At 61.7% G+C, this 54,666-nt stretch carries 51 protein-coding genes and 1 pseudogene (1 of these 52 cut by a window edge); 23 read left to right on the forward strand and 29 right to left on the reverse strand.

Annotated features, from left to right (window positions below):
* Window positions 1-1,794: the 3' portion of a sulfate adenylyltransferase subunit CysN gene (cysN, locus tag BLU85_RS19480; protein ID WP_092202551.1), read on the forward strand. The gene continues 105 nt to the left of window position 1, outside the view; the window shows 1,794 of its 1,899 coding nt (coding positions 106-1,899); its start codon lies beyond the left edge, outside the window; it ends in the stop codon at window positions 1,792-1,794.
* A 183-nt stretch (window positions 1,795-1,977) separates the two neighbouring features.
* Here cysN and BLU85_RS19485 read toward each other — a convergent pair whose 3' ends face one another.
* The 3 genes from BLU85_RS19485 to BLU85_RS19495 are packed head-to-tail and all read right to left on the reverse strand — an operon-like array spanning window position 1,978 to window position 5,385.
* Window positions 1,978-2,886 (reverse strand): acyltransferase, encoded by a 909-nt coding sequence (locus tag BLU85_RS19485; RefSeq protein WP_092202553.1) that lies wholly within the window; start codon window positions 2,884-2,886, stop codon window positions 1,978-1,980.
* The gene (pta, locus tag BLU85_RS19490; protein WP_092202555.1) at window positions 2,887-4,986 is read right to left on the reverse strand and encodes a phosphate acetyltransferase; all 2,100 of its coding nucleotides are present in this window, start codon (window positions 4,984-4,986) and stop codon (window positions 2,887-2,889) included.
* A gap of 60 nt (window positions 4,987-5,046) precedes the next feature.
* Complete coding sequence (locus BLU85_RS19495) at window positions 5,047-5,385, reverse strand: DUF3565 domain-containing protein (protein ID WP_060740683.1); 339 nt, start codon at window positions 5,383-5,385, stop codon at window positions 5,047-5,049.
* On the opposite strand from BLU85_RS19495, the gene BLU85_RS19500 reads away from it, so the two are divergent.
* The 3 genes from BLU85_RS19500 (at window position 5,354) to BLU85_RS19510 (ending at window position 7,864) form a co-directional block, all read left to right on the forward strand.
* Window positions 5,354-5,839, forward strand: a complete 486-nt coding sequence (locus BLU85_RS19500) for an FKBP-type peptidyl-prolyl cis-trans isomerase (protein ID WP_060740684.1) — start codon at window positions 5,354-5,356, stop codon at window positions 5,837-5,839. The two genes, BLU85_RS19495 and BLU85_RS19500, sit on opposite strands and share 32 nt — an antisense overlap.
* A 114-nt stretch (window positions 5,840-5,953) precedes the next feature.
* Complete coding sequence (locus BLU85_RS19505; protein WP_072409398.1) at window positions 5,954-6,436, forward strand: glutathione peroxidase; 483 nt, start codon at window positions 5,954-5,956, stop codon at window positions 6,434-6,436.
* A gap of 324 nt (window positions 6,437-6,760) precedes the next feature.
* Window positions 6,761-7,864: an NADH:flavin oxidoreductase gene (locus tag BLU85_RS19510; RefSeq protein ID WP_092202557.1), complete on the forward strand. Its 1,104-nt coding sequence runs from the start codon at window positions 6,761-6,763 to the stop codon at window positions 7,862-7,864.
* A gap of 137 nt (window positions 7,865-8,001) precedes the next feature.
* Here the strand turns inward: BLU85_RS19510 and BLU85_RS19515 are convergent, their stop codons facing one another.
* Entirely contained in the window at window positions 8,002-9,201 is a 1,200-nt protein-coding gene (locus BLU85_RS19515) for a glycosyltransferase family 4 protein (protein ID WP_092202559.1), read from the reverse strand.
* 39 nt (window positions 9,202-9,240) lie between these two features.
* Window positions 9,241-9,996, reverse strand: coding sequence for a sulfate transporter CysZ (gene cysZ, locus BLU85_RS19520; RefSeq protein ID WP_092202561.1), 756 nt, complete (start codon window positions 9,994-9,996; stop codon window positions 9,241-9,243).
* A gap of 311 nt (window positions 9,997-10,307) precedes the next feature.
* Between cysZ and trxB the strand changes: the two genes are divergently transcribed.
* Window positions 10,308-11,270 (forward strand): thioredoxin-disulfide reductase, encoded by a 963-nt coding sequence (gene trxB, locus BLU85_RS19525; protein WP_003205459.1) that lies wholly within the window; start codon window positions 10,308-10,310, stop codon window positions 11,268-11,270.
* Between the two features lie 184 nt (window positions 11,271-11,454).
* On the opposite strand, the gene BLU85_RS19530 is transcribed toward trxB, so the two are convergent.
* From BLU85_RS19530 to BLU85_RS19560, 7 genes are all read right to left on the reverse strand, one after another.
* Entirely contained in the window at window positions 11,455-12,705 is a 1,251-nt protein-coding gene (locus BLU85_RS19530) for a 2-aminoadipate transaminase (RefSeq protein WP_092202563.1), read from the reverse strand.
* Between the two features lie 176 nt (window positions 12,706-12,881).
* Entirely contained in the window at window positions 12,882-13,220 is a 339-nt protein-coding gene (locus tag BLU85_RS19535) for a HopJ type III effector protein (protein ID WP_092202565.1), read from the reverse strand.
* Window positions 13,213-13,509 carry a DUF1244 domain-containing protein gene (locus tag BLU85_RS19540; protein ID WP_092202567.1) on the reverse strand — a complete coding sequence of 99 codons (297 nt, stop codon included), beginning with the start codon at window positions 13,507-13,509 and terminating at the stop codon, window positions 13,213-13,215. The genes BLU85_RS19535 and BLU85_RS19540 overlap by 8 nt, the downstream gene beginning before the upstream one ends.
* 98 nt (window positions 13,510-13,607) lie before the next feature.
* Window positions 13,608-13,988 carry a dihydroneopterin triphosphate 2'-epimerase gene (gene folX / locus BLU85_RS19545; RefSeq protein ID WP_014340149.1) on the reverse strand — a complete coding sequence of 127 codons (381 nt, stop codon included), beginning with the start codon at window positions 13,986-13,988 and terminating at the stop codon, window positions 13,608-13,610.
* A complete protein-coding gene (folE, locus tag BLU85_RS19550; protein WP_092202569.1) occupies window positions 13,989-14,549 on the reverse strand; it encodes a GTP cyclohydrolase I FolE in 561 nt (186 codons plus the stop codon).
* A 20-nt stretch (window positions 14,550-14,569) separates the two neighbouring features.
* A complete protein-coding gene (gene folM, locus BLU85_RS19555; RefSeq protein ID WP_092202571.1) occupies window positions 14,570-15,280 on the reverse strand; it encodes a dihydromonapterin reductase in 711 nt (236 codons plus the stop codon).
* A gap of 209 nt (window positions 15,281-15,489) precedes the next feature.
* Entirely contained in the window at window positions 15,490-16,050 is a 561-nt protein-coding gene (locus BLU85_RS19560) for an antibiotic biosynthesis monooxygenase (RefSeq protein ID WP_092202573.1), read from the reverse strand.
* A 218-nt stretch (window positions 16,051-16,268) separates the two neighbouring features.
* Here BLU85_RS19560 and BLU85_RS19565 point away from each other — a divergent pair, with 218 nt between their 5' ends.
* Complete coding sequence (locus BLU85_RS19565; RefSeq protein ID WP_092202575.1) at window positions 16,269-17,225, forward strand: MerR family transcriptional regulator; 957 nt, start codon at window positions 16,269-16,271, stop codon at window positions 17,223-17,225.
* Here BLU85_RS19565 and BLU85_RS19570 read toward each other — a convergent pair.
* Together BLU85_RS19570 and BLU85_RS19575 are read right to left on the reverse strand one after the other, a co-directional pair.
* On the reverse strand, window positions 17,222-17,827 hold the full coding sequence (locus BLU85_RS19570) for a hypothetical protein (RefSeq protein WP_072409419.1): 606 nt from the start codon (window positions 17,825-17,827) through the stop codon (window positions 17,222-17,224). The genes BLU85_RS19565 and BLU85_RS19570 overlap by 4 nt on opposite strands.
* A 54-nt stretch (window positions 17,828-17,881) precedes the next feature.
* A complete protein-coding gene (locus tag BLU85_RS19575; RefSeq protein WP_092202577.1) occupies window positions 17,882-18,355 on the reverse strand; it encodes a PAS domain-containing protein in 474 nt (157 codons plus the stop codon).
* 155 nt (window positions 18,356-18,510) lie between these two features.
* Between BLU85_RS19575 and BLU85_RS19580 the strand changes: the two genes are divergently transcribed.
* The 8 genes from BLU85_RS19580 to BLU85_RS19615 all read left to right on the forward strand — a co-directional run bounded on the left by BLU85_RS19580 (window position 18,511) and on the right by BLU85_RS19615 (window position 29,543).
* Entirely contained in the window at window positions 18,511-18,966 is a 456-nt protein-coding gene (locus BLU85_RS19580; RefSeq protein ID WP_092202579.1) for a flavodoxin, read from the forward strand.
* A 141-nt stretch (window positions 18,967-19,107) separates the two neighbouring features.
* Complete coding sequence (locus BLU85_RS19585) at window positions 19,108-19,890, forward strand: class II aldolase/adducin family protein (RefSeq protein ID WP_092202581.1); 783 nt, start codon at window positions 19,108-19,110, stop codon at window positions 19,888-19,890.
* On the forward strand, window positions 19,890-20,792 hold the full coding sequence (locus tag BLU85_RS19590) for an alpha/beta fold hydrolase (RefSeq protein WP_092202583.1): 903 nt from the start codon (window positions 19,890-19,892) through the stop codon (window positions 20,790-20,792). Before BLU85_RS19585 ends, BLU85_RS19590 begins: the two co-directional genes overlap by 1 nt.
* Before the next feature lie 364 nt (window positions 20,793-21,156).
* A complete protein-coding gene (locus tag BLU85_RS19595; protein WP_092202585.1) occupies window positions 21,157-22,068 on the forward strand; it encodes an SDR family oxidoreductase in 912 nt (303 codons plus the stop codon).
* A gap of 639 nt (window positions 22,069-22,707) precedes the next feature.
* Window positions 22,708-24,501: a DUF1302 domain-containing protein gene (locus tag BLU85_RS19600; protein WP_092202587.1), complete on the forward strand. Its 1,794-nt coding sequence runs from the start codon at window positions 22,708-22,710 to the stop codon at window positions 24,499-24,501.
* A 22-nt stretch (window positions 24,502-24,523) separates the two neighbouring features.
* Window positions 24,524-25,891 carry a DUF1329 domain-containing protein gene (locus BLU85_RS19605; RefSeq protein WP_092202589.1) on the forward strand — a complete coding sequence of 456 codons (1,368 nt, stop codon included), beginning with the start codon at window positions 24,524-24,526 and terminating at the stop codon, window positions 25,889-25,891.
* Window positions 25,892-26,092: 201 nt separating this feature from the next.
* Complete coding sequence (locus BLU85_RS19610) at window positions 26,093-28,642, forward strand: helix-turn-helix transcriptional regulator (RefSeq protein ID WP_092202591.1); 2,550 nt, start codon at window positions 26,093-26,095, stop codon at window positions 28,640-28,642.
* 199 nt (window positions 28,643-28,841) lie between these two features.
* On the forward strand, window positions 28,842-29,543 hold the full coding sequence (locus BLU85_RS19615; protein WP_092202593.1) for a hypothetical protein: 702 nt from the start codon (window positions 28,842-28,844) through the stop codon (window positions 29,541-29,543).
* Here the strand turns inward: BLU85_RS19615 and BLU85_RS19620 are convergent.
* Window positions 29,508-30,329 carry an IclR family transcriptional regulator gene (locus BLU85_RS19620; protein WP_092202595.1) on the reverse strand — a complete coding sequence of 274 codons (822 nt, stop codon included), beginning with the start codon at window positions 30,327-30,329 and terminating at the stop codon, window positions 29,508-29,510. The two genes, BLU85_RS19615 and BLU85_RS19620, sit on opposite strands and share 36 nt — an antisense overlap.
* Before the next feature lie 152 nt (window positions 30,330-30,481).
* Between BLU85_RS19620 and hmgA the strand changes: the two genes are divergently transcribed.
* From hmgA to maiA, 3 genes and pseudogenes are all read left to right on the forward strand, one after another.
* Window positions 30,482-31,786, forward strand: coding sequence for a homogentisate 1,2-dioxygenase (gene hmgA, locus BLU85_RS19625; RefSeq protein ID WP_092202597.1), 1,305 nt, complete (start codon window positions 30,482-30,484; stop codon window positions 31,784-31,786).
* Window positions 31,787-31,788: 2 nt separating this feature from the next.
* A pseudogene (fahA, locus tag BLU85_RS19630) lies at window positions 31,789-33,107 on the forward strand (fumarylacetoacetase); the annotation flags it as partial.
* Window positions 33,103-33,741, forward strand: a complete 639-nt coding sequence (maiA, locus tag BLU85_RS19635; protein WP_092202601.1) for a maleylacetoacetate isomerase — start codon at window positions 33,103-33,105, stop codon at window positions 33,739-33,741. The pseudogene fahA and the gene maiA, both read left to right, overlap by 5 nt.
* Window positions 33,742-33,871: 130 nt before the next feature.
* Here the strand turns inward: maiA and BLU85_RS19640 are convergent, their stop codons facing one another.
* Entirely contained in the window at window positions 33,872-34,675 is an 804-nt protein-coding gene (locus tag BLU85_RS19640) for a SirB1 family protein (protein ID WP_092202603.1), read from the reverse strand.
* A 187-nt stretch (window positions 34,676-34,862) separates the two neighbouring features.
* Here BLU85_RS19640 and BLU85_RS19645 point away from each other — a divergent pair, with 187 nt between their 5' ends.
* Window positions 34,863-35,882, forward strand: a complete 1,020-nt coding sequence (locus BLU85_RS19645; RefSeq protein WP_092202605.1) for a Glu/Leu/Phe/Val dehydrogenase family protein — start codon at window positions 34,863-34,865, stop codon at window positions 35,880-35,882.
* Window positions 35,883-36,028: 146 nt separating this feature from the next.
* Here the strand turns inward: BLU85_RS19645 and glyA are convergent, their stop codons facing one another.
* The 5 genes from glyA to BLU85_RS19670 all read right to left on the reverse strand — a co-directional run bounded on the left by glyA (window position 36,029) and on the right by BLU85_RS19670 (window position 41,460).
* Entirely contained in the window at window positions 36,029-37,267 is a 1,239-nt protein-coding gene (glyA, locus tag BLU85_RS19650; RefSeq protein WP_092202607.1) for a serine hydroxymethyltransferase, read from the reverse strand.
* Window positions 37,268-37,278: 11 nt separating this feature from the next.
* Entirely contained in the window at window positions 37,279-38,532 is a 1,254-nt protein-coding gene (gene thrC / locus BLU85_RS19655; protein ID WP_092202609.1) for a threonine synthase, read from the reverse strand.
* 94 nt (window positions 38,533-38,626) lie between these two features.
* On the reverse strand, window positions 38,627-39,058 hold the full coding sequence (locus BLU85_RS19660) for a Rid family detoxifying hydrolase (protein ID WP_003205417.1): 432 nt from the start codon (window positions 39,056-39,058) through the stop codon (window positions 38,627-38,629).
* Window positions 39,059-39,085: 27 nt separating this feature from the next.
* A complete protein-coding gene (locus BLU85_RS19665; protein WP_092202611.1) occupies window positions 39,086-40,258 on the reverse strand; it encodes an NAD(P)/FAD-dependent oxidoreductase in 1,173 nt (390 codons plus the stop codon).
* The gene (locus tag BLU85_RS19670) at window positions 40,255-41,460 is read right to left on the reverse strand and encodes a benzoate/H(+) symporter BenE family transporter (protein ID WP_092202613.1); all 1,206 of its coding nucleotides are present in this window, start codon (window positions 41,458-41,460) and stop codon (window positions 40,255-40,257) included. Before BLU85_RS19670 ends, BLU85_RS19665 begins: the two co-directional genes overlap by 4 nt.
* Before the next feature lie 342 nt (window positions 41,461-41,802).
* Here BLU85_RS19670 and BLU85_RS19675 point away from each other — a divergent pair, with 342 nt between their 5' ends.
* On the forward strand, window positions 41,803-43,194 hold the full coding sequence (locus BLU85_RS19675; protein WP_092202615.1) for an aminotransferase-like domain-containing protein: 1,392 nt from the start codon (window positions 41,803-41,805) through the stop codon (window positions 43,192-43,194).
* A 74-nt stretch (window positions 43,195-43,268) separates the two neighbouring features.
* On the opposite strand, the gene BLU85_RS19680 is transcribed toward BLU85_RS19675, so the two are convergent.
* A complete protein-coding gene (locus BLU85_RS19680) occupies window positions 43,269-43,529 on the reverse strand; it encodes a YebG family protein (RefSeq protein WP_003205410.1) in 261 nt (86 codons plus the stop codon).
* A 322-nt stretch (window positions 43,530-43,851) separates the two neighbouring features.
* Here BLU85_RS19680 and BLU85_RS19685 point away from each other — a divergent pair, with 322 nt between their 5' ends.
* Window positions 43,852-44,352 (forward strand): phosphate-starvation-inducible protein PsiE, encoded by a 501-nt coding sequence (locus BLU85_RS19685; RefSeq protein WP_047699631.1) that lies wholly within the window; start codon window positions 43,852-43,854, stop codon window positions 44,350-44,352.
* Here BLU85_RS19685 and BLU85_RS19690 read toward each other — a convergent pair.
* Window positions 44,349-44,666 (reverse strand): DUF3509 domain-containing protein, encoded by a 318-nt coding sequence (locus tag BLU85_RS19690; protein WP_060740718.1) that lies wholly within the window; start codon window positions 44,664-44,666, stop codon window positions 44,349-44,351. The two genes, BLU85_RS19685 and BLU85_RS19690, sit on opposite strands and share 4 nt — an antisense overlap.
* A gap of 498 nt (window positions 44,667-45,164) precedes the next feature.
* On the opposite strand from BLU85_RS19690, the gene BLU85_RS19695 reads away from it, so the two are divergent.
* Window positions 45,165-45,575, forward strand: a complete 411-nt coding sequence (locus tag BLU85_RS19695; protein ID WP_060740719.1) for an HPF/RaiA family ribosome-associated protein — start codon at window positions 45,165-45,167, stop codon at window positions 45,573-45,575.
* A 282-nt stretch (window positions 45,576-45,857) separates the two neighbouring features.
* Here the strand turns inward: BLU85_RS19695 and BLU85_RS19700 are convergent, their stop codons facing one another.
* Window positions 45,858-46,733, reverse strand: a complete 876-nt coding sequence (locus BLU85_RS19700) for a helix-turn-helix domain-containing protein (protein WP_092202618.1) — start codon at window positions 46,731-46,733, stop codon at window positions 45,858-45,860.
* A 136-nt stretch (window positions 46,734-46,869) separates the two neighbouring features.
* Between BLU85_RS19700 and BLU85_RS19705 the strand changes: the two genes are divergently transcribed.
* Window positions 46,870-47,772 (forward strand): DMT family transporter, encoded by a 903-nt coding sequence (locus tag BLU85_RS19705; protein ID WP_092202620.1) that lies wholly within the window; start codon window positions 46,870-46,872, stop codon window positions 47,770-47,772.
* A gap of 197 nt (window positions 47,773-47,969) precedes the next feature.
* On the opposite strand, the gene BLU85_RS19715 is transcribed toward BLU85_RS19705, so the two are convergent.
* The 5 genes from BLU85_RS19715 to norR all read right to left on the reverse strand — a co-directional run bounded on the left by BLU85_RS19715 (window position 47,970) and on the right by norR (window position 53,200).
* Window positions 47,970-48,941: a 2-hydroxyacid dehydrogenase gene (locus tag BLU85_RS19715; RefSeq protein WP_092202624.1), complete on the reverse strand. Its 972-nt coding sequence runs from the start codon at window positions 48,939-48,941 to the stop codon at window positions 47,970-47,972.
* A gap of 204 nt (window positions 48,942-49,145) precedes the next feature.
* The gene (locus tag BLU85_RS19720; RefSeq protein ID WP_092202626.1) at window positions 49,146-49,895 is read right to left on the reverse strand and encodes a YkgJ family cysteine cluster protein; all 750 of its coding nucleotides are present in this window, start codon (window positions 49,893-49,895) and stop codon (window positions 49,146-49,148) included.
* Window positions 49,896-49,974: 79 nt separating this feature from the next.
* Window positions 49,975-50,304: a hypothetical protein gene (locus tag BLU85_RS19725; protein ID WP_092202628.1), complete on the reverse strand. Its 330-nt coding sequence runs from the start codon at window positions 50,302-50,304 to the stop codon at window positions 49,975-49,977.
* Window positions 50,305-50,438: 134 nt separating this feature from the next.
* A complete protein-coding gene (locus BLU85_RS19730; RefSeq protein ID WP_092202630.1) occupies window positions 50,439-51,341 on the reverse strand; it encodes a chemotaxis protein CheV in 903 nt (300 codons plus the stop codon).
* A 302-nt stretch (window positions 51,342-51,643) separates the two neighbouring features.
* Window positions 51,644-53,200 (reverse strand): nitric oxide reductase transcriptional regulator NorR, encoded by a 1,557-nt coding sequence (gene norR / locus BLU85_RS19735; RefSeq protein WP_092202632.1) that lies wholly within the window; start codon window positions 53,198-53,200, stop codon window positions 51,644-51,646.
* A 153-nt stretch (window positions 53,201-53,353) separates the two neighbouring features.
* Here norR and hmpA point away from each other — a divergent pair, with 153 nt between their 5' ends.
* Entirely contained in the window at window positions 53,354-54,535 is a 1,182-nt protein-coding gene (hmpA, locus tag BLU85_RS19740) for an NO-inducible flavohemoprotein (RefSeq protein WP_092202634.1), read from the forward strand.
* The last annotated feature ends 131 nt before the right edge of the window (window positions 54,536-54,666 follow it).

Genomic DNA, 54,666 nt, shown 5'->3' on the forward strand with positions numbered 1-54,666 from the left:
GGCAAGAGCACCCTGATCGGGCGCCTGCTGCACGACTCCAAGATGATCTACGAAGATCACCTGGAAGCCATCACCCGCGATTCGAAGAAAGTCGGCACCACCGGGGACGATATCGACCTGGCGTTGCTGGTCGACGGCCTGCAGGCCGAGCGCGAGCAGGGCATCACCATCGATGTCGCCTACCGCTACTTCTCCACCGCCAAGCGCAAGTTCATCATCGCCGATACCCCCGGCCATGAGCAGTACACCCGCAACATGGCCACCGGTGCCTCCACCTGTGACCTGGCGATCATCCTGGTGGATGCCCGCTACGGCGTGCAGACCCAGACCCGTCGCCACAGCTTCATCGCCTCGTTGCTGGGCATCAAGCACATCGTCGTGGCCATCAACAAGATGGACCTCAAGGACTTCGACCAGGGCGTGTTCGAGTCGATCAAGGCCGACTACCTGAAGTTCGCCGAAGGCTTGAAGATGAAGCCCACCAGCATGCACTTCGTGCCGATGTCCGCCCTCAAGGGCGACAACGTGGTGAACAAGTCCGAGCGTTCGCCGTGGTACACCGGCCAGTCGCTGATGGAAATCCTCGAGACCGTGGAAGTGGCGGGCGACCGCAACTTCACCGACCTGCGTTTCCCGGTGCAATACGTCAACCGTCCGAACCTGAACTTCCGCGGTTTCGCCGGCACCCTCGCCAGCGGCATCGTGCACAAGGGCGACGAAGTGGTGGTGCTGCCGTCGGGCAAGAGCAGCCGTGTGAAATCCATCGTCACCTTCGAAGGCGAGCTGGAGCATGCCGGTCCAGGCCAGGCGGTCACGCTGACCATGGAAGACGAGATCGACATCTCCCGTGGCGACCTGTTGGTGCATGCCGACAACGTTCCGCCGGTCACCGACAGCTTCGAAGCGATGCTGGTGTGGATGGCCGAAGAGCCGATGCTGCCGGGCAAGAAATACGACATCAAGCGCGCCACCAGCTACGTGCCGGGCTCCATTGCCAGTATCGTCAACAAGGTGGATGTGAACACCCTTGAAGAAGGCCCTGCCAGCGCGCTGCAGCTCAACGAAATCGGCAAGGTGAGGATCGCCCTGGATGCGCCGATCGCCCTGGACGGTTACGAAAGCAACCGCACCACCGGCGCCTTCATCGTCATCGATCGCCTGACCAACGGCACGGTCGGCGCCGGTATGATCGTCGCCCAGCCGCTGACCCACGGCAGCAGCACGCACCACGGCAAACTGGCCCATGTGTCGGTGGAAGAACGCGCCCAGCGCTTCGGCCAGCAACCGGCCACGGTCTTGTTCAGCGGCCTGTCGGGCGCGGGTAAAAGCACGCTGGCCTATGCGGTCGAGCGCAAGTTGTTCGACTCGGGTCGTGCGGTCTTTGTCCTCGATGGCCAGAACCTGCGCCATGACCTGAACAAGGGCCTGCCCCAGGATCGTGCCGGACGGACCGAGAACTGGCGCCGTGCGGCGCATGTCGCTCGTCAGTTCAACGAAGCCGGCCTGCTGACCCTCGCCGCGTTCGTCGCGCCGAGTGCCGAAGGGCGTGAGCAGGCCAAGGACCTGATCGGCCGTGAGCGTCTGCTGACGGTCTACGTCCAGGCCTCGCCAACGGTATGTGCCCAGCGTGATCCGCAGGGGCTGTATGCCGCCGCCGGCGACAACATCCCGGGTGAGTCCTTCCCGTATGACGTGCCGCTGGATGCCGACCTGGTCATCGACACCCAGGCGCTGACCCTGGAAGAGAGCGTCAAGCAGGTGCTGGATCTGCTGCGCAAGCGTGGGGCGATCTAAGGAACGCCGCTGTCAGTAAAAAGCCCGCGGATGAGTGATCGTCTGCGGGCTTTTTGTTGTCTGGAAGGGCGCTATCGCGAGCAAGCTCGCTCCCACAGGGGGTGGTCAGTGGACACAGGACCGGAGCTCACCCCCATCTCCTGTGGGAGCGAGCTTGCTCGCGATGAGGCCAGTACAGACACCTCAGGATTGACCGGGATACTCGCGGTGCATCTGCTCCAGCAACGCATCCTTGTCCTGCCACAGCTGGTTGATCCAGCCCTGGAACTCCAGGCGATACACACCGTCCTGGTCGTAGTTCCTGCCGATGAACTGCGGCGGGATCTTCAGTTCCTGGAAGTGCACCACCACTTCCCCAACGTTGCCGCAGAGCAAATCCCAATAACCCGGACGCCCGCCCGGGTAATGAATGGTTACGTTGATGATCGATTCCAGTTGCTCGCCCATGGCATCGAGTACGAACGCGATACCACCGGCCTTGGGCTTGAGCAGATAGCGAAACGGTGACTGCTGCTGGGCATGCTTGCCGTCGGTGAAACGCGTGCCTTCGACGAAGTTGAAAATGCCCACGGGGTTGTTGCGAAACTTCGCGCAAGTCTTGCGAGTGGTTTCCAGGTCCTTGCCTTTCTTTTCCGGGTGTTTTTCCAGGTACGCCTTGGAATAGCGCTTCATGAAGGGGAAGCCCAGGGCCCACCAGGCCAGGCCGATCACCGGCACCCAGATCAGTTCCTGCTTGAGAAAGAACTTCAATGGCCGGATGCGCCGGTTCAGCACGTACTGCAACACCATGATGTCGACCCAGCTCTGGTGGTTGCTGGTGATCAGGTACGAATGCTGGTAGTCCAGGCCCTCCAGGCCACTGAGGTGCCAGCGGGTACGGCGCAGCAGGTTCATCCAGGCCTTGTTGTTGCTGATCCAGGCCTCGTGGATGTGGCCCATCAGCCAGTCGGTGAAGCGCTGGGCAGCGGGGAAGGGCAGCAACAGCTTGAAAATCGCCACGATGAACAGCGGCGTGCAGCAGGCGATGGTGTTCAGCGCCAACAGCAGCGAGGCAATGACGCCGCGCAAAGGGGGAGGCAGGAAGTCCAGCATTTAAATATCCAGAGGTCGGTTGGCGGCTTGGATCGCGGTCAGGGCGATGGTGTACACGATGTCGTCGACCTGGGCCCCGCGGGGCAAGTCATTCACCGGTTTGCGCAGGCCTTGCAGCATCGGCCCGAGACTGACGCAATCGGCGCTGCGCTGCACGGCCTTGTGGGTGGTGTTGCCGGTGTTGAGGTCGGGGAAGATGAACACCGTCGCCCGGCCGGCCACCTGGCTGTTGGGCGCCAATTGCCGCGCCACGGTTTCATTGGCGGCGGCGTCGTATTGCAGCGGACCGTCGATCAGCAGGCCATGCTGGGCTTCGTGGGCCAGCAGGGTGGCTTCACGGACTTTTTCCACTTCTTCACCACTGGCCGACTCGCCGCTGGAATAACTGAGCATCGCCACCCGCGGCACGATGCCGAACGCGGCGGCCGAATCGGCGCTCTGCAGGGCGATTTCCGCCAGTTCCGCGGCGCTGGGGTGCGGGTTCATCACACAGTCGCCGTAGACCAGCACTTCTTCGGGAAACAGCATGAAAAACACCGAGGACACCAGGGAGCAACCTGGCGCGGTCTTGATCAGTTGCAACGCGGGGCGGATGGTGTTTGCGGTGGAGTGGATGACCCCGGATACCAGCCCGTCCACTTCATCCAGGGCCAGCATCATGGTGCCGATGACCACGGTGTCTTCCAGTTGCTGCTCGGCCATCGGCGCGTTCAGGCTTTTGCTCTTGCGCAACCTCACCATCGGTTCGACATAACGCTCGCGAATCGAATCCGGGTCGAGAATCTCCAGCCCCGGCGGCAGCTCGATGCCTTGGGCGCGGGCCACCGCTTCGACGTCGGCCGGTTTGGCCAGCAACACGCAGCGGGCAATGCCCCGGGCCTGGCAAATGGCGGCGGCCTGGACGGTCAGCGGTTCGCTGCCTTCGGGCAGCACGATGCGTTTGTTGGCGGCTTGGGCGCGCTGGATCAACTGATAGCGGAACACCGCCGGCGACAAGCGCATTTCCCGCGGTGTGCCGCAGCGCTGGTGCAGCCATTTGGCGTCCAGGTGGCTGGCGACGAAATCGGTGATGATCTCCGCACGTTCGCGGTCATCGATGGGAATTTCCTTGTTCAGGCCGTTGAGCAGGTTGGCGGTGTCATAGGAGCCGGTGCTCACCGACAGCACCGGTAACCCTGCCTGCAAGGCGCCGCGGCACAGGTCCATGATGCGTGGGTCGGGCAGGGTGTCGCTGGTCAGCAGCAGGCCGGCCAGTGGCACGCCGTTGATCGCCGCCAGGCTCACGGCGAGGATGATGTCGTCGCGATCGCCGGGGGTCACCACCAGCACGCCGGGCTTGAGCAGTTCCACCGTGTTGCGCATGGTGCGGGCGCAAATGATGATGTTGCTCATGCGCCGGGTTTCGTAGTCGCCGGCATTGAGCACTTGGGCGCCCATCAGGTCGGCCACGTCGCGGGTGCGCGGTGCATTGAGTTCGGGGCGAAACGGGATGCAACCGAGCAGGCGGAAATCGCCGCTGCGCAGCAAGGGCGAGTGCTCCTTGAGCCGTGCGGAAAACGCCTCCATGCTTTCCTCGGTGCGGACCTTGTTCAGGATCACCCCGAGGACTTTCGGGTCCTTCGGCCCGCCGAACAGCTGCGCCTGCAACTCCACCCGCCCGGAAAGCTCGGTCAGCACTTCGTTCTCCGGTGCCGACACCAGGATGACCTCGGCGTCGAGGCTCTTGGCCAGGTGCAGGTTGACCCGGGCGGCGTAGCTGGCGTTGCGGGTCGGGACCATGCCTTCAACGACCAGCACGTCCTTGCCGATGGCCGCTTGCTGGTAAAGGGTGATGATTTCTTCCAGCAGCTCATCGAGCTGGCCGTCGCCGAGCATGCGCTCGACGTGCGCCAGGCCCAGGGGCTGCGGAGGCTTGAGGCCATGGGTGCGGGCCACCAGCTCGGTGGAACGCTCCGGCCCGGTGTCGCCGGGATGCGGCTGGGCAATGGGTTTGAAAAAGCCGACTTTCAGCCCGGCCCGTTCGAGGGTACGCACCAGCCCGAGGCTGATGGAGGTCAGGCCCACACCAAAATCGGTGGGTGCGATAAAAAAAGTTTGCATGCGGATTCTCTAAAGGAGCATGGCAATGGCGCGGCCTATGACTGGCCGTCTACCCACAATTCAGTCGCCAAGGTTATCGCTAACCGGGCCTTGAGCGCACCAGCCGCAAGCAAAGGGCTGGCCTATTTTTTCAATACGTTGCACAGGGTCCAGTACCCAGGCCCGGGACTGCCAGGGTGGCTGGTGGCGCAGGTGCTGGGTATGGCCGCAGGACAGCTCGGCCACCCAGTGCCCGTCCTCATCCTGATGCAAACCGGTGACCGTCGGTCTGTTCGAGCAGGCCCGTTTGTCCGGGTTCCGTTCGCTTTCGGGCAAATCCTTGTTTAGACTTGTCCGTTCTTCATTCTTATGCAAAAGGTCTCGCCCCATGCTGATCGCCGCCAATAAGGCTGTCTCCATCGACTATACCCTGACCAACGACGCTGGTGAGGTCATCGACAGCTCTGCCGGCGGCGCTCCGCTGGTCTACCTGCATGGCGCAGGCAACATCATCCCGGGCTTGGAAAAAGCCCTGGAAGGTAAAGCGGTCGGTGACGACCTGAACGTTGCCGTCGAGCCGGAAGACGCTTACGGCGAATACTCCGCCGAACTGGTCAGCACCCTGAGCCGTAGCATGTTCGAAGGCGTGGATGAGCTGGAAGTGGGCATGCAGTTCCACGCCTCGGCACCCGATGGCCAGATGCAGATCGTCACCATCCGCGACCTGGAAGGCGATGACGTCACCGTTGACGGCAACCACCCGTTGGCTGGCCAGCGCTTGAACTTCAAGGTCAAGATCGTCGACATCCGTGACGCCAGCCAGGAAGAGATCGCCCATGGTCACGTCCATGGCGAAGGTGGCCATCACCATTGATTTGTGCGCTACGCTCAAGTTGACTGGAGAGGCGCCCTATGGCGCCTTTTTAGTCGCTTGCTGTTAGCATCACCCATGGCTGTTTCGAAAAGATCCGCAAACCTGGAGTTCGTCATGAGTGCTTTCCACGACCTTAAACTCAAAGCCCTGGATGGTCAGGAGCTTGCTCTGGCGCCGTTCAAGGGGCAAGTCGTGCTGGTGGTCAACGTCGCCTCCAAATGTGGCCTGACGCCTCAGTACGCGGCGCTGGAAAATCTCTACCAGCAATACAAGGACAAGGGGTTCAGTGTGCTGGGCCTGCCCTGCAATCAGTTCGCCGGGCAAGAGCCGGGGACCGAGCAGGAAATCCAGGAATTCTGCAGCCTCAACTACGGCGTGACGTTCCCGCTGTCCAGCAAGCTGGACGTGAACGGTCATGATCGTCATCAGTTGTACCGCCTGCTGGCGGGCGAGGGGGCCGAGTTTCCCGGGGACATTACCTGGAACTTCGAAAAGTTCCTGCTCGGCAAGGACGGCCGGGTGCTGGCGCGCTTTTCGCCGCGTACGGCGCCGGATGATCCCACGGTGATCCAGGCGATCGAAAAAGCGCTGGGTTGATCCCCAGGAAGTTGTGACAATCACTCTGTGGCGAGGGAGCTGCTCCCGCTGGGCTGTGCCCGTAGGAGCTGTCGAGTGCAACGAGGCTGCGATCTTTCCCCAGACACTTGAGTTTCCAGCGAAAGATCAAAAGATCGCAGCCTTCGGCAGCTCCTACCAATCCAGCGGGAGCAAGCTCCCTCGCCACGGGGGTTCTGGTTGAGCGCCCCTCAGCGCTTTCTTCTGATCCTTAATCATTCAAATCAATAGTGCTACCCAGCGCCTTCCATGCTCCATATTATCGTCGTCATATCCGACCTGTGACTTCGTCCCGTGGAGTGCCCCATGCCTGCAAAAGCCCTGTTCAAACCCTTCCACCTCGGCGCGTTCGAGTTGCCAACCCGGGTGGTGATGGCGCCGATGACCCGTTCCTTTTCTCCGGGCGGCGTGCCGAACGCCAAGGTGGTCGAGTACTACCGTCGCCGCGCGGCGGCCGGGGTCGGCCTGATCATCACCGAAGGCACGACGGTCGGGCACAAGGCGTCCAACGGTTATCCGAATGTGCCGCATTTCTACGGCGACGCCGCGCTGGCCGGTTGGAAGCAGGTGGTCGATGCGGTGCATGCCGAAGGCGGCAAGATCGTTCCACAGTTGTGGCACGTGGGCAGTGTGCGACGCATCGGCACCGAGCCGGACGCCAATGTGCCCGGCTATGGTCCGAGCGAAAAACTCAAGGACGGCCAGGTGGTGGTCCACGGCATGACCCAGGCCGATATCGACGAGGTCATCGCTGCGTTTGCCCAGGCGGCGAAAGACGCCCAGAGCATCGGCATGGACGGGGTGGAAATCCACGGCGCCCACGGCTACCTGGTGGACCAGTTCTTCTGGGAAGGCAGCAACCAGCGCACTGACGGTTATGGCGGCAGCCTGGCCAACCGCTCGCGCTTCGCGATCGAATTGATCCGTGCCGTGCGGGCGGCGGTGGGCGAGGGGTTCCCGATCATTTTCCGCTTTTCCCAATGGAAGCAGCAGGATTACACCGCGCGTCTGGTGCAGACCCCCGAAGCCTTGGGCGAATTCCTCAAGCCGTTGTCCGAGGCGGGCGTGGACATTTTCCACTGCTCGACACGGCGCTTCTGGGAGCCGGAGTTCGAAGGTTCCGAGCTGAACCTGGCCGGCTGGACCCGCAAGCTCACCGGCAAGCCCACCATCACGGTCGGCAGCGTCGGCCTGGATGGCGAGTTCCTGCAGTTCATGGTCAACACCGACAAAGTCGCGCAACCGGCCAGCCTGGAAAAGCTGCTGGAGCGCTTGAACAACGATGAGTTCGACCTGGTGGCGGTAGGGCGTGCGCTGTTGGTGGATCCGGACTGGGCGCAAAAAGTCCGTGAAGGGCGGGAGCAGGAGATCTTGCCGTTCAGTCGCGAGGCGTTGATGACGTTGGTTTAAGCGGCGCCCGATCTGACGCTATCGCGAGCAAGCTCGCTCCCACATTGGATCTTCAGTGGACACATTACTTGTGTGAGACCGAGATCCCTTGTGGGAGCGAGCTTGCTCGCGATGGCGGCCTGAACATCACCGAACAATCAGCGCACAGTCGGCGCAACAGGCATCACCTGCTCACCCACGCAAACCCCTCGCAGCTGCGCTTCAAATTGCTCGATCACCGCCGCCCAACCCTGGCGACTGGCATGCTGGCGAGCATTGAGCCGCACGCAACGTAAGGTCTCGCGCTCCTCCAGCAGCCAACGGGCGGCATCGCAGAACGCCTCTTCATCCCCCGGCATCGCCAGCACGCCGTTATAGCCGTGGCGAATGTGTTGCGCAGCCGCGGCCTGATCGTAGGCCACCACACCCAGCCCGGACGCCAGCGCCTCCAACACCACGTTACCGAAGGTTTCGGTCAGGCTCGGAAAGACAAACACATCCCCGGAAGCATAGTGGCTGGCCAGCGCCTCACCGCGTTGCGAGCCGCAAAAGATCGCCTCGGGCAATGCCTGTTCCAGCTCGGACCGCTGCGGGCCGTCACCGACCACCACCAGCTTCATCCGTCGCCCCGCAAAAGCGCTGCACAGCGTCTCGAAACTGCGCTTGAGCAGCCCCAGGTTTTTTTCCGGTGCCAGGCGTCCGACATGGAGCACGGCGATGTCGTCGTCGCCCAGGCCCCACGCTTCGCGCAGGCTCGGCGAGCGCTTGACCGGATGGAACAGTTGGCTGTCCACGCCGCGGGACAACAACGCCACGCGCTCGAAATGCCGTCGTTCCAGTTCCAGGCGCTGGCTGAGACTGGGCACCAGGGTCAGGCTGGAGCGGTTGTGAAACCAGCGCAGGTAATGGGTGAGCACGCGGCTCAACAGCCCGAGGCCGTACTGTTGGGTGTATTGCTGGAAATTGGTGTGGAAACCACTGACCACCGAGATGCCCAGGCGTCGTGCCGCCCGCAGCGCCGACAAACCCAGCGGTCCCTCCGTGGCGATGTAGAGCACGTCCGGACGATGACGTTTCCAGCGCCTGAGCAGCTTGTGCATCGACGCCTGGCCCCATTGCAAGCCCGGATAGCCCGGCAGCGGCCACCCCCGGCACAGCAGCAACTGTTCGTCACTGGCTTGGCGCAAGTCGTCGGCCTGGCGAGGCCGTATCAACTCGACCTGATGCCCGCGGGCGCGCAAGCCGTCGTACAGACGGCCCAAGGTATTGGCCACGCCATTGATTTCCGGCGGGAAGGTTTCGGTGATCAGGGTAATGTGCAGGGGTGTGGTCATGACCCCAGTGTCGACCGGGGCCATTTCGTCATTGTGACGCCAGGATGATGGATTTGTGACGGCTCAGCCCTGACGGGCCAAGGCCGTCTCGGCGCCTTGCTCGCGCACCCAGAACAAGGTCGCCCCGGCCACCGCCGCCGGCATCATCAGGATGTTCACCACCGGGATCAGCAGCACCAGGTACACGCTGCCGCCAAAACCCAGGCTCTGCCAGCGTTTTTCCCGCAGCCAGGCGAGCATTTCGTTCCAGCCCAGCTTGTGGTTGTCCGCCGGGTAGTCGATGTACTGGATCGCCATCATCCACACGCCGAACAGCAGCCACAGCGGTGCCGCCACCAGATTGACCACGGGGATGAACGACAGCACGAACAACCCCAGGGCGCGGGGCAGGAAATAGCCGAGCTTGCGCGCTTCCCGACCGAGGGTCCGGGGGATCATGGCAATCAATTCGGCCCAGCTGAAGGCCGGGAAGTCGTCGGTGCCACGGATGACCACTTCGACTTTTTCCGCGAGAAAACCGTTGAACGGCGCGGCGATGATGTTGGCGAGCATGGTGAAGGTAAAGAACACCATCAGCACGACGAGCACCACGAACAGTGGCCAGAGCACATAGCTGAGGAAACCCAGCCACTCTGGCAGCGACGGCATCAGCGTATCGACCCACAGGCTGAATTGATGGCCGGCCAGGTAGATCAATCCGACGAACAGCACCAGGTTGATCGCCAGGGGCAAGAGTACGAACAGACGCAGGCCCGGGCTCAGGACCAGCTTGAGGCCTTCTCGCAAATATTGCGGGCCGGACAGGACGGGGGCGGGCATAGGTGACTCCGAGCGAAGGTGAACGCGCCGACCTTACCGGCTTTACCCTACGCGGGAAAGCGGCGACATGGCGCGTAACAACCTTTATGGCAGCGAATGCGCCTATTGAAGGGGCCGCTGCGGATAGAGCTCACCTATGAGCTGGATTGTTAAACCGTATTTCCTTAATCTTCGCTCCCTCGATACGCTGCACCCATTCTTTTCCAGGACTGTCGAACCCAAGCCTTCCCCAAGTGCGTCAACGGTCCTTTTTTATTCACGCCGCTCACCCGGCGTTCCGGCCCGCGAGGTCCGGTCAACAGGAGCAGGTCATGTCTGAAGTGCGTCATTCGCGAGTGATTATCCTTGGTTCCGGCCCTGCCGGTTACAGCGCTGCGGTTTATGCGGCCCGTGCCAACCTCAAGCCGCTGCTGATCACCGGCATGCAGGCCGGCGGTCAATTGACCACCACCACCGAAGTCGACAACTGGCCGGGCGACGTCCACGGCCTGACCGGCCCGGCCTTGATGGAGCGCATGAAGGAACACGCCGAGCGCTTCGAGACCGAGATCGTTTTCGACCACATCAACGCCGTGGACTTCGCCGCCAAGCCGTACACCCTGACCGGCGACAGCGCGACCTACACCTGCGATGCCCTGATCATCGCCACCGGCGCCAGCGCTCGTTACCTGGGCCTGCCGTCGGAAGAAGCCTTCATGGGCAAAGGTGTGTCGGCTTGCGCCACCTGCGACGGTTTCTTCTACCGCAACAAGCCAGTGGCTGTGGTCGGTGGCGGTAACACCGCGGTCGAGGAAGCGCTGTACCTGGCCAACATCGCCAGCACGGTCACCCTGATCCACCGCCGCGAAACCTTCCGCGCCGAGAAGATCCTGATCGACAAGCTCAACGCCCGCGTCGCCGAAGGCAAGATCATCCTCAAGCTCAACGCGACCCTGGACGAAGTGCTGGGCGACAACATGGGCGTGACCGGTGCCCGCCTGAAGAACAACGACGGCAGCTTCGACGAGATCAAGGTCGACGGCGTCTTCATCGCCATCGGCCACACGCCGAACACCTCGCTGTTCGAAGGCCAGCTGGAGCTCAAGGACGGCTACCTGGTGGTCAAGGGCGGCCGCGACGGCAACGCCACCGCCACCAGCGTCGAAGGTATCTTCGCGGCCGGCGACGTGGCCGACCACGTCTACCGCCAGGCGATCACCTCGGCCGGTGCCGGTTGCATGGCAGCCCTGGATACCGAGCGTTACCTGGATGGCCTGCAGAACGCTTCGTTCTGATTCATCGGGTATAAAAAACCGGCTTCGGCCGGTTTTTTATACCCGAATACCTGGCGGTGAACCCCTGTGGGAGCGAGCTTGCTCGCGATGGCGGTGTATCGGTCAACATCGATGTCGGCAGACTTGACGCTATCGCGAGCAAGCTCGCTCCCACAGGGTTTCTAGTGCCGTCAGATGACAATACTCAGGCCAGCTTCGCCAGGCACGCCTCCAGAATATCTAAGCCTTCCTCCAACACGTTCGGCTCGGTCGTCAATGGCGCCAGCAGCCGCACGATGTGTCGCGACTTGCCACTGGGCATCAGCAGCAGGCCCGATTCCCGTGCGAGGGCCAGCAGTTGCGTCAATTGTGCCGAAGCCGGGGTGCCGTCGGCGTGGCTCAGCTCGATGCCGCGCATGGCGCCGATGCCGGTCAGGCGGCCCAGGTAAGGGCTTAGCCCTCGGCTGCGCCAGGATTCGTAGCGGCTGACGATCGCCTCTTCCTGTTGTGCACCCCAGGCGTGCAGGTTGGCATCGGTCATTTCGTCCAGGGTCGCCAGTGCGGCGGCGCAGGCGATGGGGTTACCCGAGTAGGTGCCGCCCAGGCCACCCTTGGGCAGGTTGTCCAGCAGCGCTTTGCGTCCCACCACGGCCCCCAGGGGCACGCCGCCGGCAATGCTTTTGCCCAGCAGGATCAGGTCCGGTTCGATGCCCAATCGGGAGAAGGCAAAGCGCTGGCCGGTGCGGCCGAAGCCTGACTGGATCTCATCGATGATCAGCACAATGCCCTTGTCATCGCAGAACTGCCGCAGGGCCTGGGCAAAAGGCACGTCCATCGCCAGGAAGCCGGCTTCGCCCTGCACCGGTTCGACAATGAAACAGGCCACGTCATTCACATCGATCTCGACGCTGAACAGCCGCTCCATGGCCTTCAAGGCCTCTGCGCAGGTGACGCCGTTGTCCTGGCTGGGGTACGGCAGGTGATACACCGGCCCGGGCAGGACACCGACTTTCTGTTTGTAAGGCGCGACCTTGCCGTTGAGGTTGAGGGTCGCCAGGGTGCGGCCATGGAAGGCACCGTCAAACGCGATCACGGCGGTACGGCCCGTGGCACCCCGCACGATCTTCAAGGCGTTCTCCGCCGCCTCGGCGCCGCTGTTGGTGAGCATGCCGCTGACCGGGTAATCCACCGGGACAAACGCCGTCAGGCGTTCCATCAATTCAATGTAGGGCGCGTGAGGGGCGGCGTTGAATGCGTAGTGAGTCAGCCGCGTAGCCTGTTCGCGGATCGCCTCGACAATGCGCGGATGACAATGGCCGAGGTTCAACACACCAATGCCCCCGACAAAGTCGATGTAGCGTTTGCCGCCGGTGTCCCAGACCTCGGCGTTCCTGCCGTGGCTGAGGCTGACGGGATGCACGATGGAGATCGATTGGCTGATGGTTTCGCTGCTCATGGATGACGGCCCGGACGAAGGAGAAATTTCCGTTATCTAAGCCGCGAGCAGAGGGGCCCGGCAAACGAAATAAAGTTGCCGGGTCAATCTTAAAAGTCGGGATGTGGTGAGGTGTTCTTCGATAAGGATGAATGGAGCCCTTGTGAAAGCGAGCCTCGCCACACAGGAAGGATCGATCAGCGCCGTTGCAGCGGCGGTGCCTCGAACGTCACACCTGCCAGCCCATGCACCATCAGCGCGCGGATATTGCCATGATCACTGCCTTCGGGCGTGGCCAGTACCGAACGGTAATGTTCGCCGAATGCCAGCAGCGCTTCTTCATCGCTCAAGCCTTCGAGCAGTGCCAGGCCCAGGGTCTTGCACGAACCTTCGTTCTGCCCGGCGGCATTTTGCACGCCGCCGTTATTGAAGGCCCGGGGCTGGTAATCGTAGCCGGCGGCGATAAAGGCCAGGGTGTCGGCGAAGGCATGTTCGCCGCTCTTGAGGCGGGTGCGCAGGGTATCGAGATCAGGCATCGGGTTTTCCTTTGGCGAACGCCGCCTGTTGTTCGGCGCTGGCTTCTTTCTGGTATTGGGCTTTCCATTCGGCGTACGGCATGCCGTAGACCACTTCGCGGGCGTCGTCGAGGCTGACCTCGACCTGGCGCTCGTCGGCGGCGGCCTTGTACCACTTGGACAGGCAGTTGCGGCAGAAACCGGCGAGGTTCATCAGGTCGATGTTCTGCACATCCTTGCGGCTGTCCAGGTGGGCAACCAGCCGACGGAAAGCGGCGGCTTCGAGTTCGAGGTGTTGTTGGTCGTTCATGGAGGTCTCTGCGAGGCAGCTTCAAGGGGCAAGCTTCAAGCTGCAAGTTTGAATTACGGTGGTCAGGCTTGAAGCTTACAGCCTGAAGCCTGCAGCGGCTATGAAGCCGCCCGGCTTGCTGCGAGCGTAATCGACACTGATTCGGCGAATCGCAAGGCGTGGGGCTTGTCGACTTCGACTTCGGCGTAGAGCACCGACTCGTTGGCCATGACCAGGTCGAGCAACTCCTGGGTCAGGCGTTCGAGCAGGGCGAAGCGGTTGCCTTCCACATGGGCGATGATCGCCTTGGTGATGGTGCGGTAGTTCAGCGCGTGGTCGATGTCGTTGTCGCGCACCGCCTCCTGGGCGGCATAGAGGATGGTCAGGTTGATCAACACATCCTGCTTGTTGAGGATTTCATCCTCGTTGATGCCGATGAAGGTGCGCAGGCGCAGGTCCTTGACCTTGATGCGTGCCATGGCTGGCTGAAGTTGTGGCATTTACTTGCTCCGTCGAATCAATTGCAGGAACTCCTGGCGCGTGGTGCTGGACTCGCGAAAGGCGCCGAGCATCACCGAGGTGTTCATGGTCGAGTTCTGTTTTTCGACACCGCGCATCATCATGCACATGTGCTGGGCCTCGATCACCACTGCCACGCCAGCGGCCTGGGTGACCTGCTGCACCGCGTCGGCGATTTGCCGGGTCAGGTTCTCCTGGATCTGCAGGCGGCGGGCGAACATGTCGACCAACCGGGCGATTTTCGACAGCCCCAGGACCTTGCCGGTAGGAATATAAGCCACATGGGCCTTGCCGATGAAGGGCAACAGGTGATGTTCGCACAGGGAATAGAGTTCGATGTCGGCGACGATCACCATTTCATCGCTGTCAGAGGCGAACAGCGCGCCGTTGACGATCTGCTCGACGTTTTGCTCATAGCCATGGCAAAGGTACTGCATGGCCTTGGCGGCACGCATCGGAGTATCGAGCAAACCCTCGCGCTCGGGGTTTTCCCCCAGGCCGATGAGAATCTCGCGGTAGTTCTGGGGCAGGGATAGCGTCATGGTGCATCCTCGAAACAAGGCTATTTGACGTGCCGCCCGCCGTTGACGGTCAGGGTCGTGCCGGTGACATAAGGGTTGTCCAGCAGATAACGCAGGCTCTGGTAGATCACTTCGCTGCCGGGTTCGATACCCAGTGCGGACTTGGCCAGGGCCTTGGCGCGGTAAGCCGCGTCGTCTTCGGGGTTGAACAGTAGCAGGGCCGGGGCGATACCGTTGACCTTGATCGTCGGGGCGAACTTGGCCGCGAACGACAGGGTCAGGCTTTCCAGGCCGGCCTTGGTGGCGCAATAGGCGATATGTCGGGCGCTGCCCTTGCGGGTCACGTCATCGCTGATATGCACGATATCCGCCGGTGTTGAACGCAGCAGCAACTCGGCGCAATGCAGGTTGATCAGGTAAGGCGCAAGCATGTGCACGCCGAACATGGCGCTGAAGGCCGCCGTTTCGCTGCCAGGCGCCTCGGTCATCCAGGCCGAGGCGTTGTGCACGATGGCCCGCAGCCGGTCGGTGTGCTGCTTGAGTTGTTCGATAAAGGCCAGGATCCCCGTTTCGCTGGAGAAGTCGGCGAACAGCACCACCGCCCCCAGGTCCCGCAACGTTTGCACGCCAGGGCGTTCGGTGCGATAGGTCGCGATCACCGGCTGCCCTTCCGCCAGCAAGCGCCGGGCGCAATGCAGGCCGACGCGCTGGGCTGCACCAGTGATCAGGATCGGAGCGGTGGTGCTGGACATGGGGCGGCTCGGTTCACGGCAAGAGCAAAACTATAACAGCGACGCGGGGCGCGTCCTATGCACAAAGGTCGATCCGGTCGTGACCAGTTGCCCATTGTGGGAGCGAGCTTGCTCGCGATAGCAGTGCGACAGTCAATGAGGATATTGAAGATCAGGCCGTCATCGCGAGCAAGCTCGCTCCCACAGGGTGACTGTCGAGGCAGGAGACATCAATGATTGCGCGTAGCCGGCAACGCCCGCTGCGGCGCGCCGTTGAGCCAGTTCGCCAGCAGATGGGTCGACATCGGGATAAACAGGTAGACCATCAGCGGTGTCAGGATGACGGTGCTGATGAGCACGCGGCTCAACAGGCCCAGTTCGCCCAGCAGCGGTCCCAGCAGGAAATTGAACAACAGCGACACGGGAAAGAACGCAAGCCAGATGGCCACGGCCTGTTTCCAGCGTGGCGGACGCTGGCCGACCGAGCCGAACCAGCCATCGATGCCACGCACCCGATGTTCGGAGGGATGGGCAAACAGATCGCTGCCGCGTCCCAGCCAGGCCGTGCGCGAGGCGGAGTGTTCCCAGGCGTGCAGTGTCTGCTCGTCGGCAAAACGGAAAATGATCTGGAATTCATCGTCCTGGGGCGGTGGCGCGAGCACGCCGGAACCCAGGTAACCAGGGAAGTCGGTGGCCAATTGTTCGCCTTCGCGCAACCAGGCAATCAGATCCTGATAGCGTCCATTGGCGACGCGGCGGGCCACCATTAACGTGACGGGGGAGGTCGACATTATGCATCTCCGTAAGACAGGCGCAACGCTCCGGATAGGAGGTTTGCGGGGACGCCCCCGGGGTGGTGGGCTGCGTCTGGTCGCCAAAAAACAGGCAAGGATTATTCCCGATGGCGGGTAAAACAACAAAACCGCATACTTGAATACGTTGTCCTTGTCATGACGTGGCTTGGAGGAGAAGATAGGATCCAATTTCCCAGTCGGAATTGCCCGCCAACATGAGCGAAATCACAGAGGATAGCTTTATTTTCCAGGCATCAGCCTTGAAAAGGGAAGACCTGTTCCCCATTCGCGAAGTCGCGCGCGTGACCGGCGTGAACCCCGTGACCCTGCGCGCATGGGAGCGGCGCTATGGTTTGATCCAGCCCACCCGCACCGAAAGCGGGCATCGCCTGTACTCGTTGAGCGATATCGAAAAGGTTCGCAGCATCCTGGCGTGGATCGAGCGCGGTGTGGCTGTCAGCAAAGTGGGCAAGATCCTGGCCAAGACCGCAGCGGTGCAACCGGTCTCCACGCTGCTTTCATCCGACCTGGTCAAGGCTGATCACGCCCGGTGGCAGCAACAGGTGGCGGACGCGGTTGGCAACTTTGACGATGTGGAACTGGATCGCGTCTACGGGCAGGTCTTTTCCACCTACACCGTGCCGGTCGTATTCCAGGACATCCTGATGCCGCTTTGGCGACAAATGCTGTATCGCCAGCCAGAGTTCGGGCAAATCAGTGAATGGGTGTTTTTCGACGGGTTCCTGCGTTCGCGCATCATCCAGCGGCTTTTGTTCAAGCGCGAAGGCGAGTCGCCGCGGGTCCTGGTCTGTGCGCTGGCCGGCCAGTGCCGTGAGCTGGAATTGCTGGTTACGGCGCTGTTCCTGTCCAGCGCGGACGTGGGCGTCAGGGCGCTGTCGATCGGCGTGCCATTCAACGAACTGACCTTGGTGTGCCAGAAGATCCAGCCGCTGGCCTTGGTGCTGGTTTCCAATCATGCGCCGGTCCCGGACTTGCCCAAGCGCCTGGGCAAATTGGCGATGAGCCTGGATTGTCCGTTGATGCTGGCCGGTGAGGCATCCGATCTAGTGCAGGAAAGCCTGGCTGGCTCGTCGATCGGTTGCCTGGGTAACGAAGGAATAGTGATGCGCCAGCGCCTGCGTCAATTTCTGGCAGGCAGCCTCGACACCTAGAGATGCATGGAGGGATGGGTCAGGCGATGTTGCTGCAGGATGTACTGGCGCAGTCGCTCGGTCTCGTCCTGGTCATTCTGGTTCAGGTGATAGGCCAGCAAACCTCGATCGGTTTCCCGTTCGAAGCCGCCACGCAACGAAATTCTTTCGTAGCCTGAGGGGCTGAACCACAAGGCAAACTGCTTCGGTGGCTTGGTCCGGCTACGGTTTTCCAGCAACACGCCCTTGCAGGACACTTCGTGAACCCAGAGCGGTCCCGGCTGGCCCTTGATATTTTCCAGCGCCACCGGCTCGTCGAGCGTCAGGCGCCACGGGCGTATTTTCGGTCCGTCTTCGTAGATGCTCGGCACACCCAGGCGCAGGTGCATCGCATGGAATTCGTCTTCCACCAGGTGCAATGGAAACGTCATTTGCTGGTTTTCGAAATTGGCTTGCAGGGTGACCTGCTCATTCGCCGCCAGGCGCGTCAACAAGTCACGGATCTGTGACCCACCGTTGACCAGCAGGCTCGACGTGACATCCCGCTCATTCAACTGCGGGTTATGTTGCATCGTCCGGATGAAATCCAGTTCATCCTGCGTCAGGAGGGCATCGCGCTGCATGGTCGGCTCGAAATGAGAATTTACATTTTCACTGGTGATTGTAGTGACTGACCATTAATTCGCGGTTTTGTTTGCACCGTTCGTCGCTTCAAGCCGGGCAATCGTTTCCCGGGCTTCGGCCAGTTCCTTTTCCAGCTGGGCGACGCGTTGTTGAGCCTTGACCTGGGTCGTCACGTCTTTTTGCACACCGACGAAATAGGTATACCCGTCAGCCTGGTTTTTTACCGTGGACAACGACAGCTCATTCCAGAACGGCGTGCCGTCCTTGCGGTAATTGCGCAGCACCTCTCGACAGGCGCCGCCCTCCCGCAAGGCCTGGCGAATCGGCTCCAGGGACGGTTGGTCCCGATCACCCGACTGCAGGAACCGGCAATCCTGGTAAAGGATTTCGTCACGGTGATAGCCGGTCAGGCGCTCGAAGGCCGGGTTTACGTAGATCAGGATATTGTCTTCGCCTTCTTTTTCGGCGATGACAATCCCGTCGTTGGAAGCATTGATGACCAATTGCATCAGTTGAGCGTTGATCATTGGAAAGAGCCCTTTTTGAACATCCGTGTTGATCAGTATTTTAGAAGAAATCGAAAGGCTGTCTACTGGCCATTACTGCCGTTGAGAGCCATTCGCAGCCTTGTGGGTGCAACTGTTACTATCCCGGCTCTTTTTTCAGGATCAGGATCAGATTGATGAAAGTCGCCATTCTTTCCGGCTCAGTGTATGGCACCGCCGAAGAAGTCGCCCGGCACGCCGCCAAACTGCTTCGCGACGCGGGCTTCGACGCCTGGCACGACCCTCGTGCGACCCTGGCGGATGTCCAGGCATTCGCGCCAGAAGCCGTGCTGGCGGTGACTTCTACGACCGGCATGGGCGAGCTGCCAGACAGTCTGATGCCGTTGTATTCGACCATCCGCGATCAATTGCCAGGGTTCTTTCGCGGCTTGCCCGGCGCGGTGATTGGCCTGGGCGACGCCAGCTACGGGGATACCTTCTGCGCCGGCGGCGAGCAGATGTGCGAACTGTTCGCCGAACTGGGCGTTCGCGAGTTGCTGCCGATGCTGCGTCTGGATGCCAGCGAAAGCGTCACGCCGGAAACAGACGCCGAGCCGTGGCTGGCTGAGTTGATCGAGACGTTGCGGTCTTGAAGCGGATGCACTGACTCGTTTGGCCAGTAAGCTGGCTGCCAATGCAACTACCGCCCCCGGAAGACCTGACTAGACTGAATTTTCTTGCGTACGACGTTTTGATGACAAGACTCCTATAACAAGAAACCAGAGGTCAGAGCCGTGAGCGTAGCGCCCGTCCAAACGACACTCAGTATCAAGGAACAGGTCAGTGCGGCCGAATGGCAAACCCGTGTGGACCTTGCCGCCTGTTATCGGCTTGTCGCGCTGCATGGCTGGGATGACCTGATCTTCACCCATATTTCCGCGAAGGTCCCCGGCACCGAGGATTTTTTGATCAACCCGTTCGGGTTGATGTTCCATGAAGTCACCGCCTCGAGCCTGGTCAAGGTTGACCAGGCCGGCAACAAGTTGATGGACAGCCCCTACGAGATCAATCCGGCCGGCTACACCATCCACAGCGCGGTGCATGAGGTGCGCCATGACGTGGCTTGTGTGCTGCACACCCACACCGCCGCCGGTGTCGCGGTATCGGCGCAGAAGCAAGGCGTGTTGCCAATCAGCCAGCAAGCACTGTTCGTGCTGTCGAGCCTGGCCTATCACGCTTACGAAGGGGTGGCCTTGAATCACGAAGAAAAGGCGCGCCTGCAGGCCGACCTGGGCGAACGCAATTTCCTGATGCTGCACAACCATGGCTTGCTGACATGCGGCGGCACCATCGCCGATACCTTCCTGATGATGTTCACCTTTCAACGAGCCTGTGACATCCAGGTCCTGGCCCAGAACGGCGGGGCTGAATTGATTGCCATCGAGCCGCAGATTCTGGCCGGCGCCCGGGCGATGATCGCCGGGGTGACCAAAAGCGCCCAAGGCATGGGCGGCGCGTTGGCCTGGCCGGCGTTGCTGCGCAAGCTCGATCAACAAGACACCGGGTATAGAAGCTGATGCCCCTGGCCCAGATTCCCCTGCGTATTTGGCGCCAGCGCAGCCAGACTTTTCTGTTCCGTGGCCACGCCATCCGTTATTGGGTGGCGGGCCAGGGCGAGCCGCTGCTGTTGATCCATGGTTTCCCCACCGCCAGTTGGGACTGGCATTACCTATGGCAACCCTTGGCGCAACGCTACCGGGTGATCGCGTGCGACATGCTCGGTTTCGGCGATTCCGCCAAGCCGATGGATCACGTCTACAGCCTGCTGGAGCAAGCCGATCTGCAGCAGGCCTTGCTGGCGCACCTGAATGTGAAGGGGGCGGTGCATGTTTTGGCCCACGATTACGGTGACAGCGTGGCCCAGGAACTGCTCGCTCGGCATTACGAAGCACGCATCCACCTTGAGAGTTGTGTCTTTCTCAATGGTGGACTGTTCCCCGAAACCCACCGCCCGGTATGGGCCCAGAAACTCTTGTTGAGCCCCCTGGGCTGGCTGCTGGGGCGGATGTTCTCCCGGGAAAGCCTGGCCTGCAACTTTCGGCAGATTTTCGGCCCCGGGGCCGCCCCTACCGAAAGCGAGCTGGATGACTTCTGGAGCCTGGTGGCGGCTCATCACGGTCCGCGGATCATGCACAAACTCATCGGCTATATTCCCGAACGCCGTGTGCAGCGTGATCGCTGGGTGCTGGCGATGCAGCGCGGCGAAGTGCCGTTGCGGGTGATCGACGGCGCGGTCGATCCGATTTCCGGTGAACACATGGTGGCACGCTACGAGGCGCTGATCCCGAACCCGGACACGGTGTTGTTGCCCGACATCGGTCATTACCCGCACACCGAGGCACCGGTGCAGGTGCTCAAGCATTACCTGGCGTTTCGCGAAGCCACCGCCGCGCCGCGCAGACAAATGGCCTGTACCTGACGACTTGGCACTGCAGCAGACCTGTGGAAGCGAGCTTGTGTGGGAGCGAGCCTGCTCGCGATGGCGCCAGTACACCCGACATCTTTTTTGACTGAAAGACCGCTATCGCGAGCGAGCTCGCTCCCACAGTGGGTCGATTGTGAATACGGAATGTGTGGGCATAAAAATCCCTTGTGGGAGCGAGCTTGCTCGCGATAGCAGGTCCTCCTGCCAGCCGGAAAGTCGAATGCGCCGCCGTGGCTCGGGCCTGCATCATCCCCCCGCCTTATCGGCCACCATTCACTGGCAATCGTGTTGATTGTGACCGGCCGACAGGTGCCGGACACTCGGGGTCATTGTCCTGTCCGCCTGCTGGAGTTCTGCCATGAGTGAGTCTGTGCGCTTCGAAGATAAAGTCGTGATCGTCACGGGAGCCGGCGGTGGCCTGGGACGCGCCCATGCGTTGCTGTTCGCCAGACAAGGCGCGAAGGTGCTGGTCAACGATCTCGGCGGCTCGGCGCAAGGGGAAGGGGCCAATGCCTCGGCAGCGGATCGGGTGGTCGCCGAAATCCGCGAGGCGGGCGGCATTGCCGAGGCCAACCACGACTCGGTCACCGATGGCGACAAGCTGGTACAAAACGCGCTTGATGCGTTCGGTCGCGTCGACGTGGTGGTCAACAATGCCGGGATCCTGCGGGACAAGACGTTCCACAAAATGGACGACGCCGATTGGGACCTGGTCTACCGCGTCCACGTCGAGGGTGCCTACAAGGTGACCCGGGCCGCATGGCCGCACCTGCGTGAGCAAAATTACGGGCGGGTGATCTTCACCGCGTCCACCTCGGGCATCTACGGTAACTTCGGCCAATCCAACTACGGCATGGCCAAGCTCGGCCTTTATGGCCTGACCCGAACCCTGGCCATCGAAGGCCGCAAGAACAACATCCTGGTCAATGCCATCGCCCCCACCGGCGGCACCCGCATGACCGAAGGCCTGATCCCGCCGCAGGTGTTCGAACAACTCAAGCCCGAACTCGTCAGCCCGCTGGTGGTGTACCTGGCGAGTGAGGCCTGCCAGGAAACCTCCGGCTTGTTCGAAGTGGGCGGCGGCTGGATGGGCAAGGTGCGCTGGGAGCGCAGCCTGGGTGCGGGCTTCGACCCGCGCAAAGGCTTTTCGCCCGAAGACGTCGCCGCCCATTGGCAGCAGATCTGCGACTTCGAGGATGCGGTGCACCCGAACGACAACCTTGAAGCGTTGAAGGAAATGATGGCGAATCTGCAACGGCACGCTATCTAAACCTCACCGCCCGTGCCGTTTGCCGCCAGGCGTGGCAAGCGTGCTCATGGACAATTCTTTGTTCTCCCGGGCCGCCAGGTTCGCGGTGGTCTTGATAGGGCCCTATCCCACACGGCTCAACATCCAGGCAAAGCGCGCGCCGGGGATTTCCTACAGCAACGTAGGAAACAAGAAGTTTTAACTCGGAAATCACCGCACATAAAAAAGGCCGCTGCAAAAAGCAGCGGCCTAAGCGTGACGTTGCAAAGGAGCTACAAACCAACGTCGATAAACACGGGGATGATGGACCGATGCGCCAATCCATCCGAATGACGGTGCGCCAGGCGGGAAGGATGCCGTGGCGACTTGCGCCTGCAGGCCCGTTGCCCTGCAAGCCCGGCCAGCATAGGGAACGAGCCCGACGGGAAACAGCCCGGATCCGGACATGCACCGTTGCAGGGCGCGTAACAGTCGCAGGCGGGGCAGGAATATGCGTGGCGCTGATGGCCTATCATCCAGTCCGTCCATGGGACGCGCAAACGCCCGTCCCGCAGGGGCTGTAATCCTTTTGAGGTACAGCGCGAATACCTCCTTGGTGCGCTTATCGCCCATGGCGTGCGGCAGTAGGGTGAAGCCTCTGTCACTCACCGGGGAAGACGCATGACAACAATAACAATGCGCGCCATCTTCAAACCGCAGGCGCTGGCCGTCGCGGTGGCCTTGGGTTGCTCTGCCCAGGCGCAGGCCGTTTCATTCAACATTGGCGAGATCGAGGGTCAGTTCGATTCGTCGCTGTCCGTGGGCGCGAGCTGGGGCATGCGCGATGCGGACAAAGACCTGGTCGGCACGGTCAACGGCGGGCGGGGCCAATCCTCCACCGGTGATGACGGACGACTGAATTTCAAGAAAGGCGAGACCTTTTCCAAAATCTTCAAGGGCCTGCACGACCTCGAGCTCAAGTACGGCGATACCGGTGTGTTCGTGCGTGGCAAGTACTGGTACGACTTCGAGCTCAAGGATGAGGGCCGCGAGTTCAAGGACATCAGCGACAGCAATCGCAAGGAAGGCGCCAAGTCCTCGGGGGCACAGATTCTCGATGCCTTCGTCTATCACAACTATTCCATCGCCGATTTGCCAGGCACCGTGCGCGCCGGCAAGCAGGTGGTCAGCTGGGGGGAAAGCACCTTCATCGGCAACTCCATCAACAGCATCAACCCGGTGGACGTGTCCGCGTTCCGTCGCCCCGGTGCGGAGATCAAGGAAGGCCTGATCCCGGTGAACATGCTGTTCGCCTCCCAGGGTCTGACCGACAAGCTCACCATCGAAGGTTTCTACCAGTTGGAGTGGGATCAGACCGTGGTGGATAACTGCGGCACGTTCTTCGGCAACGACGTGGTGGCCGATGGTTGCACCAGTGGCTACACCGTGGGCAGCCCGGCGATTGCGCCGTTCGTGCCCTTGACCCGGGCATTTGGCCAGGAGATCCAGGTGTCCAGGGAAGGGGTGATCATTCCCCGTGGCGGCGACCGCGACGCCCGCGATTCCGGCCAGTGGGGCACGGCGTTGCGCTGGCTCGGCGATGACACCGAGTACGGCCTGTACTTCATGAATTACCACAGCCGTACGCCTACCGTCGGAACCACCACGGCGGGGCGTTCGACGCTGGCGGCGTTGCCGGGAATGGTCGCGATCGCCAACGGCCTGGCCCCTGGCAGCGGTGCGGGTCTGGCGCAAAGCGTGATGCTGGGCCGTGGTGGGTACTACCTTGAATACCCGGAAGACATCCGCCTGTACGGCGCCAGTTTCTCCACGACGTTGCCCACCGGCACCGCCTGGACCGGGGAAATCAGCTACCGTCCCAACGCACCGGTGCAGGTCAATACCAACGACCTGACCCTGGCCCTGGTCAACCCGATTGCCGGTGGCGCGGCATCGCCTATCGCGACCGCACCGGGTGCCGACAACACCGGTTACCGGCGCAAGGAAGTGACCCAGGTCCAGAGCACCCTGACGCACTTCTTCGATCAGGTGCTGGGGGCTGATCGCCTGACGCTGGTCGGCGAAGCGGCGGTGGTGCACGTCGGTGGCCTGGAGTCCAAGGACAAGCTGCGTTATGGCCGTGACTCGGTCTATGGCCAATACGGCTTCCAGGGCGACACCGATGGTTTCGTCACCTCGACGTCCTGGGGCTATCGCGCCCGGGCGATCCTCGATTACTCCAACGTGATCGGCGGGGTGAACTTCAAGCCCAACATGTCCTGGTCCCACGACGTGGCCGGCTATGGCCCCAACGGTCTGTTCAACGAAGGCGCCAAGGCCATCAGCGTTGGTGTCGATGCCGATTACCGCAACACCTACACCGCCAGCTTGAGCTACACCGACTTTTTTGGCGGCGATTACAACGTTCTCGAAGACCGCGATTTCCTCGCGCTGAGCTTCGGCGTGAACTTCTGATCTGGCTGACAAGGAAAACCCAATGCGCAAGATGATCCTGCAATGCGGTGCCCTGGCCTTGAGCCTGCTGGCGGCGAACGTGATGGCGGCGGTTTCGCCGGAGGAAGCGAACAAACTGGGCACCAGCCTCACCCCCATCGGTGCGGAAAAGGCGGGTAACGCCGATGGCTCGATCCCGGCCTGGACCGGCGGCATTGCGAAAAACGCCGGGGCCGTGGACAGCAAGGGTTTTTTGGCGGATCCGTTCGCCAATGAAAAACCACTGTTCACCATCACCGCCGCGACGGTGGACAAGTACAAGGACAAGCTGTCCGAAGGGCAGGTGGCGATGTTCAAGCGCTACCCGGAGACCTACAAGATCCCGGTCTACCCGACCCATCGCAGCGTTTCCCTGCCGCCGGAAATCTACGAGTCGGCCAAGCGCAGCGCCCTCAACGTGGCGTCCATCAACGACGGTAACGGCTTGTCCAACTTCACCGGCAACCGCTACTACGCCTTCCCGATCCCCAAGAACGGCGTGGAAGTCATATGGAACCACATCACCCGTTATCACGGCGGCAACCTGCGACGCATCATTACCCAGGCCACGCCACAGACCAATGGCAGCTTCACGCCGATCCGCTTCGAAGAAGAAATCGCCGTGCCGTTCCTGATCAAGGATGCCGACCCGGAAAAGGCCAGTAACGTGCTGACCTATTTCAAGCAGGAGGTCACCGCCCCGGCACGCCTGGCCGGTAATGTGCTGTTGGTGCACGAAACCCTGGACCAAGTGAAGGAGCCACGCCTGGCCTGGATCTACAACGCCGGCCAGCGCCGTGTGCGTCGTGCCCCGCAAGTGGCCTACGATGGCCCGGGCACCGCCGCCGACGGGTTGCGCACCTCCGACAACTTCGACCTGTTTTCCGGCGCGCCGGACCGCTACGACTGGAAACTGATCGGCAAGAAGGAAATGTACATCCCGTACAACAGCTACAAGCTCGACTCGCCCAGCCTCAAGTACGACGACGTGATCAAGGCCGGCCACATCAACCAGGACCTGACCCGCTATGAGCTGCATCGGGTCTGGGAAGTGGTCGGGACGGTCAAGCCCAGCGAGCGGCACATCTACGCCAAACGCCACATGTACTTCGACGAAGACAGCTGGCAGGCCGCGCTGGTGGACCACTACGACGGTCGCGGTCAGCTGTGGCGGGTGGCCGAGGGTCATGCCCAGTTCTACTACGACCATCAGAACCCGGGCTACACCCTGGAGGCGCTCTACGACATCATCGCCGGCCGCTACATCGCGCTGGGGATGAAGAACGAAGAGAAACACAGCTACGAGTACGGCTTCGAAGCCCGGGCAGCCGACTACACGCCGGCGGCGCTGCGCTCGACCGGGGTTCGGTAAGGTCTGACTGTTGGAAAGAGAACGGTAGCGAGTGGATTTATCTGTGGGAGCAAGGTTGCGCCTGACTTGATAATCATGATCGACCGGCAGCGCTCCTGCCGGTCGTTTTTTTATGGGTGACAATCAGCGCGCTGAATACTTCTCCAAAGGTCGGCGACACAGGACTAGGGTGGTGAGATAACAATAAACAGGATCACCCACATGACCGCCATGACTCCGTGTCCGGACCGTCCAGGATTGCTGCCACGCCTATCCTCGACACATCTGCCGCGGCGGTCCCTGAGCGAGCCGCTGCTGGCTTCCGAGGCGCGGGTCAAACTGCTCTGCGCGCCGGCGGGCAGTGGCAAGAGTGCGTTGTTCGCCGAGTGTTTCCTGCAAGCGCCCAGCGACTGTCGGCTGCATTGGTTGCCGTTGGGAGGCGCGGCGTTGAGCGCGGTGCAAATGTGCGAGCGCCTGGCGCAGACCCTCGGGCTGCCGGTGCTGGATGAAACGGGTTTGTTGGCCCACCTGGCGCGTTTGCAAACACCCACCTGGTTATTCCTGGACGACTATTGCCGGGTGCCAAACCCCGAGCTGGACCAACTGCTCGACCGTTTGTTGAACACCAGCAGCCCGGCATTGCACCTGTGGTTGAATGGCCGCCGCCGCCCCCACTGCAACTGGCCGCGACTGTTGCTCGATGACGAACTGCACGAGTTTGACCCGCAGGCGTTGTTCTTCACCCCTGATGATATCCAGCCACTGCTTCGCCATCTGCCCGGCCCCCAGGCTGCCCGCACGGCTCGCGAGGTGATTCAGCGCAATGGTGGCTGGTGTGCCGGGGTGCGCATCACCCTGCTCGAGCGCTGCGAATGGGCGCGCAGTCATGCGGCACCGGGGCGGCCGAGGACCTTGCTCGACTACCTGGAGTACGAACTGTTCAGCACGCTGACCCCGGACCTGGCACAGGCCTGGCGTGTGCTGGCGCATCTGCCGCGGTTCAATGCCCGGCTGTGCGAGCACTTGTTCGGCGACACGGTGGGCGCCCAATGCCTGCCGCTGTTGCTGGAGCTGGGGTGCTTCATCGAGCCGTGGGAGCAGACCTCGGATTGGTTGCAAATCTTCCCGGCCCTGGCCCGGTTGGTGCGTGAAGAGCCTTGGTCCCAGGGGCGCTCCTGGCACCGCCGGGCCTGCCAATGGTTTGCCGCCGAGCAGGACTGGCAAATGGCGTTCGAGCAAGCCATGTTGGCCGAGGAGTTCGAGACCGCCGTCAGTTTCTTGCAGCATTTGAATTTCGAGCATGTCTTGCAGCGCCGTAACGCGGTGCTGTTGCTGAGCTTGCACGATCAACAAGGCGAAGCGCTGACCCTTGATACGCCGCAGTCGGTGGGGCTGGTCACCGCTGCGCTGTTGTTCGCCGGACGCTTCGATGAGGCGTCGACGTGCATCGAGCAACTGGCCAGGTTCCTGCCGCAGCCTTCGGCCTGTCGGCAGCGACAGGTGCTGGCCAGGTGGCTGGTCTTGCGCGGCTGGTTGCTGCACCTCTCGGGCGATGGCGAAGCGGCGCGTGAACATTTTCTCCAGGCCCAGGCCAGCCTGGAGCCCGAAGCCTGGTCCCAACGGGTGCTGTGCCTGGGCGGGCTGACGCAGCAGGCGCTGCTGGCTGGCGACCTGGCCTCGGCGCAATGGATCAACCGCCAGGCGTTATGCCTGGCGCGTGCGCAGGGTTCGCTGGTCTTTGAAGGATTGCTGGAACTGGATCACGCCCAGGTTCTGGAGCAACGCGGCGCACCGCATCGTGCCGATCATTTGCTGGTCGCCGTCCAGGCACTGTTGGATAAACCGGGCCAGGACTTTTCGGCGTTGCTGGGACGGATTGCCTTGCGGCGCGGGCGCCTGGCGTTGCGCATGGGGTTTGAGGAACGGGCCGCCGAGCACTTTCAAACGGGCTTGGAAGCGGGCCTGCACAGCCAGGACAAACAGGTGCTCTATGGCTTTCTCGGCAAGGCCTGCCTGGCTGCCAACCAGGGCGACTACGGCGAGGCCTTCATGCACCTGCGCGATGCCGAGCGGATCATGCAGCAGCGGCACATTCCGGACACCGTTTACCGTGGCGTGTTGTTGCAAACCAGCTGCCAGTTCTGGTTGCAACAGGGGCGGGCGGAACTGGCCCATGAAGCCTTGACCCGCGTCTTGCGGCATTTTCGCGGACCCCAGGCCAAGCACGCGCCTCCCGCGACCCTGGAACTGATTGCGCGACTTGAATACCTGCTGGTGCTGGCCGAGGTCTACTTGCAGCGGGCGCAGGCGCCGCAGGCGCGCCTGCAGGCCATGATCGCCCAGGCGCAGCACGGTGAGATGCACAGCCTGGAAACCGAACTGCACCTGGTGCTGACGGAGGTCGTCTGGTTGTCCGGCGATCGTGTCCAGGCCCGGTCACTGCTGCAAGAGGGGCTCAAGCGAGTCACGTGCTGGCGGGCCCAGCAAGCGTTGTGCGAACTGCGCTTGCGCCAGCCCGAGTTGTTGCGCTGGGGGCAATCGGCAGAACAGGCCGAGTCGCCCGTCACCGCCGAAGAGACGTTGCTCAGTCATCGCGAGCTGGAGGTCCTGGAGCTGATTGCCCAAGGGCATTCAAACCAACAGATTGCCGAACAGTTGTTCATCTCGTTGCACACGGTGAAAACCCATGCGCGTCGCATCCACAGCAAGTTGGGTGTGCAGCGACGTACCCAGGCGGTGGCAAAAGCCAAGGGCATGGGGGTGATGGGTTAGCTGCAATGAGTCGAAACTTCACGCACGCTTACACTTGCCTTTTTTACAGTCGGGCGCTGGCCTGTGTATAACGGCCTGGCTGAAGTTCAAGTCTCAAGTTGCCGCTTCAGTTGACCGGATGCCGTGTTGTTGCATCAGGCGCATACCCCATAACGGCTCGAGCAGGAAGTTCGAGCCTATGAAATGACAAGGATGTCTTATGAATACCCCGTTGTTTTCTTCTCACTCCGAAAGACTTCAAGCACTGAAAAACACGCGCGTGGATTTTGCCGTGCAGGTTCTATTGGATCATTACCTGGAGCCATTGGACGTCAACCCATTCACGGCCTATGTGAACACGTTGATGGACTTCCCCAAGCTCGAAACGGGAACTTCTCGAACGTTGTTCGAGGAAACGCTGGCCTGGGTTGAAAAGCAAAGCCTGCCAACCTATACGCAAGGAATCAGTAATGTATTCAGCAGGCGTTATTCCTTTGCTGCCGAAGATCGGATAAAGACGCTGGACTTGATCGCATTCGAAAAAATCGTCATGGACGTCGTTGCAAGTTTGATGGAGAAACCTGCAATCGATTTATCCCCGCGCCCCCTCAGGCCATTGACCGCCGAGGATGTGCACGGTGCCTTGAAAATGCATGCGCCCAACATCTATCCGGAGGGCGTGTACGTGACCAGTTTTATTGACCATGGCCCCGGCAGGCGCATGGTGTTGTCTTCCGAGAGGCTGGTTGAGTATCTACTGGGCCATTTCAAGAACGATGTGATTCCCTTCCATTCGAAGGGCAGCCAGCAAGGCATTTATACCGTCGGCTTCAGCAGCGAAGAGCGCCACCTCCATCCGCAACTGATCACCCCGCATCTCAATGATCTAGTGATCAGGATTGTCCCGGATTTCCTGGGCTGAGCCTGGACCGGCCTCATACCCCATCCGCCAACTCACGGCCCGGGTCGCCGCCAACAGTCGTTGTGCCGCCGGGCCGTTTTCGTCGGCGTGGAACAGCGAGGTCGGACCGACGACGGTCATCACTGCCTTGACCTCGCCGACCGCATTGAAGACCGGGGCGGACAAGGCGTCCACGCCCGGCATCAGCAAGCCATGCACATGGTGCAGGCCACGGCTGCGAATCTGCTCGCACAGGCTGGCATAGGCGCGATCATCGGCCAGGGGGTGGTGCTCGGTGCCTTGCACTTCCTGCTCGCGCAGGCCGATCGTCTCGCGCGCTGGCAGATAAGCGCTGAACACCAGCCCCGTGGACGAACTGAGCAGCGGCAACACCGAGCCCAGTTGCGTCACCACCGTCACGGCCCGCACGGCGGGTTCGATACGCACCACGGTCGCGCCATGGTTGCCCCACACCGCCAGGAAGCAGGTTTCGTTCAAGTCATCGCGCAACTCGGCCAGGGGCAGGGCGGCCACTTGCAGCACGTCCATGCCGTTCAACGCGGCCAGGCCCACGCGCAGGGCTTCACGGCCCAGGCCGTAGTGGTTGGTGGCGGCGTTCTGCTCGGCGAACCCGCTGGCGATCAAGGCCTGCAAGTAGCGATGGACTTTGCTCGCCGGCATCTGCACGTGCTCGGCCAGGCGCGACAGTGACGTGGAGGGGGAGAGTTCGGCCAGGGCCTTGAGAATGTCGGTGCCGACTTCGGCCGAGCGGACTTTCTGTTTACCGTTGCTGAGCGGGGTTTCCATGGAGGCGCAGGGTCCAGAGGCGAATGGGCGTCTTTATAGCTTGACGGTCGCCGTCGAGCAAATTACGTTATGCGTAATTGAGTTACGATAAAAATAACCCGGTGCGCCTCAACCACTCCGTTGAGTGACAGGCCGCAGTCCCAGGAGGCTCCATGAACCTCGATTCCACAGCGTCGGACCTGGCTTACCAGTCAGGCTTTGGCAACGAATTTGCCAGCGAAGCCTTGCCCGGCGCCTTGCCCATCGGTCAGAACTCCCCGCAGAAAGCCCCGTACGGCCTCTACGCCGAGTTGTTCTCTGGCACGGCGTTCACCATGGCCCGCAGCGAAGCGCGGCGTACCTGGATGTATCGCATCCGGCCGTCGGCCAATCACCCGGCCTTCACCAGGCTCGAACGGCAATTGGCGGGTGGCCCGCTGGGTGAGGTCACGCCCAATCGCCTGCGCTGGAACCCGCTGGACATTCCCGCCGAGCCCACCGATTTCCTCGACGGGCTGGTGTGCATGGCGGCCAATGCCGGCGCGGACAAGCCAGCCGGCGTCAGCCTTTATCACTACCGGGCCAACCGCTCCATGGAGCGGGTGTTTTTCAATGCCGACGGTGAGTGGTTGATCGTGCCGCAACTGGGACGGCTGCGGATCGCCACCGAACTGGGCGTACTGGAACTGGCGCCGCTGGAAATCGCCGTGCTGCCCCGGGGCCTGAAGTTTCGCGTTGAACTGCTCGACCCGCAGGCCCGGGGTTACCTCGCCGAAAACCATGGCGCGCCGCTGCGCCTGCCGGACCTGGGGCCCATCGGCAGCAACGGCCTGGCGAACCCGCGGGATTTCCTGACGCCGGTCGCCCATTACGAGAACCTCGCTCGACCGACCACCCTGGTGCAGAAATTCCTCGGTGAGTTGTGGGGCTGCGAGCTGGATCATTCGCCTCTTGACGTGGTGGCCTGGCACGGCAACAACGTGCCGTACAAATATGACCTGCGCCGCTTCAACACGATTGGCACGGTCAGCTTCGATCACCCGGATCCGTCGATTTTCACCGTGCTGACCTCGCCCACCAGCGTCCACGGCTTGGCCAATCTCGACTTCGTGATTTTCCCGCCCCGCTGGATGGTGGCGGAAAACACCTTCCGTCCGCCGTGGTTCCACCGCAACCTGATGAACGAATTCATGGGCCTGATCCAGGGCGCCTACGATGCCAAGGCCGAAGGTTTCCTGCCGGGCGGTACGTCCCTGCACAGTTGCATGAGCGCCCATGGCCCGGACGGCGAGACCTGTACCAAGGCGATCAACGCCGATCTTCAGCCGGCGAAAATCGACAACACCATGGCCTTCATGTTCGAGACCAGCCAGGTCTTGCGCCCAAGCCGTTTCGCCCTGGACTGCCCGCAACTGCAAACCGACTACGATGCTTGTTGGGCCTCGCTGCCTGTCACGTTCGACCCGACCCGGAGATAACCATGACTCAACGTTCCCCTGCCCGTAGCTGGGTCGCCAGTGCCAACGGCCACGCCGACTTCCCGTTGCAGAACCTGCCATTGGGTGTCTTCAGCGTCGATGGCGGTGCCTTGCGCTGCGGCGTGGCGATTGGCGAGCGGATTTTCGATCTGCAGGTGGCGCTGCAAGCGGGCTTGTTTGATGGCGCGGCGCAACAAGCCGTCGAAGCCATGGCCGGCGGCCAGTTGAATGGGTTTTTCGACCTGGGCCGCAGCGCCCGGGTTGCCCTGCGTGAACGACTGCTGGAACTGTTGCGCGAAGACAGTCCGTTGCGCGGCAAGGTCGAAGCGCTGGAGGCGAAGCTGCTGCTGCTCGCCGCCGACTGCCAGATGCACCTGCCGGCCAGGATCAACGACTACACCGATTTCTACGTGGGTATCGAGCACGCGCAGAATGTCGGCAAGCTGTTTCGCCCCGACAATCCATTGCTGCCCAACTACAAATACGTGCCCATCGGTTACCACGGCCGCGCTTCGACCATTCGCCCGTCCGGCACTGACGTGCGCCGTCCCAAGGGCCAGACCCTGCCGGCCGGCCAGACCGAGCCGACCTTCGGCCCATGTGCGCGGCTGGACTATGAGCTGGAACTGGGTATCTGGATCGGCAAGGGCAATGTGCTGGGCGAACCGATCCCCATTGGCGATGCCGCCGAGCACATTGGCGGGTTCTGCCTGCTCAACGACTGGTCGGCCCGGGATATCCAGGCCTGGGAATACCAGCCCCTGGGGCCGTTTCTGTCGAAGAGTTTCCTGACCAGTATTTCGCCGTGGGTGGTCACGGCCGAGGCCCTGGAACCGTTCCGCGGCCCGCAACCGGCGCGTCCGCAAGGCGATCCGCAACCGCTGCCGTATCTGCTGGACACGCGTGACCAGGCTGGCGGTGCCTTCGACATCGAACTGGAAGTCCTGTTGCTGACCGAGGCCATGGTCGAGCAGAACCTGCCGGCCCAGCGCCTGGCGCTGAGCAACACCCGGTACATGTACTGGACCGTGGCGCAACTGGTCGCGCACCACAGCGTCAACGGCTGCCAGTTGCAGGCCGGCGACCTGTTTGGCTCGGGCACCTTGTCGGGGCCTGAAAACCATCAATTCGGCAGCCTGCTGGAAATCACCGAAGGCGGTAAGAAACCGATCGAACTGGCGTCTGGCGAAGTGCGCCGATTCCTCGAGGACGGTGACGAAATCATTTTGCGGGCCCGTTGCCGCCGCGAGGGGTTCGCCTCCATCGGTTTCGGCGAGTGCCGGGGCAAGATCCTGCCGGCGCGTTGAGGGGAGCGCATGGAACTCTATACCTACTACCGCTCCACCTCGTCCTATCGGGTGCGCATTGCGTTGGCGCTCAAGGGCCTGGATTACCAGGCCTTGCCCGTCAACCTGATCGCTGCGCCCGGGGGTGAGCATCGCCAGCCGGCCTTCCTGGCGATCAACCCCCAGGGCCGGGTGCCGGCGCTGCGTACCGATGAGGGCGCGTTGCTGGTGCAATCGCCGGCCATCATCGAATACCTGGAGGAGCGTTATCCCCAGGTGCCGCTGCTCAGCGCCGACCTGGCGGTGCGTGCCCACGAGCGGGGGGTGGCCGCATTGATCGGTTGCGACATTCATCCCCTGCACAACGTCAGCGTGCTCAACCAGCTGCGGCAGTGGGGCCACGATGAAGCGCAGGTGACGCAGTGGATCGGGCATTGGATCAGCCAGGGCCTGGTGGCGGTGGAGCAGTTGATTGGCGACGAGGGTTATTGCTTCGGTACCGCGCCGGGGTTGGCGGATGTGTTCTTGATCCCGCAGTTGTACGCCGCCGAGCGGTTCAATGTGTCTTTGCAAGCGTATCCACGGATTCGTCGCGTGGCGGCATTGGCGGCTGGGCATGCCGCGTTCCAGCAGGCGCATCCGGCGAAGCAGCCGGATACTCCGGCTTGATATTGATGTAGGCCGTTGCATCGCCATCGCGAGCAAGCTCGCTCCCACATTTGATTCGGTCAACTGTGGGAGCGAGCTTGCTCGCGACAGCGATTCAACAAGCCACCTGGATCTGCATGCCTGCCACCGGTCAATGCACCACCGAATTCGGCGGCAAATGCCCCAGCCGCTCCGTCAGCCGGATTCGCTGGATCGGATCGTCGCTGAGCATCAGGGCATGCTCCAGGTCGAAGCGTTCGGCGTTGGGGCAATCGAGGCGCTGATACAGGCTGGCGCGGGCCAGGTAATCGGCAGCGCTGGCGTTGCCCAGTTCCAGTACCCGTTCGGCGTCGATCAGGGCCGCGATGTAATCGTCGTTCGCCAGATGCAGTTGGCGCAGGTTGCGCGACAGGCGCTGCAGCATCTGCATCGGCTCGGCGTTGACCAGGTGCTCCGCCTTGAGCAGCATGTTCGCGCCGTATTGGCGCTGCAGCAGTTCCCGGCAGTCATTGGGGTACAACCGGCGCCCACCGCACGGATCGAGCAAGTGATCGGCGCCGGGCACCTTCAACAGGAAATGCCCGGGGAAATTGACACCGACCATCGGAATTTCCAGGCCGCGGGCCAGTTCCAGGGCAATCAGCCCGAGGGCCAGGGGTTGCCCACGCTTGCGAGCCAGGACCTGGTCCAGCAACGCCGCGTGTGGTCGCAGGGGGGTGAAGTCGTCTTGGGCGAAGCCCAGGTCATTGAGCCGGCGCAACAGGGGCTGGCCCAGTTCGCTGACAGGCAACATCGGCAGGCCATGGCTGACCCGCTGTTGCAGCTCCTTGAAATCCTTCAGCAAGGTCGGGACGTCGACGTCGCGATCATGTTCGGCAGCGATCCACAACGCCGCTTCGAACAGCGCCGGTGGTGAGCGGTGCAGACAGTCAAAAAAGGCTTGGCGCGGTTTCATCGAACTCTCCGGGCTATGCTCCCGTTTTAGCCCTGCCATGGATTTTCGTCCAGTCTCGAACAGCCGCTGTCACGGGTTATGCCGAAAAAGACTGACCGCCCTGGCGAATTATTCCGGCGTGCTCCAGCAATTTTCGACTGCACGCCTATACTGGCGAAACAAACAAAAGTGATTCGGGAGCCTTACGATGTTTGCTCTCATGCAAAGCTCCCGCCTTGAATCGCTGCACCTAAGCGTAGACCCGACGACCGGGTTGAAGGCGGTGATCGCTATTCATTGCAGCCGTCCCGGGCCAGCCCTGGGGGGCTGTCGTTATCTTGCCTACCCCGACGACGAAAGTGCCGTGGCAGACGCCGTGCGCCTGGCCCAAGGCATGAGCTACAAGGCGGCGCTGGCTGGCTTGCCCGTGGGCGGCGGGGTCGCGGTGATCATGCGTCCGGCCCATGTCGAGAGTCGGGCGGCGCTGTTCGAAGCCTTTGGTCGTTGTATCGAGCAATTGGACGGGCGCTACATCACGGCCATCGACAGCGGCACGTCGGTGGCCGACATGGATTGCATCGCCCAGCAGACCCGCCATGTCACCAGCACCACGGCCTCGGGAGACCCCGCGCCCCACGCGGCCATGGGCGTTTTTGCCGGCATCCGTGCCACCGCCATGGCCCGCCTGGGCAGCGATAACCTCGAAAGCCTGCGGGTGGCGATCCAGGGCCTGGGCAATGTCGGTTATGCCCTGGCCGAACAACTGCACGCGGCGGGTGCCGAACTGCTGGTCAGTGACATTGACCCTGGCAAGGTGCAACTGGCCATGGAGCAACTGGGCGCCCATCCGATCGCCAACGACGCCTTGCTCAGCACCCCCTGCGACATCCTCGCCCCCTGCGGCCTGGGCGGGGTGCTCAACAGCCACAGCGTGGCGCAACTGCGCTGCTCGGCTGTTGCCGGCTCGGCCCACAATCAGTTGAGCAGCCTGCAGGTGGCCGACCAGTTGGAGAGGCGCGGGATTCTGTATGCGCCGGATTATGTGATCAACTCCGGCGGGCTGATCTATGTCGCGCTGAAGCATCGCGGCGAAGAACTGCCGACGATCACCGCACATTTGTCGAAGATCGGCGCCCGGCTCACGGAGGTCTTCGCCCACGCCCAGGCGGAAAAGCGCTCACCGGCGCGGGTGGCCGATGAGTTGGCAGAGCGCCTGCTGTACCGCTGAAAATCCAATGGTGGGAGCGAGCTTGCTCGCGATTGCGGCCGTGCATTCAACGTCTTTATCGACTGTCACACCGCTATCGCGAGCAAGCTCGCTCCCACAGTTTTGCTCGCCTTTATTTCCTGCGGCGTCCTGCACTTATCCAGCCATTACCTCAGCAGATACACCGGAAAGCATTCACACAAATGCATCACCCGGCGTCGGGTGTTATCCAGGCGTGCGGCGTTGTCCGGTTGTTCCAGCAGGTCGGCGATCAGATTCGCCACTTCGGCACATTCCGCTTCGCCAAAGCCTCGTGTGGTCAGCGCTGGGGTGCCGATGCGAATGCCACTGGTGATCGCCGGTTTTTGCGGATCATTGGGGATCGCGTTTTTGTTCAGGGTGATGTGGGCACTTTCCAGCAACGCCTCGGCGTCTTTGCCGGTGATGTTCATCGCGCGCAGATCGAGCAGGAACATATGGCAGTCGGTACCGCCGGACACCACCCGCAAACCGCGCCGGGTCAGCACGTCGGCCATGACCCGGGCATTGTCGATCACCCGCTGCTGGTAATGTTTGAATCCGTCGCCCAGGGCTTCGTTGAAGGCCACGGCCTTGGCGGCGATGACGTGCATCAGCGGGCCGCCCTGATACACCGGGAAAATCGTCTTGTCGAGCAGGGCGGCGTATTGCGCCTTGGCCAGGATCAAGCCGCCGCGGGGGCCGCGCAGGGTTTTGTGAGTGGTGGAGGTGATGAAGTCGGCGATGCCCACCGGCGAGGGGTAGACGCCGGCAGCGATCAACCCGGCGTAGTGCGCCATGTCCACCATCAGGTAGGCGCCGATTTCATCGCAGATCTTGCGAAAGCGCTGGAAGTCGATAGTCCGCGAATAGGCCGAGGCCCCGGCGATGATCATCTTCGGCCGGTGTTCCCGGGCCAGGGCTTCCATTTCTTCGTAGTCGAGGGTTTCGGTTTCCGTGTCCAGGCCATAGGAAAAGGCCCGGTAGAACTTGCCGGAAAAATTGACCGAGGCGCCGTGGGTGAGGTGGCCGCCGTGGGCCAGGGACATGCCCAGGATCGTGTCGCCGGGTTCAAGTATCGCCAGGAAAACCGCCTGGTTGGCCTGGGAGCCGGAGTGCGGCTGCACGTTGACGTATTCGCAGTTGAACAACTTGCGCGCGCGTTCGATGGCCAGGTTCTCGACGTCATCGACGACCTTGCAGCCGCCATAGTAACGCTTGCCCGGATAGCCTTCGGCGTACTTGTTGGTGAGCACGGAGCCCTGGGCCTGGAGCACTTCTTCGCTGACGTAGTTTTCCGAAGCGATCAGCTCCAGGTGGGTTTCCTGGCGATTGCGCTCGCGGTCGATCAGGCGGGCAATGGCGGGGTCGAAATTTTGCAGGCTCATGGTGTGATTCCCTAGATAAGCGCTTCGGCCGGTGGCGCGGTCACGTGATGCGGCAACACCCGTGGCTGGCTTTTGGACGAGTCGGATAGAAAAATGGAGGTGTCTTTCAAGCCGCTGCCGGTGATCAGGATGACGGCGGTTTGCGGCGTGTCGGGGTGCGTTTCTGCGTACTTGAGCAGGCCGGCGAAGGCGCTGGCGGCGCCGGCTTCCGGAAACACACCGGTGCTGGCGGCCAATCGGGAGGCGGCGGCGACAATGCTCGGGTCGCTGACGCAAATGAACTCGCCGCCGCTGGCGGTCACCGCGCGCATGGCCTTGAGGCGATCACGCGGCAGCGCCACGTTGATGCTGCTGGCCAGACTGGTGGGCGGCAGGCGCTCGGTTCGCTGCATCGAGCGATCGTAGCGCCAGGCGCGATACATGAAGTTGCTATGCTCGGCCTGCACGCCGATCAGGCGTGGGATACGTTCGATCCAGCCCAATTGCAGCAAGTCGAAAAAGCCTTTGTAGACCGAGCCCAGGATGCAGCCGTTACCCACTGGCACGAACACCAGGTTCGGCACCTGCCAGTTGAGTTGTTCGCACATCTCGAAGGCGACGGTCTTCTTGCCTTCGCTCATGTACGAGTTGATCCCGGTGGTGCGGTTGTACCAGCCATGTTTTTCGCAAGCGTTGAGGCATTGTTCGAAGGCTTCGTCGTATTGCCCATCGACCAGCACGATCTCGGCGCCGTAGCCTTGCATCTGCGCGAGCTTTTCGCGGGGCGCACTCTTGGGCAGGTAAATGACGTTGTGCAAGCCCAGGCTGGCGCTCATCCCGGCCAATGCCGACGCGGCATTGCCGGTGCTGGCCACCGCCACGGTACGCGCACCGGATTGCATGGCGTGGGCCACGGCCAGGGCGCTGGCGCGATCTTTCAATGACCCGGTCGGTTGCCGCGATTCGTCTTTTACGAAGACTTTGATCCGGGCACCTTTGCCGAGCAGTTCCGGGCGCGAGTACAGCGGCGTATTGCCCACCAGTAGTGGTGGAATGAACTGTGTCGAGCTCAACGGCATCAAGCGGTCATAGCGCCACATGCCACGGGCGTGGTCATGGGCCAGGCTGTCCCGGGACCATTCGCGCTTGAGCGTCGGGTAATCGTAAAGCGCATCCAGGGCGCCATCGATTTTGCAATGAGGGCAGTAGTAGCTGACCTCATGGGGCTGGTAGCTTCGATCGCAAACCAGGCACTGCAATGCATACTCTCTGTACGAATTCTTCATGGTCACCCTCTGAAAGTACGCTGTGCTGGTGCTTTCCTTGCCAACGTCGATCCGGCTTGCCGGATCGACGGGCACTCCGCAGACGGAAGGTGTTTCAGATCACCATGATGGCGTCGATGGCGACCAGGGTATTGCGTGCCAGCGCGCTGGCGCCGGCGGTGGTGCGGGCTGGATAGGGCTTGGTGAAGTACTCTTCCATGACGCGGTTGAGGGTCGGGAACTCACTCAGGTCAGTGATGAACGCCGTGACCTTGACCACGTTCGCCAGGGTGCCGCCTGCCGCTTCGGCCATTTGCACCAGGTTGTCGAGGGTCTGGCGCAGTTGACCTTCGAAATCCTTGGCCAGCACTTCGTTGTTCAGCGCCGAGACCGGGGTCTGTGCCGACAGGTAGATGGTCTGCCCGTGGCTGACCTTGATGCCCTGGGAATAGGTGCCCAGTGGCAGTGGCGCCTTGTCGGTGAAAATGACGTTCTCTTCGCCCAGGAATGGTTTGGCGGCGGGCTGGATTTGAGCGGTGGTTTGCATGGTGACGTTCCTTGTTAAGTGAATGGGTTAGTGCAAATCGGCAACCTGCTTGACGGCCAGGCTGGAAAATTCCTCGTCGCGGCAGCGGGCCGGGGAAAAGTGCTGGTAGTTGAGTTGCAGCGCCGCCAGGTCGGCCGGCATGGCGATGCCCAGCGCCGCATGACTGCACAGGCGTGCAATGGCGGGCGCGGCCTGGATGCCGTAGCCACCAAGGGCGGCGAGCCAGATAAAGCGCTCTTGCTGCGGGTCCTGGCCAAGCACCGGCGAGCGGTCGGCGACGAAGGTGCGCAGGCCCGCCCATTTATTGATGATCGAGCGGGGGCGCAGGCGCGTGGTGTTCTGCAGGCGATCCATGGTGATGGCCAGGTCAAGCTCTTCCGGCAATGCATCGCAGGGCAACGACGGGCTTTCATCGCAGGGGGAGACGATCAGGCGCCCGGCTTCAGGCTTGATGAAAATGTCCTCGTCCACCGTGCCCAGGTAGGGCGTGTGGTGCACGTCGCACTGCGGGTCGACCGCCAGCACGGTGCGCCGCAACGGCCGGACACCGACCTTGGGCACGCCGCAGCGCTCAGCGATTTGATCGGCCCAGGCTCCGGCAGCGTTGACCACGATGGCGGCTTGCAGTGGCTGGCCGTCGCGGGTGTGCAAGCGCCAGTGCCCGTCACGGTATTCGCCACGCAGCACTTCGGTCTCGCGCTTGACCACGCCACCACGGGCACGCAGGCCACTCAGATAGGCGCCATGAATGCCATGCACGTCCAGGTCGAAGGCGCTGGGCTCGTAGATTCCTGCACTCCAGGCGCCTTCGGCGAGGTAGGGGACCAGCTCTTGCACGTGCTTGTCGTCGAGCAACTCGGCCGTGGGCACTTGCTCCAGCACGGCGCTGAAACGCGCCTTGAGCTTGTCCACCCGTGCCGCCTGGGCCACGATCAGTGCACCCCGCGGCGCCCATAGCGGATGCTCGGCCAAGCCCTCGGGCGGGTTCTCGAAAAAGCGTCGGGACGCACAGGTCAGCGAACGGATCTGTTGGTTGCCGTAGCTTTCCATCGAGATCGCGGCCGAACGTCCCGTGGTGTGATAAGCCAGTTGCTGTTCCTGTTCGAGCAGGCAGACGCTGCCATGGGCTGCCAGTTCATAAGCGGCTGAGACGCCGGCGATGCCGCCACCGACCACGATGAAGTCGTAACGAGCGGTCATGGTCGGCTGCCCTCGGCGATAGCGGCGGCTTTGCTTTCCCGGGTGTAGGTCAGCACGAAGTGCGCCACGAGACCAAAGATCAGCCCCCAGAACGCGGCGGCCAGGCCGAGGAAGCTCATGCCTGAGGCCGTCACCAGGAAGGTGATCAGCGCGGCTTCCCGCTGCTTCTCATCGGCCATGGCTCCGGTCAGCCCGGCACTGATCGCGCCAAACAAGGCGAGGCCGGCGAGGGAGGCGATCAGTTCCTTTGGCAGTGCGGAAAACACCGAGGCCAAGGTCGCGCCGAAGGTGCCCATCAGGATGTAGAACACCCCGCAGGCTATCCCGGCGATGTAGCGTTTGTCGCGGTCCTCGTGGGCTTCTCGACCGGTGCAGATCGCTGCGGTAATGGCCGCCAGGTTAAGGCCGTGGGACCCGAACGGGGCCATCAGGGCCGAGCCGATGGCGGTGACCGAAATGATCGAGCGCGCCGGCGTGTTGTAGCCCGAGGTGCGCAATACGGCCATGCCGGGCACGTACTGGCCGGTCAAGGTCACCAGCGCCAGTGGCAGGCCGATGTTGATGATCGCGTGCCAGTTCCATTCAGGTGCGATGAAGACCGGATGGGCCACGGCGATGGTGATCGAATGGCTGTTGAGTTCACCGAACGAGGCAGCCACCGCGCAGCCGATGATCAGCACCGACAGAATGGCGTAGCGTGGCGAAAAACGCTTGAAGACCAGGTAGGCCGCGATCATCGCCAGCACCATCGCCGGTTGCAGCTTGATCGACGTGAACAGCTCGGCGCCGAAGCGGAACAGGATGCCGGCGAGCATGGCGGCGGCAATGGCCTTGGGCAGGCGGCTCATCAATTTGTCGAAGGCCCCGGACAAACCGACCACGGCGATGATCACCGACGCCACCACATAGGCACCGATGGCCTGGGGCAGGGTCACGGTGGGCAGCATCGATACCAGTAACGCCGCCCCCGGTGTCGACCACGCCGTGATGACGGGAACACGCAGGCGCCAGCTCAGGAGCAGGCCGGTAATTCCGCTGCCGATGGAAATGGCCCAGATCCACGAAGACACCACGTCATCGGGCAGGTGGGCTTCCTTGGCTGCCTGGAACACGATGATGAGCGGGCCGGCGTAGGAAATGATCACGGCGATGAAGCCTGCGATGATCGCTGACAGGGATAGATCCTTTCTGAGTGTGTCCATGATGTCTCGACTTGGCGCGGCAGGAGCCTGCAATGGATGATTGAGTCGATTGATTCGATTCGAGATCAGTGTATTTGAATGAATTGAGTTGATTCAATAGGCGGCGGGATTGTTACGAGATATTTTTCTGCCATGACGGGGGTTTTTTAGTGGTTTTTGTGTTTAGTCATTTGATTTATATGAATATTATTCGCTGTAAAAATTTCTTCATATCCCATTGATTAACGATTCAATAATCGTATCAATCGACTCAATTCGCCGGATGTGTCGAATTATTAGTTGCCTAACCTCCATGTGATATGCTCGGATATTCATCATTTCTACGATGGGCAGTGATCATTCATGTGGGTTCCCCAGCTAAGCGAGTTCAGCCAGCCGATGTATTTGTCGATTGCCGATGCGTTGGCGCGCGATATCAACAACGGCGTGCTGAACGAGGGCGATCGCTTGCCGACCTTGCGGGAGCTGGCGACCACCTTGAATGTCACGCCGGGCACCATCAGCCGGGCCTATAGCGAAGCCCATCGGCGTCGGCTGGTGCAGGGGGAAGTGGGGCGTGGCACTTATGTGCTCAACCAGAAGCAGCTGGAACTGCCGGCCAGCAACAGCGCCGCCGCGCCGTTGAACCTGGGGCAATCCGAACTGCTTGATCTTTCGATCATCAAGCCCTACAGCGAGACCCTGGAGTACTGGTTGCGCGGCGCGCTGGTGGGCATGGCCAAAAGTACCGATTTCGCGCGCGCGCTGGATTACGCGCCGGACGGCGGTCACCCGGCGCATCGTGAGGCGGGGGCTCAATGGTTGCGTCATTCATTGCCTGACGCGCAATGGCAGCAAGTGGTGATTACCGCCGGGGCCCAGCATGGCTTGATGGTTGCGATGAGCGCCCTGACCAACGCCGGTGACCTGGTGCTCTGCGAGGCACTGTGCTACCCCGGCATCATTTCCCTGGCCCACGGCCTCGAGCGTCGCCTGCGTGGCGTGCCGATGGATGACGAAGGCATCATTCCCGAAGCCTTGCGCGAACTGTGCCTGCGAGAGAAGCCGGCGATGCTGGTGTGCGTGGCGACCTGCCAGAACCCGACGGCGGCGATCATGTCGCAGAAACGTCGGGCCCAGATTGCCGCGCTCGCCGAGGAGTTCGACTTCATCATCCTGGACGATGATATCTATGGTTTCCTGGCTACCGATCCGTCGATCAAGCCGTTGTCGGCCTTTGCGCCGGATCGTTCGGTGTACCTGACCAGCCTGTCGAAATCGGTCATGCCGGCGCTTCGCATCGGTTACATCTACAGCCCGCCGAAACTGCTGTCGCGCCTGACTTCGATGGTACGCAGCAGTGTCTGGATGCCGTCGCCGTTGACGGCGCAGCTGGCCAGCAATGTGATTACCGAAGGCCTGGACAAGAAACTGATTCGCATCCAGCGCAACGAGGCGGCGGGACGGCAAGCGATCGCCCGGGAAATCTTTGCCAATTTCGAGCTCAAGACCCAGCCGTATTCCTATCACGTCTGGCTGACACTGCCCGAGCCATGGACCAGCGACGAGTTCACCATGCTTGCCCGGGCCAACGGCGTACTGGTGCTCAGCGGCACCCAGTTCCAGGCTGAGCGTTCAGGTAGCACCCGGTGCGTGCGGTTGGTATTGATGTCGCCCACCAGTCAGGACGAACTGCGCTTCGCCCTCACGAAGCTGGCGAGCCTGATCGATTCGGATCCGCGTCGTTATTACTAAAAAGATCGCAGCCTTCGGCAGCTCCTGCACGGTTGTTCCATGTGGGAGCTGCCGAAGGCTGCGATCTTTTTTGGTTACTCGTCCGACGGGTTGAGCAGTTCGGACAAGGCGTCCGGCTGGCTCTTGAAAGCCTTGGCGAACACATCGCGATTCTTCGCCATGTAGATCCCGGCTTCTTCCACCTGTTGCTCGCTCAGCGATGGAACGGCTTTTTGCAAAACCTCGGCCAGCAATTCGGCGAGCTCCAGCATTTTGTCATGACGGTCAGCTTCGGCTTTATCCATGAACAAGCGCTCCAGATCTCGGCTGCTGCGGTATACCACTTCGACGGCCATTCACCACCTCACATGCCTTCACATTGGTTTGTCTTTGCGAACACTGTATTTATATACAGGCAAAAGGATAAGCGAATCCTGTTGCTTTGGATAGTGGCTTTTTAATGTAGACCGATTTCGGCATGTGAGAGCGAAGCGTGTGGGAGCAAAGCTTGTGTGAGAGCAGAGCTTGCTCGCGAAAAAGCCGCATGAAGCGCCCAAAAGTGCCGGATACCAGCCTATCGCCATCTCACCCTCAGTCGCTGGCCTTTTTTCTGCATGCAGAACAACCGTCACGTCCAACCCGCATCATCCGGTCGAGCCGACCTAAGGAAACTACATCGTGAAAATAAACTGGGCCGAGAACCTGCGCCAGAACGTCCATCAACTGGCCGAGTCCCTGGGAAACCTGTTCGTCGAGACTTTCCACTACCTGGCGCTGTTCGCCATCGGTGCGGTGACCGCGTGGGCGGCGGTGATGGAGTTCTTGCAGATGATCGAGGCGGGGCACATCAAGATCGACGACATCCTGCTGCTGTTCATCTACCTGGAATTGGGGGCGATGGTCGGGATCTACTTCAAGACCAACCACATGCCGGTACGGTTTCTGATCTACGTGGCGATTACCGCACTGACGCGGTTGCTGATTTCCAACGTTTCCCACCACAGCCCGCCCGACCTGGGGATCATCTACCTGTGCGGTGGCATCCTGCTGCTGGCGTTTTCGATCCTGGTGGTGCGCTACGCTTCGTCGCAGTTTCCTTCGGTGAAGATCGAGCACCCGCACCGCAAGGTCGGCGCGGGTTCCAGCGAGCATGCCGAAGTGGAGAAGGGTGAGATTTAAAGGCCGGCGGCAGAAGGTGCCGCACCCTGTGCATGCGGTGGTGGCAACTTGATGTTGTCGCCGCCGGTCATGGCTTCGAGGATGGCCACGGCGCTGTGGCCCTGCTCGATGGCGATGCCGAACTGAATGCTTTGCACCAGGCGCTTGAGCCGCTCCGGGTCATTGCGTTGCTGGGCGCTGATCATGCGTTTGGCGACGATGCGCCCGCTCTTGGACAGGGTCAGCATGATGCTGCCATCCAGGCCCTGAATACTCAGGTTGATTTGATAGTGCGGCGCAAAAGCGTCGGTAATGATCTGAAAAGGGTTGTCCATGATGCGTCACCGCCTGATTGAACGTGCAGTTGTTGACCGGCCGTGATCGGGATTAGTTCGCAACACTGGACCATCGGCCATTCCATGATCGTGTTCATCTCAAATTTTCCAGGGCTGGGCAGGCTTCAAATCGAAAAGATCGCAGCCTGCGACAGCGCCTACAGGGAAGTAGCAAGTGGCATGCCGGAAAAACCGTCGGACAATGATCCCGGCACCCAAGCGTCGAACGCTCTGGAATGCGGCTGCCCGTTTCGGGGCAATAACGTGCGGATGTTCGTTGACGGTGCAGGAGGGGAGGCGATTTGCGGCGGGTGGGCAGGGCGGGGCAACTCCCGACCTTAACAGTGCCTTTGCCTGTTGTCCGGCTTTATTTGCAAATGGATATTTATATTTTTCCAGGGGTTGAATTGTTCTTCCGCCAGCCCGACTCTGTATTCAAGGGGCCGTTGCATTCACGTCGATGGCCCCCGGCGAGCTAGCTGAAATAAGGGATGAACTATGCAAATCCAAGTCAACAGCGATAACCATATTCAAAGCAGCATCCGACTGGAGGAGTGGGTACGTACTACCATCGAAAGCACGCTCGAACGTTATGAAGAAGACCTGACACGGGTCGAGGTTCATTTGCGGGACGAGAACGGCGACAAGCCCGGTCCCCATGACCTGCGTTGCCAGCTTGAGGCGCGGCCTAAAGGCCACCAGCCGATTTCCGTGACGCACAAGGCCGATACGCTGGAACTGGCGATCGAGGGGGCGGCCACCAAGCTTGAAAACGCCTTGGAGCACTTGTTCGGCAAACTGCGCGGCAAGCGCGCTGCCATTGCGACACCGACCGAATCCGTTGCCTTGGCCGATGCGCTATTGGAAGAAGAATTCCTGGAGAACGAACGGGCCGCACTCAACGGCTGAGCCCGATCACTTAAAGTCACTCACCGAACGGGCCTGCATCGCAGGCCCGTTCTGCTTTTGTCGGTCCGCTGCGGCAAATAAGCCCATTCCCGCATTGATCCTATTCCCCTGTGTGCGGGGCTTGCTCGCGAAAGCGGTGGGTCAGCTTGCGAAGTTGTTGAATGTCCTGACGCCATCGCGAGCAAGCTCGCTCCCACAGAAGGGATTTGTGTCGAATGGCGATTTTGTGACCGCCCCGAGTCCGGTGTGGGAGCGAGCTTGCTCGCGATGGCGATAGTCTGGCTAGCGCAAGAATGCCTGTCGATATTCCCCGGGGCTCGCCCCCACGGTCTGGCGAAAACGGTTGGCGAAGTGGCTGGCGCTGGCGAATCCGCAGGCCAGCGCCACCTCGCCCAACGGTTGTGAGGTGGTACGCAGCAAGTGTTGCGCGCAAGCCAGGCGCCGGGCCAGTACATATTGATGGGGCGGCAGTCCGAAGCTTTCGCGGAACATCCGCGCGAAGTGGTATTCGGACAATGCGCACAGCGCCGCCAGTTGCCCAAGGCTGATGGCCTCGGCCAGGTGGCTGTCGACGTAATCCACCAGCAACCGTCGCTGATGCGCCGCCAGGCCGCCTTTGAGGCGAAGCCCCTGGCGCTGGCCGACCTGGCTGAGCAGCAGGTGGTTGAGCAGGTCATGGGCCAGGCTGGTGGTCAGCAGGCGTTCGGCGGGTTCGTTCCAGTTCAGCGCGATCAACTGGCGAAAGCGTTGTGCCTGTTGCGGGTCGTCGAGGAACGTCTCCTCGTGCAATTGCACCTGCCGCGGTTCGCGATCCAGCAGCGTGATGCAACCCAAGGCGAATTGCTCAGGGCTGAAATACAGGTGGGCAAGGCGAATGTCGCCGTTGATGACCCAGGCCGATTCATGTCCGGCGGGCAGTACGCAGAGTTTGCCCGGCGCCCCTGTGATCTCGGGTCGTTCGCGGCGAAACGTACCCGTGCCACCGGCGATGTAGCAGGACAACGTATGGTGGGTCGGCGCCTCGTAGTCCTGGGCGTCGTGATGGTTGCTCCACAAAGCGGCCGCCAAGCCGTCCCCAAGCTCGGCGCTGTGCTCCAGGCGAGCGTTGGGCGAGCTGTTGAGGGCTTGAAAGACTTGCAGGCTTTGCAGTGTGGACATGATCGGTTCTCTCCGACTCGAATCCTACTCCGTCGGCCGGCCCATGCCAGCCTGCGAACCGACAAAAGCGCAAGTTTACGCAAGTGTGGGGTGGCCAACGGCGTGACACTGATGGCCATTGCCAGGAGCCGTCACCATGAACCTCTCGTTGTACCTGCTTACCGTGCTCATCTGGGGCACCACGTGGATCGCCCTGAAACTGCAACTGGGCGTTGTCGCCATTCCCGTGTCGATTGTCTATCGCTTTGGCCTCGCGGCCCTGATTCTGTTCGCGATGCTGCTGCTCAGCCGCCGCCTGCAGGTGATGAACCGGCGTGGCCATTTGATCTGCGTCGCCCAGGGCCTGTGCCTGTTCTGCATCAACTTCATGTGCTTCCTGACTGCCAGCCAGTGGATTCCCAGTGGCTTGGTCGCCGTGGTGTTTTCCACCGCCACCCTTTGGAACGCCCTCAATGCCCGGGTTTTCTTCGGTCAGCGGATTGCCCATAACGTGCTGTTGGGGGGCGCCCTGGGGCTTTCGGGGCTGGCCTTGCTGTTCTGGCCGGAATTGGCCGGTCACAGCGCAAGCCCGCAAACGTTGCTCGGATTGGCACTGGCACTGCTGGGGACGTTGTGTTTCTCGGCGGGCAACATGCTGTCGAGCCTGCAACAGAAAGCCGGCCTCAAGCCACTGACCACTAACGCCTGGGGCATGGCTTATGGCGCAGCGATGCTGGCGGTGTGGTGTGCGTTCAAAGGCATTCCGTTCGACATGGAATGGAACACGCGCTACATCGGCTCGTTGTTGTACCTGGTGATCCCGGGGTCGGTGATCGGCTTTACCGCCTACCTGACACTGGTCGGACGCATGGGGCCGGAGCGGGCGGCCTATTGCACCGTGCTGTTCCCGGTGGTGGCATTGAATGTCTCGGCGTTTGCCGAGGGCTACCAGTGGACGGTGCCGGCATGGGTGGGGTTGGTCCTGGTGATGCTGGGGAACGTGCTGGTGTTCCGCAAGCCGCGACCGGTGGCGACGAATGTCGCACTGGGGGCCCGCTGAGACAGAACGCCTGGCAATAATCCCGTGGCGAGGGAGCTTGCTCCCGCTGGGTTGCGAAGCGACCCCAAGGTCTATCTGCCACCGCAATGCGTCAGATAAACCGGCAGGGGCTGCTGCGCAGCCCAACGGGGATAAATCCCCTCGCCACAGCAAGCTGCCTCGCCACGGCGTGTTCCCCCGGGGGCTTTGCGGAGGATTTATTTCCAGACTTGCGGGTTGACCAGGTTCCGCGGTCGCTCGCCCAACAAGGCACTGCGCAAGTTATCCACAGCCAGATTGGCCATGGCCTCACGGGTTTCGTGAGTCGCAGAGCCAATGTGGGGCAGGGTCACGGCGTTCTTCAGTTGGAACAGCGGCGATTCGGCCAGTGGCTCTTTCTCGTAGACATCCAGCCCGGCACCGCGGATGCGGTTGTTCTGCAACGCTGCGATCAGCGCGGGTTCGTCTACCACAGGGCCACGGGAAATGTTGACCAGGATGGCACTTGGCTTCATCAGGCCCAGTTCACGCTGACCGATCAGGTGGCGGGTCTTCTCGCTCAACGGTACGACGAGGCAGACGAAGTCGGCTTCGGCCAGCAATTGGTCCAGTTCGCGAAATTGTGCGCCCAGTTGGTTTTCCAGCTCGGTCTTGCGACTGTTGCCGCTGTAGATAATCGGCATGTTGAACCCCAGCCGGCCACGCCGGGCAATGGCTGCGCCGATGTTGCCCATGCCGACGATGCCCAGGGTCTTGCCATGTACGTCGCTGCCGAACAACTGCGGGCCGACCGTCGCTTGCCATTGCCCGGCCTTGGTCCAGGCGTCCAGTTCGGCCACGCGCCGGGCGCTGCTCATCAGCAGGGCGAAGGCCAGGTCGGCGGTGCTTTCGGTGAGCACGTCGGGGGTGTTGGTGAGCATGATCCCGCGTTCATTGAAGTAGGCCAGGTCATAGTTGTCGTAGCCCACCGATACGCTGGAGACCACTTGCAGGTTCGTGGCGCTCTGCAGTTGCTCGCGGCCGAGCTTGCGACCGACGCCGATCAGCCCGTGGACGTGAGGCAAGGCTTCGTTGAACTGCGCGTTGATGTCGCCGTTCGACGGGTTGGGGACGATCACGTCGAAGTCCTGGCGCAGGCGTTCGATCATGGGGGGCGTGATACGGCTGAAGGCAAGTACGGTTTTTTTCATCGTGCAAGGCTCATCTGCATGGAATACCAAGCACGCTAACATTCCTGGCGCGGGTTAGGCGAGAGGGGACGGTGTAAACGCAGCGCCGCCAACCCTCTGTGGGAGCGAGCTTGCTCGCGATAGCGGTCTGCCAATCCATTGCGCGTGACTGGACCGGCGCCATCGCGAGCAAGCTCGCTCCCACAGGGGGGGATCTTTACAAACTCAGGCGGCCCGCAGGGAAATGAAGGCGTAGGTGACCGGTGCTTCAGTGACCACCCGCGCGCCGCTGGCCGAGACCTGGTTGGCCACGTCCTCGCCGGACAGGTGGAACTGCCATTCGCCAGTCGCTTGGTCCAACGGCTGCGAGCGGGCTTGATCGATAGCGGCGGCAAACGCAGCCATGTTCGGCAGGTAGGCCGTGAACCCGTCGCCCTTCAACGCCGTCGTGTGGATGCCCAGAGACATGCAGATGCGTTCCTTGATCGCGATTTCATCACGATCGGCCTGGCGTGAACGCTCGATCAAGCGGGCCAGTTCCTGGTCCACCAATTCACCGCCCAGTATCAACTGCGGCCCCGTTTCCCACGACTCCGGTGGGCAATCCTTGGCGGCGGTATCGAGCGGGATGTGTGGATTGATTTCCATGGGATAAATGCGGCACACCAAGGGTCTGCGCTCATAGATGCGGCACAGGTTTTCGTCGTCCAGATTATGGCAACGACCCACGTTATAAGCGGCGAATGTGATCGCCACCCGCGCGTCACTCGTGCCGCTACGGACCACCGCCGAGCGTCGTTCGGCATGTTCACGTTGCGCCACCGGAAGACCGAGGCCATTGGGCAGGAAGGCCTCGACCAGGACAATCACCTGGCCGCCGTCATTGGCCCACATCCTGGCTTCGTCGAGGGTCAGGGGAACGTGATGGCCGGTGCAGCATTTACCGCACCCTACACAGGAAAACGTTGTGTTCATTGATCGACCGAAGGCAATAGGCTGAAAGCGGCGCCGGAAAAACGCCGAGATAAGCCCTGCGAAGCAAGTTATGCGCCATTCATCGAGAGGCATCGGTCGAGCGGATCGAGTCCCATTCGGTGACGAAGGCGGTCCTGGTTTTCTTGCGGTAGAGGCACAACTCGGTGCCGGTTGCGCCTTTCATGTGTTTCTGTGGGTATTGGCCTTGCAGCAACAGCGCGGTGTAGCCCACCCGGTCGTCGAATTGCGCGGCGGTGCCGACGGGTTCGGGGTCTTTAAGGCCGCTGGCCTTCAGGCAACTGGCGAGCACTTTTTTGTCGTAGGCGGCCCAGGCGTCGGGGCTGGAAGCCTGGGCCTGAAAAGCCATGGCGGCAGTGAGGCCGAGGAGCATCAGCGCAGGGATTTTCATCAACAATGTCCTTGTTCAGGGGAACCAGGACAGGAGTATGCCTGAGGTCGGAGCTGCCTGAAGTTGGAGCAGTGTTCAGAGGCCGCGAGGATCGCAGCCTCCTGGCGTTCGGCCTGCCTTGCCGCGGGTGGGTGTCAGCGCCCTTGTTCGGCGACGGCCTTGGCCGCGGTGATCAGGCACTTGGTCAATTCCGGCGACGAGAACTTGGTGAGCACCCCGTTCGCGCCGGCCAATCGCGCTTTCTCACTGTTCATGGCGCTGTCGAGCGACGTGTGCAGCAACACGTAGAGGTGCGCGAAGTCCGGCGTTTCGCGCAGGGTCCGGGTGAGGGCGTAGCCGTCCATTTCCGACATTTCGATATCGGAAACGATCAGGTTGATCTCCTGCGCCGTGCCCTGCAGTTCCAGCAGACAGTCGATGGCCTCCTTGGCGCTGCGGGCGGTGTGACATTGCAGGCCCAGGTTGCGCAGGGTATGCACCGATTGCTGCAATGCCACCTGACTGTCATCGACCACCAGGATCCGGGCGCTGCCCAGGACCTCGGCGTCTTCCATGCTCAGCTCGGTCGGCGCGGTTTCGATCTGCGCCGGTGCGATGCCGTGGATCACCTTTTCGATGTCCAGCACTTGCACCAGCGTGCCGTCCACCGAGGTCACGCCGGTGATGAACGCACGCACGCCGCCGGAACCGTAGGGCGGCGGTTTGATGTCGGTGGTCAGGCAATGCACGATCTTGCTCACCGCCTGCACATGCAGGCCCTGTTTGGAGCGGCTCACGTCGGTGACGATCAGGCAACCGCCGTCCGGATCTTCCAGCGGCCGCTCGCCAATGGCGCGGCTCAGGTCGATCACCGACAACGATGTCCCACGCAGGGTGGCGATGCCTTTGACGTGCGGATGGGACTCCGGCAGTTTGGTCAACGGTGGGCAGGGAATGATTTCACTGACTTTGAGCAGGTTGATCGCCATCAGCTTGCCGCTGCGCAAGGTAAACAGCAGAAGCGAAAGTGAATCTGCGCGGGCTTTGTTGGAAGACATAAAAACCTTCTGTGGAAAAAGGTGGGGCGAGCCTGAAGATCGCCAAAACAGCTTTTGATATCGGGTTATCGACTTGTCGGGGGCAGGCTTTAGGGAGAAAGCTGTCGACAGCCAATTTCAAGTCAGCGGCCTCGGATGGCTCCACTGGTGGCGAGGGGTTTATCTGTGGCGAGGGGATTTATCCCCGCTGGGTTGCGCAGCAACCCCAAAAAAGGCTGAACGCATTCAGTCTGATACTCCGGGTGGGTAGATTTTGGGGCTGCTTTGCAGCCCAGCGGGGATAAATCCCCTCGCCACAGGTTTTATTTCAGCCCCAACCGCCGGGCCATCCGCCCCAGGTTCGCCCGATCCAGCCCCAGCTCCCGGGCGGCGCTGGCCCAGTTGTACTGGTGCCGCTCCAGGCAGGCGGCGATCAAATTGCGTTGGAATTCGTCCACCGCTTCGCGCATGTCTCCCGTCACGCTCACCAGGGCTGGCCCCGGGCCGGTGGACGATGGGGCTGGGTTATCCACAGGGGCTTGGGGCAAACCCAGGTCCTGGGCGCTGAGGCTGAGGATTTTCGGGCGCGTCGGGCAGCGGCCCAAGGCCTTCAGGGCACTGCGGCCAATCAGGTGTTCCAGTTCGCGTACGTTACCCGGCCAGTCGTAGGCCAACAGTGCGGCCTGGGCGTCGTTGGTCAGGCGCAGGCTGCCCAGGCCCATGCGTGAACGATTCTGTTCCAGGAAAAAGCCGCTGAGCAGCAGCACGTCCCGTCCGCGCTCACGCAGCGCCGGTACCTGCAATGGATACACACTCAAGCGATGGTAGAAATCGGCCCGGTAACGGCCGTTGCGTACCTCTTCGGCGAGGTCGCGATTGGTGGCGGCGATCAGGCGTACATCGACCCGGTGCTCCTTGTCCGAACCCAGGCGCTGCAGTTGGCCGCTTTGCAACACCCGCAGCAACTTGGCCTGGACCGTCAGGGACAACTCACCCACCTCATCGAGGAACAGGGTGCCGCCGTCGGCCAGTTCGAATTTGCCGCGCCGGTCGTTCGTCGCCCCGGTGAAGGCGCCCCGTACGTGGCCGAAGAGTTCACTTTCCACCAGCGTATCCGGCAGGGCGGCGCAATTGAGGCTGATGAGCGGCTGCCCGGCGCGTTTCGACGCGGCATGGATGGCCTGGGCGACCAGTTCCTTGCCCACACCGGTTTCGCCCGTGATCAATACGGTCAGGTCGCTGCCGCCCACCAGCGCGATCTCTTCCACCAGGCGCTTGTGGGCCTTGCTCTGGCCGACCATGTCGCGATGTTGCTGGCCGCTGGCCTGGCGATAGACCTCGGCGCGGCGGTGCTCATCCTCGGCCTTCAAGGCCAGGCGCTCAATGCGTTCGGCGGCGCTGACCGTGGCGGCGGCGAGGCTGGCGAAGGCTTGCAGGGCGCTCAGGTCGATGGGTTCGAAGCGTTCCGGGTCCAGCGAATCCAAGGTGAGCAGGCCCCAGGGGCGCTCGTCGACGAACAGCGGACACCCCATGCAGTCATGGACCTCCAAGTGCTCGGCCAGCCCCTCGACCAACCCGTCGTACGGATCGGGCAGGCCGCTGTCGGCGGCGAAGCGGGTGGGCTGCGGGTTCGCCAGCAGCGCTTCGAAGCGTGGGTGTTCGCTGACCCGGAAGCGTCGGCCCAGTGTATCGGTGCTCAAACCGTCCACCGCCAGGGGCACGAGGCAGTCTCCGTCCAGGCGCAGCAGCGCGGCTGCATCACAGGGCAGCAGCGCGCGCAGGGCGCCCAGCAAGCGGCGATGGCGCTCGCCTTCAGGCAGTTCGCGGGACAGGTCCGCCACCAGGGGCAGCAAGGCTGTGAGTAGAGAGGTTGCAGTCATAAAGACTCCATGTAGTCATAAAGACTATAGAGGGTTCCGTGTCTTTATGACTATTTTTTAATTAAATCATTGAAAAATAACGAAATAAATAATGGCATGGAAACTGATGGTAAGGCTGTAGTTGTTATTCAAGTCCTTGCATGGAGTCACCTTATGCTCAGCCAAGCAGAACGCGCCATCATTCGTTCCACTGTTCCCTTGTTGGAAAGCGGTGGTGAAGCACTGATCACTCACTTCTATCGCATGATGCTGTCCGAATACCCGCAAGTGCGCCCCCTGTTCAACCAGGCTCACCAGGCCAGTGGCGATCAACCCCGTGCGCTGGCCAACGGCGTGTTGATGTATGCGCGGCACATTGACCAGCTCGACCAGTTGGGCGACCTGGTGGCGAAAATCGTCAACAAGCACGTTGCCTTGCAGATCCTGCCGGAACATTACCCGATTGTCGGTGCGTGCCTGCTGCGAGCCATTGCCGAGGTGTTGGGCGCGGACATCGCCACGCCCGAGGTGATTGCGGCGTGGGGCGCTGCCTACAACCAGTTGGCTGATATCCTGATCGGTGCCGAAGCCGGTATGTACGACAAGAAGGCCGAGGCGCCGGGCGGCTGGCGTGGCGAGCGTGAGTTCATCCTGGCGGCCAAGGTCCAGGAAAGCTCGGAGATCACCTCGTTCTACTTCGAACCGGCGGACAAGGGCCCGATCCTGGTGGCCGAGCCGGGCCAGTACATCGGCATGAAGCTCATCCTCGATGGCGAGGAAGTGCGCCGTAACTATTCGCTGTCGGCCCTGGCGGACAATGGTCGGTATCGGATCAGCGTCAAGCGCGAGCCAGGTGGGCGAGTGTCCAACTACTTGCATCGTCATTTCGACGTTGGCAGCCGTATCCAGTTGTTCCCACCGTCCGGGGATTTCTACCTGACCGCCAGCGACAAGCCGCTGGTGCTGATCAGCGGCGGCGTCGGCATCACGCCGACCCTGGCCATGTTGCAGGCGGCACTGCAAACCGAGCGGCCGGTGCATTTCATTCACTGTGCACGTAACGGCCGCGCCCATGCCTTCCGCGACTGGATCGACGACTTGGCCAAGCGGCATCCGCAACTCAAGCGCTTCTACTGCTACGACGAAGACGACGGCTTGAGCCCGGCGGCGGATAAGGTGGGACTGCTGAGCCAGGAGCAATTGGCGCAATGGTTGCCGGAGCAGCGTGACCTGGATGCCTATTTCCTTGGGCCGAAGGGGTTCATGGGTGCCGTCAAACGCCACCTCAAGGCCCTGGGTGTGCCGGACCGGCAGAGCCGCTACGAATTCTTCGGTCCGGCGGCGGCGCTGGAGTAAGGTCGCGGCGAACCGGGAGACCGGGTTGCCTTCATCGCGAGCAAGCTCGCTCCCACAAGGGATTAGCGGCGGACACAACGCCTGTGGACACCGCAAAAAACTGTGGGAGCGAGCTTGCTCGCGATGGCATT

It is taken from the genome of Pseudomonas sp. NFACC14, assembly GCF_900106885.1.
Classification (GTDB): Bacteria; Pseudomonadota; Gammaproteobacteria; order Pseudomonadales; family Pseudomonadaceae; genus Aquipseudomonas; species Aquipseudomonas fluorescens_AA.

Bases quoted from the DNA above. Each gene is read 5' to 3' on its own strand.
- BLU85_RS19505 (WP_072409398.1), top strand. From the start codon at position 5,954: ATGAGTGCTTTCCACGACCTTAAACTCAAAGCCCTGGATGGTCAGGAG.
- cysZ (WP_092202561.1), bottom strand. From the start codon at position 9,996: ATGCCCGCCCCCGTCCTGTCCGGCCCGCAATATTTGCGAGAAGGCCTC.
- BLU85_RS19565 (WP_092202575.1), top strand. From the start codon at position 16,269: ATGAGCGAAATCACAGAGGATAGCTTTATTTTCCAGGCATCAGCCTTG.
- BLU85_RS19595 (WP_092202585.1), top strand. From the start codon at position 21,157: ATGAGTGAGTCTGTGCGCTTCGAAGATAAAGTCGTGATCGTCACGGGA.
- BLU85_RS19570 (WP_072409419.1), bottom strand. From the start codon at position 17,827: ATGCAGCGCGATGCCCTCCTGACGCAGGATGAACTGGATTTCATCCGG.
- BLU85_RS19580 (WP_092202579.1), top strand. From the start codon at position 18,511: ATGAAAGTCGCCATTCTTTCCGGCTCAGTGTATGGCACCGCCGAAGAA.
- BLU85_RS19715 (WP_092202624.1), bottom strand. From the start codon at position 48,941: ATGAAAAAAACCGTACTTGCCTTCAGCCGTATCACGCCCCCCATGATC.
- BLU85_RS19645 (WP_092202605.1), top strand. From the start codon at position 34,863: ATGTTTGCTCTCATGCAAAGCTCCCGCCTTGAATCGCTGCACCTAAGC.
- BLU85_RS19530 (WP_092202563.1), bottom strand. From the start codon at position 12,705: ATGAGCAGCGAAACCATCAGCCAATCGATCTCCATCGTGCATCCCGTC.
- norR (WP_092202632.1), bottom strand. From the start codon at position 53,200: ATGACTGCAACCTCTCTACTCACAGCCTTGCTGCCCCTGGTGGCGGAC.
- BLU85_RS19510 (WP_092202557.1), top strand. From the start codon at position 6,761: ATGCCTGCAAAAGCCCTGTTCAAACCCTTCCACCTCGGCGCGTTCGAG.
- BLU85_RS19485 (WP_092202553.1), bottom strand. From the start codon at position 2,886: ATGCTGGACTTCCTGCCTCCCCCTTTGCGCGGCGTCATTGCCTCGCTG.
- hmpA (WP_092202634.1), top strand. From the start codon at position 53,354: ATGCTCAGCCAAGCAGAACGCGCCATCATTCGTTCCACTGTTCCCTTG.
- BLU85_RS19640 (WP_092202603.1), bottom strand. From the start codon at position 34,675: ATGAAACCGCGCCAAGCCTTTTTTGACTGTCTGCACCGCTCACCACCG.
- BLU85_RS19700 (WP_092202618.1), bottom strand. From the start codon at position 46,733: ATGTCCACACTGCAAAGCCTGCAAGTCTTTCAAGCCCTCAACAGCTCG.
- BLU85_RS19665 (WP_092202611.1), bottom strand. From the start codon at position 40,258: ATGACCGCTCGTTACGACTTCATCGTGGTCGGTGGCGGCATCGCCGGC.
- BLU85_RS19725 (WP_092202628.1), bottom strand. From the start codon at position 50,304: ATGAAAATCCCTGCGCTGATGCTCCTCGGCCTCACTGCCGCCATGGCT.
- folE (WP_092202569.1), bottom strand. From the start codon at position 14,549: ATGACGCTATCCCTGCCCCAGAACTACCGCGAGATTCTCATCGGCCTG.
- BLU85_RS19610 (WP_092202591.1), top strand. From the start codon at position 26,093: ATGACCGCCATGACTCCGTGTCCGGACCGTCCAGGATTGCTGCCACGC.
- BLU85_RS19600 (WP_092202587.1), top strand. From the start codon at position 22,708: ATGACAACAATAACAATGCGCGCCATCTTCAAACCGCAGGCGCTGGCC.
- BLU85_RS19535 (WP_092202565.1), bottom strand. From the start codon at position 13,220: ATGCCTGATCTCGATACCCTGCGCACCCGCCTCAAGAGCGGCGAACAT.
- BLU85_RS19680 (WP_003205410.1), bottom strand. From the start codon at position 43,529: ATGGCCGTCGAAGTGGTATACCGCAGCAGCCGAGATCTGGAGCGCTTG.
- BLU85_RS19500 (WP_060740684.1), top strand. From the start codon at position 5,354: ATGCTGATCGCCGCCAATAAGGCTGTCTCCATCGACTATACCCTGACC.
- BLU85_RS19515 (WP_092202559.1), bottom strand. From the start codon at position 9,201: ATGGCCCCGGTCGACACTGGGGTCATGACCACACCCCTGCACATTACC.
- BLU85_RS19495 (WP_060740683.1), bottom strand. From the start codon at position 5,385: ATGGAGACAGCCTTATTGGCGGCGATCAGCATGGGGCGAGACCTTTTG.
- BLU85_RS19670 (WP_092202613.1), bottom strand. From the start codon at position 41,460: ATGGACACACTCAGAAAGGATCTATCCCTGTCAGCGATCATCGCAGGC.
- BLU85_RS19720 (WP_092202626.1), bottom strand. From the start codon at position 49,895: ATGAACACAACGTTTTCCTGTGTAGGGTGCGGTAAATGCTGCACCGGC.
- BLU85_RS19615 (WP_092202593.1), top strand. From the start codon at position 28,842: ATGAATACCCCGTTGTTTTCTTCTCACTCCGAAAGACTTCAAGCACTG.
- BLU85_RS19730 (WP_092202630.1), bottom strand. From the start codon at position 51,341: ATGTCTTCCAACAAAGCCCGCGCAGATTCACTTTCGCTTCTGCTGTTT.
- BLU85_RS19575 (WP_092202577.1), bottom strand. From the start codon at position 18,355: ATGATCAACGCTCAACTGATGCAATTGGTCATCAATGCTTCCAACGAC.
- BLU85_RS19690 (WP_060740718.1), bottom strand. From the start codon at position 44,666: ATGGACAACCCTTTTCAGATCATTACCGACGCTTTTGCGCCGCACTAT.
- thrC (WP_092202609.1), bottom strand. From the start codon at position 38,532: ATGAAGAATTCGTACAGAGAGTATGCATTGCAGTGCCTGGTTTGCGAT.
- folX (WP_014340149.1), bottom strand. From the start codon at position 13,988: ATGCCACAACTTCAGCCAGCCATGGCACGCATCAAGGTCAAGGACCTG.
- BLU85_RS19660 (WP_003205417.1), bottom strand. From the start codon at position 39,058: ATGCAAACCACCGCTCAAATCCAGCCCGCCGCCAAACCATTCCTGGGC.
- glyA (WP_092202607.1), bottom strand. From the start codon at position 37,267: ATGAGCCTGCAAAATTTCGACCCCGCCATTGCCCGCCTGATCGACCGC.
- BLU85_RS19590 (WP_092202583.1), top strand. From the start codon at position 19,890: ATGCCCCTGGCCCAGATTCCCCTGCGTATTTGGCGCCAGCGCAGCCAG.
- hmgA (WP_092202597.1), top strand. From the start codon at position 30,482: ATGAACCTCGATTCCACAGCGTCGGACCTGGCTTACCAGTCAGGCTTT.
- BLU85_RS19695 (WP_060740719.1), top strand. From the start codon at position 45,165: ATGCAAATCCAAGTCAACAGCGATAACCATATTCAAAGCAGCATCCGA.
- BLU85_RS19705 (WP_092202620.1), top strand. From the start codon at position 46,870: ATGAACCTCTCGTTGTACCTGCTTACCGTGCTCATCTGGGGCACCACG.
- BLU85_RS19560 (WP_092202573.1), bottom strand. From the start codon at position 16,050: ATGTCGACCTCCCCCGTCACGTTAATGGTGGCCCGCCGCGTCGCCAAT.
- BLU85_RS19620 (WP_092202595.1), bottom strand. From the start codon at position 30,329: ATGGAAACCCCGCTCAGCAACGGTAAACAGAAAGTCCGCTCGGCCGAA.
- BLU85_RS19605 (WP_092202589.1), top strand. From the start codon at position 24,524: ATGCGCAAGATGATCCTGCAATGCGGTGCCCTGGCCTTGAGCCTGCTG.
- trxB (WP_003205459.1), top strand. From the start codon at position 10,308: ATGTCTGAAGTGCGTCATTCGCGAGTGATTATCCTTGGTTCCGGCCCT.
- folM (WP_092202571.1), bottom strand. From the start codon at position 15,280: ATGTCCAGCACCACCGCTCCGATCCTGATCACTGGTGCAGCCCAGCGC.
- BLU85_RS19675 (WP_092202615.1), top strand. From the start codon at position 41,803: ATGTGGGTTCCCCAGCTAAGCGAGTTCAGCCAGCCGATGTATTTGTCG.
- BLU85_RS19540 (WP_092202567.1), bottom strand. From the start codon at position 13,509: ATGAACGACCAACAACACCTCGAACTCGAAGCCGCCGCTTTCCGTCGG.
- maiA (WP_092202601.1), top strand. From the start codon at position 33,103: ATGGAACTCTATACCTACTACCGCTCCACCTCGTCCTATCGGGTGCGC.
- pta (WP_092202555.1), bottom strand. From the start codon at position 4,986: ATGCAAACTTTTTTTATCGCACCCACCGATTTTGGTGTGGGCCTGACC.